The organism is Bacteroides sp. L10-4 (genome assembly GCF_013373675.1).
Classification (GTDB): domain Bacteria; phylum Bacteroidota; class Bacteroidia; order Bacteroidales; family Bacteroidaceae; genus Bacteroides; species Bacteroides muris.
Genome location: NZ_JABXJH010000041.1, coordinates 1 through 49,596, shown reverse-complemented (window position 1 = coordinate 49,596; position 49,596 = coordinate 1). Strand labels below are relative to the sequence as shown.

Here is a 49,596-nt window from a genome sequence, read left to right as displayed (position 1 = left end):
GGATTATGTCTCGACTGACAATCTGTTCTACGCTGTCAATCGAGGCCTGGCGGGGCTGGGCAAATCCCACTTTATCAACTTCTCCAAAAGAGCCTGATATGTTCATTTATTTTTCTGAATTACTTATAGATTATGGATACAGCAATTGTTAAAGCCAAGAGAATCGAATGTTTTATCGGATTATTCTTATTACTTCCGCCCATTCTTGGTGTTATCGCTTTCGTTCTGCAAATTTTTGAAGCCGATACAGATTTTTCTATGATGAGAGAACTTTCTTCTGCCTGGACTGCTAAATATGACCAAGGAGGAGGCATGTCTGCAGCTCCAATTTATTTAGGAGTAATGGCCTTGGCTGGAGTATATTTAATAAAGGATTCTATACATTATTTGTTTGTAAAAATTGAGGATAAAAAATAACAAAAAAAAGCCGACATTCAAACTCATATGAAATTGAATGTCGGCTTTGTAAAGTTTTAACAACTGATTAGCTTTTCAATCCACTCATCAAAGTGTTTACATTTTGAGCGAAGTTCATCAATGCCAATGTGTTTCGTTACGAATTTACCAGTTTTAGGTTTATTATAATTATAATGTGTCTTCTTATCTCCTTCTATTGCTTTTATAATACGTTTACTTGGTGCAGTTTCTGGGCTATTGTTGATTAACTCTGGATTACCTACTTTTTGTAACGCTTGAGTTAATTGTCCACATCTTTTTTCACAACCAGGGTAGAGTTTTTCAATGTATTCAATACCACAAAATAGAAGAGCTTCGAATTCATGAAGTTGAATATAAGGAATAAAGCGTTTATCATTTATTGCATCTGCAAAATCTTTTTCCAAATTAGATACCTTTAAATATGGGTCACTAATTGTTTTTCTTTTTTCAAAACCAGGGAAATCATCAGGAAGAGCATATAAATCAAACATTGTCGTAAATATGTGTCTTTCATAATCTCCATCTATTTTCGTTTGTTGCAATAGGTTAAGGTCTGTTAAAGCGTGATTATATGTCAACATTCCACCTCGAGCATTCTTCTTTTTATTCGTTGTAATCAAAATGCCCTTTACACCTGTTATACCATTACCTTGAAGGTATGGACGCAAAACCTCCTCTACAAAACCTTGCTCTGTCTGCCCTTCACATAAAATATGGATTATTTTAGCTTTCATACAGGACGTCCTCCTATAATATTTTTATCCCATAATTCACTTACGGTGTATTTTTGAAGCCATAAATGGTATTCCTCATCGCTTAAATGAGTAACTGTGGTAGACTGAGTTTCTTTATCCATTTCAATGACAGAAATATTATCTATGTCAAAATGGTCTACCAAATCTTTACTTTGAGTAGCAATAATAATTTGTGCATGTATTGAAGCATCTTTTATCATCTCTGCAAGTTGAGTTATAGCATATGGATGTAAACCTAACTCTGGTTCATCAAGTATTATCACATTTGGCATAGTTTGCGGTGGCTGTAAAAGTAAAGTAGCCAATGCTATAAATCGAATTGACCCATCAGAAAACTGATACGCGTTGAAACGATAATCTGTGGCAGAATTATCCATCCAACGTAAAGAAATAAACCTATTATTAGGTTCAAGATAGAAATCTTGAAACTGTGGAACTACATCTCTGACATAATCAACTATTCTATTGTAGGAATTTATATAATTGTCACGTAGGAACAAAAGAAAAGAAGGTAAATTATTACCATGTGATTGTAGATAATTTGTTGTTTCTACGGGACAAACCTGACGCAAAGGACCTTCTACTGATGAATCATGAAATTGGTATACTTTACAATATGATAGCATCTGAAAAATCGTTTTTGCTACAGGATTATCGCTTTCTGCAAGGGCAGATTCTTTAAATACAGGCTCTAAAGTAACTTCGTAAGGTTTTACTTTTCCTTTACGGTGCCATACAATGCGTTCTTCTGTAATAATTAACCTGTCTGGAGTCGCATTTGACAATGAAAAGCTGTATGTATCAATTGATTTTGAATCGGAAAATTTTATTTCACCAGACATTACTGGCGTTTTTTTTGTGCCATAATGTAATAAAGCATTGGAAGTGCCAGACATTTCAACATATTTCCCAAATGATTTGCTCATCATATAACTTAACATTCGAAAAAAGCTAATAATATTACTTTTTCCAGCACCATTTGCACCTAACAATATACTAACATCATTAAGTTTCAATGTTACAGGTCTATTAAAGGCGATAGATTTATAACCTTTAATTGTCACTTCTTGCAATTTGGTCTTTGGGTAAGTCTTAGCCATTATACTAAATTTAAATTTGTTGCAAAAGTAATGATAAAAACATAAACACACGAAAAAACGAAGAGAAAAACAATTTCTATATGATTAATTCGTATCTTTGTGCCATCAGAGTTATCACGTTGAAGCATAACAATGAAGAACTCAGAAATACGAACGGTTGCTATCTCGTTACCCTATTTTCAAGCAGTTCGACCAACCGACTTATTCTAAGCGAGTTATCTTTTCTTGCAAAAGTTACATAAAAAACTGAAACTCTTAATACTTCTCCTGAAATTTCTTGTAGAAGACAAGGAATAAAATAAATCCCACTAGTGCAAACGGTACGCCTGCCAATGCGGGATAACGGTATCCTCCACTCAAGGCAAGACCTCCGATATAGGCTCCGACAGCATTCCCCAAATTGAAAGCCATCTGCACACAAGCGCCTCCCAACATCTCTCCTCCAGGGGCCACACGAATCATCAACACCTGCTCCGGGCTGGAGACGGCAAACAAACCTGCCGTACAGAGTGTCATCAGTATTGCCGAACACCACGGATGGGGCGAAAGTAAAAATATCAATAATAAAACCACACATATCATCCCTTGCACCACCGTACCTACCTTTCCCGGAGTGTACCGGTCGGACATGCGCCCACTGACCAGATTGCCGACAACCATTCCGAATCCTGCCAGTACCATCAGCGCTGTAATGCTTTCCGCACTAAAACCGGAAACCTCGGTCAGCAACGGGGTGATGTAGCTATACCAGCAGAATACGCCACCGTTGCCCAAAGCCGTAGCTCCCAATATGAGCCACGGCGCCGGCTTCTTCAAAAAACGGAACTGCCCTTTAAATCCCGTGTCTTTCAGACCTTCGACCTGCGGCACCCAACGCCAAATGTAATACAGTGTTATCAATCCCCAGGCACCTACCAGCAGAAACGTGGCACGCCAAGACAGTGTATGGCTCAACGAAGTACCCAACGGCACCCCAAACAGATTGGCCACAGTCATTCCCGCTATCATAATTGAAACCGCCTCCGAGCTTTTCCCCTTATCAGCCAATTTTCCCGCAACAATGGAAGCCACTCCAAAATAAGCGCCATGAGGAAGCCCGGAAACAAAACGTCCCAACAGCAAGACCCAATAATTGGGCGCCATAGACGCACAAATATTACCCACAATCATCAATGTCATCAAAACCAGCAGAATCTGCTTCAACGGACGCTTGCGGGCCAGAAGCAGCATGGGCGCACCAAAACAGACACCCAACGCATACGCAGAGATGAAATGACCGGCCACGGGAATGCTGACTTCCAAATCAGTAGCCACATAGGGCAAAATACCCATCATCGTAAATTCGGCAATCCCTAGCCCCAATGTACCGAATGCCAATGCAATAAGACTCTTCTTCATACCTTAAAAAACAACCTATATTTTTTACCGGGCGCAAAGATAATGACATTGCATTCTCCAAATAAAAAGGATACCGAATTATTTTCAGTATCCTTCTTCATTTTTTATCTTATATCAATTGTATACCCACCATTAAAGACTTCTCCCGGCGCCAAATGCTGCATCCAGTCCTTATCCTTATATTCGCCCTTATAACGGGCACGGTCACAACGCCCGTACCACGGCTCGATGCAGACAAACGGGGCATTCTTGGCCGGAGGCGACCACAACCCCACCACCGGAGTGTCGAAATACAGACTCAGATAAGGTTTCTTCTCCTTATCATATAATGTAACTTCTTTCACTTGACTGTTTTCCAGAATCAGGGCATCTTCATCAAAGGAGTGTATGTCCAAAGGCAGCAGGCCGTCTGTCAACCCAAGCAAATATTCCTTATCCGGGGCGGCACAGCCTTTTTCGGAGATAAGGATATAGTGCAAACCTTCCGTCTTATCAAAGCCGAAATATCCACAGTCCGTTGTCTCCGCATCATAGTCCGGGTAATAGAAAGCCGGATGGGCTCCTATCTGGAAGTGCATTTCACACGTTCCGGTATTGATGACTTTCCAAAGCACTTCAATCTTCTTTCCCTCTATCCGATAGCCTATCTCAAGACAAAACGGGAAAGGATATTTCTTGTGTGTCTCTTCGTTGTCAACCAACCGATAGCGCACCTCATCTTCCTGTTCAAGCACCAATTCAAACTCCATATCGCGGGCAAAACCGTGTTGCGTCAACGCGTAGGAAACGCCTTCGTGGCGGTATTCATTCTCCCAAACACTGCCTACAATGGGAAAAAGCACTGGAGAATGTCGTTTCCAGAAAGCAGGGTCTGCCTGCCAAAGATATTCTTTTCCATCATGCAAGATGCTGCATAACTCGGCCCCATGTGGGGAGACTTTAATTGTCAGTTCTGAATTAAAAAGTGTTCTCATATCATATATATCATTTTTTGAATGGATTTCTCCACTCTCATCAATTTGTTCCAAAGATACAAAATAGGACTCTTCTCACCTCAACTCCTAACAAAAAACTTCCCGACTAGCAATAAAAAACTTCCTAACTACTGATAGTAAAGTTTGCAAGTATAGAGATAAAGAATTACCTTCGCCCTTGGTTTGTCTATCCCAAGCCTTGGGATAGAAATCCCCAACCTTGGGACACGCATCCGCAACCTTGGGATAAACTTTGCAAACCCCGAAGACGAACGAACCTCATAACAACATCACCATCATGGCAGAATACAACATGCAGGAACTGAACCTGCCGGGAGAAGACGGCAAACGCATCCTCTACCCACGAATGAAACTATACGGGCAGGTGGACCTGGAAACCATCACCGAAAAGATAGCATACGCCTCATCCTTCACACGAGGCGACATCATCGGACTGATGCAAGCCGTCACCGACGAAATAGCCTACCAGATGGGACAAGGCTACTCCGTGAAGATTGACAACTTAGGAGTATTCACCCCCGCCCTCGGCCTGCGCCAAGACCGCGAACGGGAGACGGGCGAAGAAGGAGACACCAAGCGAAACGCAGCCAGCATCTGCCTGAAGGACATTCACTTCAAGGCGGACAAAGAACTACTGTACCGTACAGCCCGCCAGTGCCATCTGAAACGTTCCGCCGACAAATTCCAACGCTCCTCACAGATGTTCTCTCCGCAGGAACGGCTGGAACGGGCAAAAAAGTACCTGGAGAAGAACAGCTTCATGACCCAAGCCGACTATTGCCGATTGACCGGCTTATTGAAGTCCGCCGCTTCCCGCGAGTTGCGCGAATGGATAGCCAATCCCGAATCGGGCATCGACTATAAAGGAAGAGGGACACACAAGATTTATATTTTAAAGAAACAGTAACCCGCATCCATTGAAGCCATAAGAACCATGAAGATACTACATACCAGCGACTGGCACCTGGGACACACCCTCTACAACTACGACCGCACTGCCGAGCAGCAAGCCTTCTTACGGCAACTCGCCTGCATAGTGGCCGAAGAGCAGCCCGACGCCATGGTGGTGAGCGGAGACATCTACCACTACTCCGCTCCTGCCGCCGCCACGCAGAAGATGTACACCGACGCCATGTTGGACATTCACCAAGCCTGCCCCGGAATGACCATCGTAGTCACTGCCGGAAACCATGACAGCAGCTCGAAATTGGAGATAGACAGCAGCCTGTGGCAACACTTCGGCTTGAACGTTGTGGGAAACATCGAACGTACGGCCGAGGAAGTGAACCTGGACAAGCACATCATCGAGGTGGACAATGAAAAAGGGACAACGGGCTACGTTATTGCCGTGCCCCACGTCTATCCGCAAAACTTCCCCTTGCTGGACTCTGAGACACCGCGCGACCAACGGCAGGCACGCTTCTTCCAAGCGTTGCTGGACGAAGTGAAAAAACGGAATACGGCACAGCTGCCCGTCGTCCTCATGGCTCATCTCTCCATCGAAGGCAGCGACCGCAGCGGACACGATGAGAGTATCGGCGGAATAGAGTATGTTCCCCTCAGCGCTATGGGAGAAGGGTACGACTACCTGGCACTCGGGCACATCCATTGCCCTCAGGACATCAAAGGCAGTCATCACCACGCACGCTATTGCGGTACCCCCCTCCCCGTCAGCTTCGACGAAACCTATCCGCACTCCGTCTCCATCGTCAAGTTGGAGAAAGGTGCAGAACCACAAATCAGTACAAGGGAAATTGAAAATACAATTCCCCTCGTCACGCTTCCCCATGACCCGACGCCTTTCGAAGACGCCCTGAAATTACTGGAAGAATACCCGAAAGAGAGACCTGCATACCTCCGTCTGAATGTGCTGACAAAAGGCTACCTGCCACCCGACTGCAACGAAAAAGCCTCGAACGCCGCCAAAGGCAAGGCATGCAAATACTGCTACATCAAGACCACCCGAGAGCGGCAGGCTGACACTGACGAGAGCAAGCATATCTCCATCCAGGAAATGCAGGAAATGTCTCCTCTGGAAATTGCCAGACTCTACTACCGCGAAACCGAAGGAGAAGAGATGGATGCGGAGCTTTGCCTGTTGATGGAAACTGCCGTGCAAAAAGTAAAAAGCAAGAACAACCCATAATCATCCGTCCGGAACATGAAACTCCAGAAACTCACCATAAAGAACCTTGCCTCCATAGAAGATGCCGTCATCGACTTCGAGAACGGACCGCTAAGTGAAGAATCCCTCTTCCTTATCTGCGGAGAGACGGGGGCAGGCAAGACAACCATTCTCGACGCCATCTGCCTGGCACTCTACAATGACACGCCCCGCATGGACCATGCCGAGAACGAAAAATACAAAGACCTGAACCAGACTTTCTCTGCCAAAAAGGAAGACATTGCCATCAACGACAGCCGGCAACTGATGCGCCGTAACACCAGTGAAGCATGGACGGAGCTGGAGTTTACCGGCTCGAACGAAACGCCCTACACCGCCCGATGGTACGTGGCACGGGCGCACCGCAAGATTTCAGGAACCGTGCAGGATGTGCGCTGGACATTGGAAAACAGAAAGACCGGCATACAACTCAACAAAAAAAATGAGATAAAAGCGGAAATACAAGCTGCAGTGGGGTTGACCTTCGAACAATTCTGCCGCACCACCATGCTGGCGCAAGGCGACTTCACCAAGTTCCTGCAAAGCAAGGAAGGCGAAAAATCGGATATTCTGGAAAAGCTGACCGGCACAAGTATCTACTCCGAAATAGGTGCCGAAATATATGCCTCCACCAAGCAAAGACGGACGGAATACGAAAACCAGAACCGGAAGCTGGAAAGCATCCACATCCTGGCAGAAGAAGAAGTCGCCGCAATCAAGGAAGCCATAGCCACGCAAAATGCCGGAGTCAAGGAAGCCAATGAGCAGAAGACCATCGCCCTCGCTAGACGGGACTGGCTGAAGAAATACGCCGAACTCCTCCTCGCCTGTGAACAGCAAAAGAAGATGTGGGAAGGGAAGCAAGCGCAACTGCAATCGAACGAATTCAAACAGAAAGAACTGCTGATTAAGGAATGGAATGCCACCGCCGATGCCCGCAACTGGCTCTCTACCTTGAAACAGCAGCAACAGCAACAACAACAGAACCATGCACAAGCCGGGATGCTGAAAGCATCCTTTGCCCGGCTGGACGGAGGAAGCAAGTGGCTATGCAGTTTCCTAAAAAAGCAAGAAGACAAGCTGCATCGTGCCGAGAAGTACTTGCAAGAGCACTCGCCCTTACTACCCATGTTCGAGCAAAGCCAGTCCATCATTACCGGCCTAAAATCCGCACTCGATGCCCAAACGCGCATCGGCACCTACAACGCGCAGCTTGAAAGACTTGCCGCACAACAACCCGTGAAGGTTAAAGAGCGCACCGATAAGGAAGCCGCCCTCGCCCGGAAAGAACAAGAGAACCATGCACTGCAAAACGAAATAAACCTACGGAACAAGCAGCTTGAAACCATAGACCACCCTGCCCTGCAGGACAAGAAAAACAAACTCGACACCGGACGGGAGAACCTGCTACAAGCCTTGAATGCCTTGTCTCTGCTGGCTGAAACGGAAAGGACACTGAACGAGGCAAAGGAAAACGAAAAGACGTTGAACGCCAAAGTGGAGGCGTGCCAAAAGCAATACGTCCTCCTGCAAACGGCATTCGACAGCAGGAAAACAAGTTATGATGACATCCGCATCCTGTACGACAAGCAAAAGGAAGCCATAGAAGAGTGGGCAAAGGAAGCACGCTCCCGGCTTGTCGTCGGGGATACTTGCCCCGTGTGCGGACAAGAAATAAAATCGCTCCGCAAAGATGAAGATTTCCAGTCTGTCCTTGCTCCCATACGCACATCCCTGGAAACAAGAGAGAAAGAATACAAGGAAGCCGAGCAGGCATTGAACAACAACCGGACAGAATCCAAGACCTACGGAACACTGGCAGAGAATGCCCGTCAGTCTACAGCAAGAGCACTCCGGAGCTACAACCTTGCCCATACCGACGCACAAGCCCAATGCGCCCGATGCAACGGCATCGGCCTCTCCGACACCATCGGCGAAACTCTGAAGAAGCTATTGGAAAAGAACAAGCTGGAATCGGAAAAACTGAACGAAAAGCTCACGGAAGTTCAAAGGCTCAGCACACAAATCACAACTCTGCAACGACAAAAGGACGAATGCCAGAAAAGCGTGGACGCTGCACGCCAAGCCTTCAACTCTGCCGACAGAAGGCTGAATGAGCTGAAAAACAGCATCGTCAATTACGAGTCGCTCACCGCCAACGAAAAGGAGAACATACGTGCCACCATGGACCGCATCACTCCCCACATCCTCTGGGAGGGATGGAACACGGAATGGGAAAACTCTCCCCTCTCCTTTATTGACCGCCTGACGCAAGCTACGCGCAACTACCGGCTGGCACAGGAAAAACAAAGAGAACTGAAGTCCGCCATTGCCCTTATCCATAAAGAGCTGGAAGGGATAAACATAAACAGGAAAAGCATTGATACCGCATTCCCCGACTGGCGAAACGCACCTGCAGCAACACAGGAAACGGAAATCAAAGAGCTGGGGATAGCCTGGAATAATCTGAATGCACAAGCAAGCGGACTGAAACAAAGCATATCCTCCACCGCAGACCAGATGGCAAGGCTGCAAAAGGATTTAACCGGATTCTATGCCGTCAACCCCACCCTCGACGAGGAGCGTATCACAGTCCTATCCGCTTGGTCCGGCCCACGGATAGAAGCATTGCGTGCCTCATTGCAGACCCTTAAAGAGGAAGAAGTAGCTGCATCGACCGCCTTTCATCTGACCACCGGACAAGTGGAAGAGCACATCAGCCGGAAGCCCGAAATAGAAGAAAATGAAAACCTCGAAACCCTGGATGCACTCATCGCGAATCTCGAAGAAAAGATAACCGTCGGCAACCAGTCCATCGGCCAGCAGAAGTTACGTCTGGAAGAAAACATGCGCAACATCGACCGGATAAAGGAAGAGAAGGAACATGCTGACCGGCTACGCGAAGAGTATCTGAAGTGGGACCGCCTCTGCCGCCATTTCGGTGACGAACGGGGAAAAAACTTCCGCAACATAGCCCAGAGCTTCGTCCTGAAAGAGCTGCTGGCAGGTGCCAATTTCTATCTGCAACACTTGACCGACCGCTACGAACTGGAATGCCAGGCCGGCTCGCTCACTATCCTGCTGCGCGACTTCCATCAAGGAGAAGCGGCGCGTCCGGCATGCACCTTGTCGGGCGGTGAAAGCTTCCTGGTATCTCTGTCGCTTGCCCTCGGACTTTCTTCCCTCAGCCGCCAGAGCCTCTCGGTAGACACTCTGTTCATAGACGAAGGCTTCGGCACACTGAGCAGCGACTACCTGAACACCGTCATGGATACATTGGAAAAACTACACCAGATGGGTGGCAAGAAGGTAGGCATCATCAGCCACGTGGAAGGACTGAAAGAACGCATAAAGACCCAAATACAGGTACGGAGAATAGACAGTTCAAGAAGCGAAATAGAAGTGATGAATACCCTCTAAGCCGGTATCGGGATAAAGAAAACAAATGTTTTTCGGCTCTCGATAGTACAAGCACCTGCATTATTGTGTATTTTTGCACATTCATAAAAAAGAAAAGACAATGAAAAAGTTCATGAAAGGAGTCCGGTTTACTCCTAAAAACTATTCCGACGAAGTAGAAGCCAAAATTCAACATTATAAGAAAGAAGGGTATAAACTGCCGATGCGAAGCGCACTCCGTACCGAGGAGCAGTTGGCCGGTATCCGTGCAAGTGCCAAAATCAACACAGCCCTGCTGGATTATCTCTCCGAGAACATTCGAGAAGGTATGTCCACAGCCGAAATTGACCACATGGTGTATTGCTTCACCACAGACCACGACGCTATCCCCGCTCCCTTCATGTACGAAGGTTTCCCCAAAAGTGTATGCACCAGCATCAACGATGTAGTGTGCCACGGCATTCCCAGCACCAGGGAATTCCTGAAAAGCGGTGACATTGTAAATGTCGATGTATCCACCATCTACAAAGGTTACTTTGCCGACGCCTCACGCATGTTCATGATTGGCGAAGTCAGCCCCGACATGCAGAAGCTGGTACAGGTCACCAAAGAATGCCGTGACATAGGCATACAAACCGCACAGCCTTGGGCACGCCTCGGTGATGTAGGTGCCGCCATCCAGGAACATGCGGAAAAGAACGGATATAGCGTGGTACGCGACCTTTGCGGACACGGCTGTGGCGTCAAGTTCCACGAAGAACCGGATGTGGAACACTTCGGCAAACGTGGAACGGGCATGCTGATAGTACCCGGCATGACGTTCACCATCGAACCGATGATTAACATGGGAAGCTACGAAGTCTTTATCGACGAAGCCGACGGATGGACCGTCTGCACAGACGACGGACTGCCTTCTGCCCAATGGGAAAGCCAAATCCTGATTACTGAAGACGGAAACGAAATATTGACACAATAAGGCGGACACTTCAAAACATCTATGGAGATATTATTACTGATTATAGGGACAATCATCGGAACCGTAGTCGGCTATCTGGCGGCAGACCGCAAGTCTGCCGCACTGAGGGCGGAAATCAGCGGGACAAAGAAGGAAATAGAATTATTGAAGCTGCAGAAGGAAGAAGCCGAAGCATTGCACAAACGCATGAACATCGAGTTCGAAAATCTCTCCAACCGTATCTTCCAGAGCAAAGCCGAAGACTTTACCAGGCTGAATGCCGAACACCTGGGCAATCTGCTCCGTCCGCTGGGTGATAATCTGAAGGACTTCCGTCAGAAGGTGGAACAAGTATACAGTGCCGAAGCCAAAGAACGTTTCTCGCTGGGAGAACGCATCAAGGAACTGGTGGAACTGAACAATCGTCTCAGCGAAGATGCCAACAACCTGACCCGTGCCTTGAAAGGAGATTCGAAAATGCAAGGCAACTGGGGTGAAATGATTTTGGAACGTCTGTTGCAAGCCTCCGGACTGATTGAAGGAGAACACTACTTCCGTCAGGAGTTTCTAAAAGACGAACGAGGCGAAGCCATCATCAATGAAGAAAGCGGGCAAAAGATGCAGCCCGACATCATTGTAAAGTACCCCGATGAACGGGAAATGATTATCGACTCCAAAGTGTCGCTGACAGCATATGCCGCCTATACCTCCGCCGAAAGCAAGGAGGAACAGGCACACTTTCTGAAAGCACACCTGCAATCCGTCCGCGCCCACATCGACGAACTCAGCCACAAGGACTACTCGCACTATGACGCTCAATCGCCGGATTTCGTTATGATGTTCATCCCTACCGAAGGTGCTTACTTCCTCGCCATCCAAAGCGATGCCCACCTCTGGGAATATGCCTACAACAAAAAGGTGGTACTGATGAACCCCACCAACCTGATTAGTGCCCTGCGCCTCTCGCTCGACCTTTGGAAGAAAGAGAACCAGGTAAAGAATGTGCAGGCTATCATCAAGCGCGGCACCATCTTATATGAAAAAATTGCAGGCTTTACCGACACCTTCCTCGGTATCGGCGACCGGCTGACCAGCCTGCAAAGGGATTACGACAAAGCCTTCAACCAGCTTTCGGACGGTAATGGCAGCGTAGTGCGCCAAGCCGAAATGCTGAAAGGCATGAGCCTCACTCCTAAGAAACGCATTTCTCCAAGATTGCTGCCCAAAGACACCCTTCAAGAAGAAACAGAAGAGGACAACAACAACACTCAATAAAAAAACATCCAACATGGAAACTCTGAAGGACTGCATTCTCCTTCATCAATATCAAGGAATAAAGAAAAAGCGACGAAAAATCCACTCCACTTTCTTTCATTAGAGAGGAAATGACCCGAATAAAAAAACTCCGGCAAAACCATGAAGGCCATGCCGGAGTCTTTTTATTATCTCAAAACGGACAAGGAAGATTATCCGCCAAAGTTATCGAACATCAGGTTCTGAGCCGGAACACCGAGGTCGTCAAGCATCTTCTCAACAGCTTTCGACATAGGGCCGGGACCACACATGTAGTATTCGATGTCTTCGGGAGCTTCGTGGTCTTTCAAGTAAGTCTCGTAAATTACGTTGTGTACGAAGCCCGGAGTATACTTCACGCCCGCTGCATCGGCGGCAGGGTCGGGACGGTCTAATGCAAGATGGAACTTGAAGTTTGGGAAATCCTTTTCTATCTGCAGGAAGTCTTCCAGATAGAACACTTCGTTCAACGCACGCGCACCGTAGAAGTAGTTCATCACGCGGTCTGTAGTGCGCAGTGTCTTCGTCATGTGCATAATCTGTGCACGCAACGGAGCCATACCGGCACCACCGCCGACCCACATCATCTCCCTCTTGGAATCGAATATCGGATGGAAGTCTCCGTAAGGACCACTCATGATTACCTTATCACCCGGTTTCAAGGTAAAGATATAAGAAGAAGCAATACCCGGCATTACATCCATGAAGCCCGGACCCTGATCTTTCGGCTTGAACGGAGGCGTAGCGATACGTACCGTCAACATGATGCGGTCGCCCTCGGCAGGATAATTGGCCATAGAATAGGCACGGATGGTTTCTTCGTCATTGCGGCACTTCAAGCCCAACAGACCGAATTTCTCCCATGCAGGCAAGTATTCCTTACCGATAAGTTCCTTGTCGATATCCTTATCATAATCCATCGAATATTTAGGAATCTTAATCTGCGCGTATGAACCCGGAACAAAATCCATGTGCTCGCCTTTGGGCAATGCAACGATAAACTCTTTGATGAACGTAGCCACATTCTTGTTGGAGATAACCTCGCACTCCCATTCTTTCACGCCCAGCACGCTTTCGGGAACCTTGATGGCCATATCACCCTTCACCTTCACCTGGCAACCCAGACGCCAGTGGTCTTGTATTTGCTTACGGCTGAAGTGCGGAGTCTCAGAAGGCAGGATTTCACCTCCGCCTTCCACCACCTGGCATTTGCACTGTCCGCAGGAACCTTTACCACCACAAGCGGAGGAAAGGAACACACCATTTACAGACAGCGTATTCAGCAATGTAGAACCGGAAGCTACGTCCAGTTCCTTCTCGCCATTGATAGTCAGTTTCACATTACCTGAAGGCACCAGGAAATTCTTGGCAACCAGCAGGATAACAACAAGCAGGAGGACAACCACGAGGAATACTCCAATGCTTGCTAATATCATATTCATATCCATTGTTTTATTCCTTTCTTTTAGATGTTCAAACCAGAGAAACACATAAATGCCATTGCCATCAGACCTACTGTGATAAACGTTATACCCAGTCCTTTCAGTGGAGCCGGAACGTCAGAATAGGCCATTTTCTCACGGATGGCAGCCAAGCCTACGATAGCCAGCAACCAACCGATACCTGAACCAAACGCATAAGAAACAGCATCAGCAATACCACCGATGAATTTCGGATCGCTCTCGCCCAGCGTGATGCGCTGCTGCATGAAAAGAGAAGCACCCATGATGGCACAGTTTACAGCAATCAGCGGCAAGAAGATACCCAGTGAAGCATACAGCGAAGGGCTGAAACGCTCTACAATCATTTCCACCAACTGAACGATAGCTGCAATTACGGCAATGAAAAGAATAAAACTCAAGAAACTGAGGTCAACGCCTTCAATGATTGCGTTGGCAGCCAGCACCTTTGTCTGCAATAAATAGTTGACCGGAAGTGTAACTACCAACACGAAAGTTACGGCGATGCCCAGTCCCACAGCAGTCTTCACATTCTTTGATACGGCAAGGTAAGAACACATACCGAGAAAGAATGCGAATATCATGTTGTCCACAAAGATAGAGCGGACGAATAAACTTAATAAATGTTCCATAATCTTTATAAGTAGTTAAGTAGTAAGTAAAAAGTAGTAAGTAGAAAAATGATTCAGAGTATCTGATTCCAACTACTGGTACTGAATGCTGACTACTTCAAATTATTACTTTTCCTGCAATTCTTTGTGACGTGCACGCTGATACCAGATGATGCAGGCACAGATAATCAGTGCCATCGGCGGCATCAGCATCAAGCCGTTGTTCACATACCCCAACTTCTGCAAAGGCTCATAGTTCAAGATGTTGAAACCGAGCAGTGTTCCCGAACCCAGGAGTTCGCGGAAGAAAGCTACGATTACCAGAATCTTGGCATATCCCAAACCGTTGCCCACACCGTCAAGGAAAGACTCCCAAGGACCGTTCTGCATGGCAAATGCTTCCAAGCGTCCCATCAGGATACAGTTGGTGATAATCAAACCTACATATACAGAAAGCTGTACACTTACGTCGTAAGCAAAAGCTTTCAGAATCTCACTTACGATAGTCACCAATGCGGCAACCACCACCAACTGAACAATGATACGGATACGGTTGGGTATCGTCTTGCGCAACAGTGAAATCACTACGTTGGCAAATGCCGTAATCACCGTCACCGAAAGACCCATCACGATGGCGGGCTCCAGCTTGGCAGTAACAGCCAAAGCAGAACAGATACCCAATACCTGCACGGTGACGGGGTTATTCAGTCCCAGCGGAGTAGAGAATACTTCTTTATTCTTCTTTGAAAACAATTGTCCCATATTCTTATTCCTCCTCATTATTATTAGTTAAAAAGTTCTTGTAGCTGTTCAGACAAGCCTTCAACATGGCATCCACACCAACAGAAGTGATGGTACCACCGGAAATGCCGTCTACCTGATAGTCAGCTTTTTCTACCTTGCCGTTCTTCACAACACCGAGAGCTATCTCACCATTCTCAAGCGTCTTCTTACCGGGGAATTCTCCCTGGAAGTGTGCGCTTGCGATTTCGGCACCCAGACCCGGAGTTTCGCTGGCATGGGAAAAATAAACACCGTAAACGGTATCCTTGTCGCTGTTCAGCGCAACATATCCCCAGATAGCACCCCAAAGGCCAGCACCGTAAACGGGAAATACATATTTTTTTTCACCATCAACCTCTGCTACGAACACGTGCAGACGGTTATTTTCTTTGGCTTCCTTCTCGTAAGCGGTGGCAAACGCACCGGTATTCTCTGTCAGAGTACCGTCAACGTTCATCAGCATATCGCCCTTTACATATTTATTATATTCGGCTTCAGCATCCTTCACGTCCTTGACGTTGAGCGCAGCAAGAATCTGCTTCTTCGTGTCAAGTTCCACATTCTTGTTCTGCGTCTCGCGCAAGGAAGAACTTACGAATGCCAGCAGGAATGCAACGATAACAACCATTACCGAAGCATAAATGATAGTATAACTATTACTATTGGTATTCATTTCTTTTCCGGTATTTAATTGTTAGACTTGATTGCACGTTTCTCGCGACGGCTGATGTTACCCTGTACCACACAATAGTCAATCAGCGGAGCGAAGATATTCATCAGCAGGATGGCAAGCATCATACCTTCGGGATAACCGGGGTTCAGCACACGGATAATGATTGCCATTGCACCAATCAGGAATCCGAAGATATACTTACCGGTCTCCGTGCGTGCCGATGTAACGGGGTCGGTAGCCATGAACACGGCACCGAAACAGAAACCACCCAGCACGAGGTGCTCGTACCACGGCATCTGCGCCATCGGAGTATCGGGCCCGATTGCATTGAACACCCATGCCATGAAGGCACCGCCTACGAATACGGAGAACATCGTCTTCCAGCTTGCAATGCCCGTCCACAACAGCAGGATGGCACCCAAGGCAATGGCGATAACGCTTGTCTCGCCGATGGAACCCGGAATAAGACCGGTCACCATATCCCAAGAGAACTCAGGAACAGTGCCCGAAGTAGCGGCAGCACCCAGCGGAGTAGCTACCGTCAGACCGTCTACCGACTGTCCCAGACCGAGGATACTGTCGTCCGATACCCAAACGGCATCACCGGACATCTTCGTAGGATAGGCGAAGAATAGGAATGCACGGGTAATCAAGGCCACGTTGAACACGTTCATGCCCGTACCACCGAATACTTCCTTGGCAAAGATTACGGAGAATGCAGTGGCAACTGCCAGAATCCACAACGGGCAGTCCACCGGAACAATCATCGGAATCAAGATACCGGAAACCAAGAAGCCTTCCTGAATCTCCTCCTTCTTCCACTGAGCCACTACGAACTCAATGCCGAGACCTACCACATATGATACAATGATTTTTGGCAATACAGCCAGGAAACCGTAGATGAACATTTCCCAGAAGCCTCCGGCAACACCAGTAGCGTGGAAATGCTGGTAACCTACATTATACATACCGAACAACAGCGCCGGTACCAACGCAATGACCACCATCGACATGATGCGTTTGCTGTCAATGGAGTCGTGAATATGCGTTCCCGATTTCGAAGTGGCATTGGGCACGAACAAGAATGTTTCGAAGCCATCGAACACCGACTGAAATGCGTGGAATTTGCCGCCCTCTTCAAAGTTCGGCTTTATCTTGTCGAGATAATTTCTTAACGCTTTCATTTATCAAATTGATAATTGAGAATTGAAAATTGAGAAATAGCTGCGCTACATTATGCCAGGCAACTCATATCACAACGTTCAACTATCATTTTTATTTTTTAATTCTTAATTCTTAATTGCATTACGCCATTTCGGCACGGAGCATATCGAGTCCGGCACGTACGATACGCTGCACTTCCACCTTGGAAGAACATACGAATTCGCAGAGAGCGAAGTCCTCGGGAGCTACTTCGTAGATGCCCAGAGCCTCCATACGGTCAATATCACCTGCAATAATTGCTTTCACCAAATATTCGGGGAAGATGTCCATCGGGAATACTCGGTCGTATTCATTGGACATAATCATGTGACGTTCACCACCCTTGATACGGGCATCTATCACATATTCCTTCTTACCTATCAACCAGCTGAAGTAAGAGCGGCTGACACTGAATTGATTGAAGCGCGGCATAATCCAACCCAGCATTTCATGGATTTCGTCTCCTTCGGGAATCACTGTCAGTTGATTGTGGAAAGAGCCGAGGAAACCGTTCGGAGCAACCTTCTTACCGGTCAGCACGTTACCGCTGATGTAGCGAAGATCTTTGCCGGTAGTCACGTTTCCTTTGAAAACGTTCGTCAGCAAAGCACCGACTTTCAGCTTGCAATAAGCGGGTTTCAACACTTCAGAACCTGTTACGGCTACCGTACGGGTCAAATCTACACGACCGGTATTCATCAAACGTCCGATGAAGAGTACAGCTTCGGCACTGATAGTCCAAACCGTTTCGCCCTTCACTACGGGAGAGATGTGGTTAATCTGTACGCCCACGTTACCTGCCGGATGCGGTCCGTCGAAAGCAGTCACGGTAACGTTCTTGGCCTGCACAAGAGCAGCAGCCTTCTGTTTTACACTAATACCCAGATACGTCTTTGCCATCTTTGACAAAGCGTCGAGCCCCGTCTGGAAGTTTGCTTCTTCTCCTTTCAGAGCGAATTCGAAATCGGGAGCCAGCGGATTACTGTCGAAAGCCGAAATGAAAATAGCTTTCGGAGTCACCGTCGGGTCAGCGATAACGTCGTACGGACGTTGGCGGATGAAAGCGAACATACCTGCCTGCAAAAGAGCTTCCTTCACTTGCCGGCCGTTCATCTTGGACGGGTCCATCTTGCCGAATTCCTCATAGTCTTGCTCAGTGGCAGCCTCTACGACGATGTTCAGCACCTTGCGGCGCGCACCACGCTCCACGCTTGTCACTACGCCACTGACGGGCGAAACAAATTTCAATTCAGGATGATTCTTGTCGATAAACAAGGGTCCCCCGGCCATCACATATTCCTGCTCTTTGACCACCACTTTCGGAGTGATGCCTGTATAGTCATCGGGAACCAGCGAATAGAATCCCGGTTCCTTAACAGACACAAGTTCCTGTGCAGCAGTGCCTTTCAGGTTAATGTCAAGGCCTTTACGTAATTTAATTACATTTGCCATGCGTTTATTTAAAATAATGGTTTCATTAATTTGCCGCAAAAGTAGCAAAAAAGAACGTGAATAAAGAGTAAAAAAGAAAGGAATTACGGAGAAATTTCCGTAATCCCTTTCGTTAACGAACACGAGAATTAAGAATTAGGGGGTTAGGGAATTAAATATTAGCCCCCTGCGGAGTTTTAACGCAGCCCATTAGTCCCTAATCCTTATCATCACTTTTCTTCTGCAAACATCGGGTCCCATGCCGGCAGGCGGATAGGTTTTTGTTTGAACAATTCCATCACTTTGGCAGGAACATACTTTGTCTCCACCACCAAGCGGAACATGTATTCGTTGAACCACTCATCGGTCATGATGAGATGTCCCTGATAACCGGAGGCGGCTCCCCAACTGTTCTCTACCATCCATTTCAAGGGTTTCCCGTCCTTGTCCAGGTCAACGGCCATCAGGGTCATGGCGTGGGAAGAGCCGCTGGAGAAGGTCTGGATACGTTGCTTCTTGTCCATCCCGAAGGTGGTGCCCATCAGTGACTCGTAGTCATAGTTTTTCACATCAAGCAGGCCGCGCTCGGAATTCAGGAACTTGCCCACATCGCAAGAGAAGTACATCATGGTGCTGTCCTTCAAGGAAGCGATGGCCATCTCTTTGATGTCCTCTACGGGCAGGTTGACATAAGTCCAGTTCTTACCATCGTAACGATGACGGTCGTAGTCTATTTCATAACACTTGTAATATTCGCGGCTGGGGTCGTTCATCAACATTACGTAGTTGGTCAGCAGTTGCTTGTCTCCATATTTCTCAAGGAAGGACATAGGAGTGTGATGCTCTGTCTCCACGGGATTCCCCTTGGCATCGTGACGGACATAGTCGAACTCCGTGGGAGGTACACCGAGATTCAGCACCAGCATGCGGTAGATGGTTCCGAGCATCGTGGTTTTCTCCTTCTCCAAAGTTGCTGGCTTGGCACCGGCAGCAGCCATATCACGCAGTTGCAGGCCATACTCTTTCAATTTCAGAGAGATTAGATTAGCCATGCGGGAGGTGTTTTCACTGCTGTTTGTTTCGGGCATGGCATCTTTAGGCACAAGGCCGTATTTAGAGACGATATCAGCCACACCGGTGAAGGTGCCTCCGTCGCTTAACGGATGCTGGAAGAGCCATTCTACAGTCTTGTCGGCCAAGGGACTCTTGGCTGTGTCGATAACGCCCTGCAGGAAAAGATTGGACTTCTCCAGCTGGTCCCAAAAGAAGGGATAGATTTCGGAAAACTCGAAAGACTGGAAACCGTATTTGGCAAGGGTCTTGGCACGCATCACGTTGAGCCCGGTGAACAGCCAGCAACGGCCGGACGACTTCTGGTCGGTGATGCCTCTGGACTCTACCTTGACGGAGAAGTGGGTATTCATACCCTGCATGTTCTCCTGGTTGAGTGCCAGTCTGCGGATGTCGTTACTGCCTATGGCATTGCGGAGAGCCTTGTCGGCAGCCGTGCCTTGATAACTTTGCTTGATTTGTCCAAGCATTTCGGGGCTGATGCCGCCTTTTCCTTCCTGTGCCTGCACAGAGAGCAGTGCGGCACCCAGAACAATTACAGATAAAAATCGTTTCTTCATTCAGATTATGTGTTTTTAGTTATTGATGTCTTGCTTCGTGGAGCAGCAGACAAAAGTAATGCCTTTTTTGATAAATTTAGCGACATCTTTAGATTTATTATCTATTACCGTGAAAACTATTCGAGATAAAATAGTTTCCTTTGCACCCACATTTCGTAAGACATGAAAAAATATATACCAAGCATTATCGCACTGGTGCTGTTTGCCACCACCTTTTATACCCTGGAACTGACTGCGGCCACCACGAACGACAGCGTTCCTGCACTAAGCCCCAAAGAGCTACGCAAGCAAAAGGTAGCACGCCGGAACCTGCATTACAATATTCTGGGCGGGCCCAGCTACACTCCCGACTTCGGTGCCGTGCTGGGAGGAAGTGCCTTGATGACCTTCCGCATGAATCCCAGCGACACCACGCAGCTACGCTCCGTAGTGCCCATGGCCATCGCCTTCATGTTCAACGGCGGTATCAACCTTTTCTCCAAACCTCAACTCTTCTTCAAGGGCGACCGTTTCCGCATCTTCGGAAAATTCAGCTACAAGAATACGGAAGAAAACTTTTACGGCATCGGCTATAATACCAATAAAGATTACGTACGAAGCGACAGTACCAGCAAATACCGGTACAGCGGTGTGCAAATAAATCCTTGGTTCCTCTTCCGACTGGGCAACAGCAACATCTTTGCCGGACCTCAAATAGACATCAATTACGACCACTTGACAGAGCCCGGCAAATTTCTGGCAGACGAACCTTCGTACAAAGAGGCAGGCGGTACGGCCAACGGCTACAACAACTTCAACTCCGGTCTCGGCTTCCTGCTGACATACGACAGCCGCGACGTCCCCGCCAACGCCTACCACGGCATGTATCTGGATTTCCGAGGCATGATGTACGCCAAATTCATCGGCAGCGACCAGACCTTCTACCGCCTGGAGATAGACTACCGCCAATACAAGTCACTGGGCAAGCGCAGAGTGCTTGCGTGGACGGCACAGACAAAGAACGTGTTCGGCAACGTCCCACTGACGCAATATGCCCTCACCGGAACGCCTTTTGACCTGCGCGGCTACTACATGGGGCAATATCGCGACAAGTCCTCGCACGTGGTCATGGCAGAGTACCGGCAGATGCTCAATACTGACCGAAGCACCCGGCTAAAGCGGATGCTCAATCATATCGGGTTTGTAGCTTGGACTGGCTGCGGCTTCATGGGCCCCACTCCCGGCAAGATAGAGGGCGTACTGCCCAACTATGGTGTAGGACTTCGCATTGAAGTACAGCCACGCATGAACGTACGCCTGGATTTGGGCAAAAACACAGTAAACAACCAAATGCTGTTTTACTTCAATATGACAGAAGCGTTTTGAGTAACGCCTTGCCCCGCCGTATCCACCCGTCTCCCTCCTATGGGAAATGATGATTAAAAGGCTTTTAATTACATCTCACTCACAAGATTATTCAACCTCACCTCTATTGGAATCCTGCTTCCTTATTACATCGGCATGCCTTGAAGCACAAACATTACATCCTGAGACACTAATATTCTGTTTTTCCTTTCTTTTTCTTGCGCATCGGCAAAAGATTATCCATGCTTTTGGCAATCACGTTCCTTTTTCCTCAAAAAAACAGCAAACAAGAAAAAGGCATGAGCAAAATCTTGCCTGAGGCTGGACTATCCTGCCGACAAGCTACGGCATCCTCCGGGTGACCGACGACAGCAACAGACGCAGCCATCGTAAGCTGGAACTCGAAGAAAATATGCCAGACACACCGATATACTATGTACAGAGAATTCCACTTTGTCAGGTTCTCATTTATGCAAAAATATCACTCCGCTGGATATAAGCTATCACATCGCCCTTATTGACCACATCCCCTTGCTTGGCACAGACGTCTACCACACGTCCAGTAAATCCGGTCCATATCTTCTCGTATTCGCCCCACGGCGTAGAGATGTAGCAGAACACCTCATCATGCTGGTACTTGCGTCCGATGAAAGGAGCAGAAGAAGGACCTTCGACGGAAACCTCCCAAAGCACTTGCCCTTTGGAAGGTGCGATTATCGGGTCTGCCTTGGCACGCTTCAACTTTTTGATTTCCTCCTCCGAATATCCGCTCTTGACCATAGCTGCATCCTTAGCACGCTGCAAATCATCTTCAAAACGCTTTTTGGCTACACCGGACTTATAATCTCGATACTGACGGTCGTGCATGGCGAGTTCAAAGAGTTCCTCGTCATCGTCACCATATTCCCAACCGCTTTCGTCCATCTCCTTCCGGTATGCATCCAAGGCATCCGGATAGTTCAGCTGCGGGTCTGTATCCACGAACTCAAAGCCCTTGGACTTGGCCAGTTCCACTATCTCGGGCGCCAGAGTACCGGGCAGACGTCCGCTCTTGCCCAGAATCATGTCCCACGTATGGTTGTCTATCATCGTCCAGCGTTCCTCTCCCTTCACCTGCTGCATGAGGTTCATCAGAGCCACATTCTTCACATACTGGCTGAAAGGAGTCACCAAAGGAGGATACCCCAGCTTGGGCCATACATATTCCACTTCATCGAACAGCATGACGAGCAGGTCGTCCAGACTGAGCTCCGGCTCGTTCTTGCCACGCAGTATCATGTTGATGCCGGAATGCACTCCCTTCAAGTCGGCCATCATGGAGCCCATCATGCCGCCCGGCAGACCGCACTTCAGCAATAGCGAGGACATATGCTTGTTGGTGGGGTCCATGAAGTAACCCAAGAAATCGTCGATGAACTCCTGCGTCATGGCACGGGCTTTCATGTAGGCCTTCATGTTTATGTCGGGCACCTGGAAGCCCAAGTCTTTCAGCATGGCCTGCACGGAGATGATGTCCGGATGAACCTTACCCCACGACATGGGCTCCATCGCCACATCAATGATATCGGCACCGTTCTCGCAGACTTCGAGAATGGAAGCCATGGAAAGTCCGGGACCGCTATGCCCGTGATATTGTATCAACACATCGGGGTACTTCTCCTTTATGGTTCTGACAAGCTGCCCCAGCATACCCGGACGTCCGATGCCTGCCATGTCCTTCAAGCAAATCTCGGGTGCTCCGGCTTCAATCAGCTGGTCGGCAATGCCGACATAATATTCCACCGTATGGACGGGAGAATACGTGATACAGAGCGTGGCCTGCGGTATCATGCCCGCTTCCAGGGCATACTTGATGGAAGGAATTATGTTCCGTGTCTCGTTCAGTCCGCAGAAAATGCGAGTAATGTCCACTCCCTGGGCATGCTTCACCTTGTACATCAGCCGGCGCACATCTGCCGGAACAGGATACATACGCAATGCATTCAGCCCGCGGTCAAGCATATGCGTCTGTATGCCTGCTTCCCTGAAAGGTGCGGTAAAAGCGCGTACAGCCTTATTGGGATTTTCGCCGTACAGAAGGTTTACCTGCTCAAAAGCTCCTCCGTTTGTTTCAACACGTGCAAAACAGCCCATTTCAACAATCAACGGAGCAATGCGTACCAACTGGTCTACCCGAGGTTGATACTTACCGGATGACTGCCACATGTCCCGGTAAACAAGACTGAATTTAATTTCCTTTTTCATCATAGTCAATAATAAGAGATTTTTTTTCTTTGGTTAACTTAACATATACAAATATAAAGGATTATTCTGACATATAGTCGTAGAAAACCCTTAAAAAATCAGCGACAATAATATGTTATATATCATATTGCTACTACCCAATTATTATCAGATGAAATCTTTCAGTTCATGCTGCAACTTCTGGCGCGTAAAGAAGATGCGGCTTTTCACCGTTCCAAGCGGAAGGCCGAGACGTTCGGCAATCTCGCGGTACTTGAAACCGGACACGTGCATGGAGAAAGGAACTTTATAGTCGCGTGGAAGGGCGTTGACGATACGGTACATTTCTTTCAGGTCGCAAGCACCTTCGGTACTGGCAAAACCGGAATCCTGGGGCATGCTGAGGTGATACTGGTTGTCCGTTTGATCTACAAAAATCTGTTCCCGAACTATTTTACGATAATTATTGATAAAGATGTTACGCATGATGGTATACATCCAACCTCTGAAATTGGTACCGGTTTCAAATTTGCCTTCGTTATCCAAAGCCTTGAGAGACGTCTCTTGCAACAAATCATTGGCTTCTTCCCGGTCAGCTGTCAACTTGTATGCAAAGCGAAGCAGTTCTTCTTGCAATGCAAGCAAATCTTTTCTAAAACTGTAAGTATTCATACTTTGCTCAATTTTTAAATAGTTAATAATAGTTTAGTTAATACGTTTGCAAGTATAAGGAAGATTTGAAGCTCCAGAGGACGGAATACGGTTTTTCTTGGGGATAAAAACTATCATTTGACAGTTTTCACCCCCTTTCTGATAGTTTACAGGTGATATTATATACTGAAAACCATCATTTTTCCGAAGATTTCGTAAATGTTACGTGATTTTTTTATAGCTTTGCCTACATATAGGAAAACACTTTTATTACATAAAAACACTTTATTTTATGAAATCATTTCAATTCAAGTCACTTCTTCTGCTGGCTGCCCTCGTCATTTCCCTGCCCTCCTTCGGACAAGGACTGAAGGCGTTCAAACTGAAGAACGGTCTTTCCATATATATATGGGAAGACGAATCCAAATCGGACGTATTCGGACTGGTAGGCGTACGTGCCGGTTCCATCAATGACCCTGAAGAGTACACGGGACTTGCACACTACCTGGAACACGTCATGTTTAAAGGAACGGACAAGATAGGCGCGCTGAACTGGACGGAAGAAGAACCGATTTACAAGGAAATCATCGCCAAGTACGACCAGATGGCCGAAGAATCCGATCCGGCAAAAAAGGAAACCATCAGCAAGGAAATCAACGAGCTGACCGTCAAAGCCGGAAAATTGGGGCTTCCCAACGAATACTCCAACCTGATGGAAAGCATGGGTGCCAAAGAAGTGAATGCAGGAACCTACTATGACTGGACTTTCTATCACAGCTCCTTCCCTGCCTATCAGATAAACAAATGGCTGGAAATCTCCTCACAACGTTTCCTGCATCCCGTATTCCGTTCCTTCCAGTCAGAGCTGGAAAATGTGTACGAAGAATACAACCGTTCACAAGACGACCAAGGACGTGCGCAGAACCAGTTCGTGATGGAGAAAGCCTTTGAAGGACATCCCTACTCCCGTTCCATCATCGGCCTGCCCGAACATCTGAAAAATCCCCGCCTGAGCAGGCTGATTGACTTCTACGAACAATGGTATGTACCCGAAAACATGGTACTGGTGCTCGTAGGAAATATCAAAGCCCAACAAATCAGCGGACGCATCAATGCCACCTTCGGACGTCTGGCCGCTAAACCCGCACCCGAACGCAAGACCTACCAGAACCTCGAAATAAAGGGCCGCAAACAGTACTCGGCCAAGATAGGATTCTATCCGCAAGTGACAATGGTATTCAACGGGGTGCCTGCCGGACATCCCGACGAAGATGCTCTGAACATCGCCCTGGCACTACTGAACAACAACAGCCAGACCGGAACTATGGACAAGCTGGTACTGGACGGTGAGCTGACCAGCGCCGGAGCCTACGCCCGCACTTTCCGTGAACAAGGACGCGCCATCGTAGCAGCCATTCCGCTCTACGACGAAAATCAGCGCCGTTTCGAGTCTACCAAGAGCGCCGAAAAGAAAGCCTTGAAAGCCATCCAGCAAATCGCTACCGGAGAATTCGAGGACTGGAAAATTGATGCCATCAAAGCCGAGAAGTGCCGCCAGTTCGACCTGGAGATGGAATCGAACGAGGACAAGGCTATGATACTGATGAATGCTTTCTACAACGAGCAGGATTTAGGCGACATACTCAATTACAAGGACAAGATTATGGCCATCACCACTGACGACATCAAGCGGGTAGCCAAGAAATATCTGTCGGACAATTACTTGGCCCTGTATATCGAAAAAGGAAAACCTGACAAGAACGCCAAGATTGAGAAGCCGGGATACAAACCCGTAGAACCTCCGGTAGGAAAAGAATCGCTCTATGCAACACAATTCAAGAACCTGCCCATCGGACAGATGGAGGAGAAATTCGCAAACTATGGTGAAGTGCAAATCAAGCAGCTGAATGAGCGTTCCAAGATGTACTACACACCCAACAAGGAGAACAACGTATTCCAGCTGATTGTACAATACGGAGTCGGTGAACGCGAATTCCCGAAACTCGGCTATGCCGCCCAGCTGATGAACAACGCAGGCATCATGGGAGCCTACGAACCGCAAGAGCTGAAAGAAGAACTCAGCAAACTGAACGCAACCTGCCACGTGACAGCCGATGACGACAATCTCTACATCATCATGGAGGGTTACGAGGCCACCTTGCCGCAAGTCTGCCAACTACTTTCACGCCAGATTCTGATGCCAAAACTGGACGAAAAGCAACTGGCACGTCTGAAAGGTTCGGCAATGGGTATGCGCCAGCAGCGCAAAGACAACGTCAGCATCCTGAATGAAGCGCTACGCCAATACATGCTCTACGGAGAGAAATCAGACTACATCAAGGAACTGACCGACAAGGAGATTTACGAATTACAGATTTCAGAACTGACGGGAGACATCAACCGTGCCTCCAACTACGAGGCAAAGGTATTCTTCACCGGAACACTCCCCTTCGAGCAAGTATACGACATCCTGAGCAAGAACCTCCCGTTGGTGGCCAACGAACGCCCCTCCAACTCCCCGCAGGCAAAGGAGATGATGCCGGTGACCGAAAACACCGTCTACTTCCTGCCTAACAACGATGCAGAACAAGCCCAAATCCACCTCTACATCCCGATGCAGAAGACTGACAAGAAGGACGACGTGCTGCGTAGCGCATTCAACCAGTACTTCGGCCTTGATTTCACCGGTATCGTTCTGAACGAAATCCGCGAAAAACGCTCCATGGCCTATACAGCCTACGCATTCGTCGGCACGCAAGGCATAGCCGGAAAGGCAAGCTATCTGCGCGGCTACATCGGTACCCAGAACGACAAGGCAAATGATGCACTGGACGTACTGATGGGGCTCGTCAACGACATGCCGAAAAATCCGGAACGTATCGACAACATCAAAAGCTATCTCCGCCAAGCCATGCTGACCAGTCACCCCAGCTTCCGCAACAAAGCCATGGAACTGGTAGGCTTGGGCCACAGAGGCTACACGGACGACCCGGCCAAGGAAAATCTGCCGAAAATAGATGTACTGACCTTTGAAGACATCGTGAAGTTCTACGAAGAGAACATCAAAGGCAAACCATACTGCATTTCCATCATGGGCAATCCAAAGAACATTGACCTGAAGCGGCTGGAAAAATTCGGCAAGGTAGTGAAACTGAATGAACGAAAACTCTTCAACACGAAGGATGCATTGTTCTAACCCTGTCTTATCCCTTTAACAATCCTATCCACGTTCCCCCTCATCAGGGGAACGTGGAGTATAAAAGATTCCCCGACATTTCGGTTGCAAATGCCGGGGAATCTTATTTTCAATATCTGAAGTTCCTTTGCACAATGCCCGGAGTTTCACCGGAAAATCCCTAAGGTTCTCGGACGGCAGACAACAGACTACATTTCCTGATCCTCTTCATTGCCCGAAAGGATAGGCAGACAAATCCTATACTTCACCGCCAGTATGCGGGTGACGAACACCGTCACACCACCCACAATCTGGCACACGAAAGCCTCCATCCCCAAAAGGTAGCATATCCAGTAGAAAGTCCCTCCCACCACACATGCCATCGCATAAATCTCCTTTCGGAATATCAGTGGAATTTCATTAATGAATACATCACGTATCACACCACCCGCAGCCCCGGTAATGCTGCCCATGATAATGGCTACCCAGAAAGGATAGCCCAGAGCGATGCTCTTGCCCACACCGACCACCGTGAACAGTGCCAGGCCGATACTGTCGAATATGAAGAATGTATTGTTCAGATGGATGAGGTGCTTGCCAAAGAGAATGACCCACAACAAGGCCAGTCCGGTACAAATCAAGTAAATGGGATCCGTCATCCAGCCCGGGGTGACGTCCAGTAGCAGGTCGCGTATCGTACCTCCTCCGATGGCCGTCACAAAACCCACTACATACGCACCGAACCAGTCGAACCGTTTGGCCGAAGCCAGACGTATGCCACTGATGGCAAAAGCAAACGTACCGATAAAATCGAGTATCTGAACAAATGTTGGCATTATCATTTTGAAAATTAAAAATTATAAATTAAACAAGTACTTCGCATATCCGAAATTAAATCCAAGTATCCAAAATTGAAAAAGAAAGCAGGCATTTTCAACAGACATCCTGAAAATAATAGGCAAAGTAACAAATAATTTCCCTAAGAAAACGTATTTTTGTCGTATCATTTTTCACCAACTACGACAATGAAAATAACAATCGTATCGGGCGCACGCCCCAACTTCATGAAAATAGCCCCCATCTGCCGTGCCATCGACACTGCCAGAGAGGCCGGAAAGAACATCTCCTACCGCATCGTCTACACCGGTCCGCAGGATGACACCAGCCTGGATGCCTCGCTCTTCTCCGACCTCTCCATGAGGAAACCGGATGCCTGCCTCGGCGTCACCGGACACGACCACTCACAGGTGGCAGCTTCCATCATGCTTGCTTTCGAGAAAGAGTTGGACCAACATCCCGCCCAAATAGTACTGGTAGTAGACGACATGACCGCCACCATGAGCTGTTCCATCGTTGCCAAGAAACGTGGGCTGAAGGTGGCACACGTCATAGCCGGCACACGCTCCTTCGACATGAACATGCCCCGCGAGGTGAACCGCACCATCGTGGATGCCATCTCCGACTATCTCTTCACCGCCGGAATGATTGCCAACCGCAACCTCAACCAGGAAGGCATGATACCCGACTATATCCACTACGTGGGCAACATACTGATTGATACCATCCGCTTCAACCGACACCGCCTGGTGCAGCCCTTATGGTTCTCCAGCCTCGGCCTGCGGAAAGGAAACTACCTGCTGCTCACCCTCAACCGCCGCGACCTGCTGGAAAAGAAGACCGTATTGCACTCCCTGCTCCAGACCGTCATTGAAAAGGCCGACGGCATGCCTATCGTTGCCCCGCTGCACCCCTACGTGCAAAAGGCGGTGAAGTCGCTGGAGCTGGATGCCCCCAACCTACACATCCTGCCTCCACAGCGCTACCTGCACTTCGGGTTCCTCATCAACCAAGCGCGAGGCATAATCACCGACTCAGGCAACATCGCTGAAGAAGCCACCTTTCTCGATGTCCCTTGCATCACCCTCAATACCTATGCCGAGCATCCCGAAACCTGGCGTATCGGTACCAATGAGCTGGTCGGCGAGAATTCCTTTGCCCTCTCCGCCTCACTTGACAAGTTACTGCAGGGCGAATGGAAGCACGCCACCCTCCCCGACCGCTGGGACGGACGGACAGCGGAACGCATCGTACAGACACTACTGAACGGAAACAATTCATAATCCTTCGTGAACTCCATCCCAAGCTTGAGAACATCTGTCCCAAGCCTACGGATGCTTATCCCAAGCTTTGGTTTTTCTATCCCAAAGCTTGGGATAGAACTTTCTCTATGCGTTGTACAACTTTATCCTTTATGCCCAGTAGTTTTTCTGCAAGAATCCTGTACTTTTTTTACCTGTATCCAACAAACAAGCACAAGGCTTTCACGTTCATTTAACCTTATCTCTTGTATCTTTAGTCTATATTTGCTTCTCGGTTAACCTTAATTTGTTAACTTTGCGCCCGAATTATCTGTAACTTATGAAGCAAAGATATACAATTTACGTCCTTTTCCTGCTGTCACTGTTCGTCTCCATCAGCACATCTGCCCAGATTAAGGGGGTTATCACAGACTCTCTCACGAACGAGCCGTTGATGTACATCACCGTACAATATGAAGGGAAAGGTGTAGGCGGCATCTCCAATGCAAACGGTGAATACCAAGTCGAAAACCGCAAAGGCTGGGATGAACTGACATTCTCCGCCATAGGCTACATCACCAAGAAAGTGAAACTGAAGCCTGGCACCCGGACGCTGAACGTCAAGTTGCAACCGGACGACATCTTACTCTCCGAAGTCGTGGTGAAACCCAAGAAGGAAAAATATTCACGCAAGAACAACCCCGCCGTGGAGTTCATGAAGAAGGTCATCGAAAACAAAAAGGCGCTGAAACTGGAAGAGAACGACTACTACCAGTATCAGAAATACGAGAAAATGAAAATGTCGCTCAACGATGTCACCCCCGACAAAATGGAGAAAGGCATCTACAAAAAGTTCTCTTTCTTCAAAGACCAAGTGGAAGTATCGCCCAAGACCAGCAAGATGATTCTGCCCATCTCTATCAAAGAGACGGCCAGCAAGACTATTTTCCGCAAAAACCCCAAGAGCGAAAAGACTATTATCGAAGGTATGAATTCTACCGGCATCGAGGAGTTCTTCAACACCGGAGACATGCTGGGGACCATCCTCACGGACGTATTCTCCGACATCAATATCTACGACGACGACATCCGACTGCTGCAACGCCGCTTCGTCAGCCCCATCGGCCGCGGAGCCATCAGCTTCTACAAATACTATCTGATGGACACGCTCATGGTAGACAAGCAGGAATGCGTGCATCTCACTTTCGTTCCGCAGAACCCGCAGGACTTCGGCTTCACGGGGCACCTCTACGTGGTGAAGGACTCCACCTATGCCGTGAAGAAATGCACCATGAACCTGCCCAAGAAGACGGGTGTCAACTTCGTAGAGAACCTCGACATCGTGCAGCAGTTCGAACAGCTGCCCGACAGCAACTGGGTGCTGACCGACGACGACATGACCGTGGAACTGCACTTCGTGAAGGGTATCCAAGGCCTGGAAGTGCAGCGGACCACCAAGTACAGCGACTATCAATTCGCAGAGATAGAACCCCGCCTCTTCCGTCTGAAAGGGAACGTCATCAAGGAAGCGAACATGCTTGCCAAGAGCGACGAATATTGGGCGAAAGTACGTCAAGTGCCCCTCACCAAGAAGGAGAGCACGATGGATGTATTCATGAACCGTATCGAGCAGATTCCCGGCTTCAAGTACGTCATCTTCGGGGCGAAAGCCTTGATTGAGAACTTTGTGGAGACGGGCAGCAAGAACCATCCCAGCAAGTTCGACTTCGGCCCCATCAATACAATGATAACCAGCAACTACGTCAACGGCACGCGTTTCCGTCTGAGCGGCATGACGACCGGTAACCTCGACCCGCACTGGAGCCTGAGCGGTTACGGCGCCTACGGAACCAAAGACAAGAAATGGTTCTACTCCGGGCAAGTGGCCTACTCCTTCAACAAGCGCGAATACGTATTGTGGGAGTTCCCGAAGCACTACGTCGCCTTCAAGTACACCTACGACGTGATGTCTCCCATGGACAAGTACCTCGCCACGGACAAGGACAACTTGTTTGTCGGCTGGAAATGGACCACTGTAGACCAGATGTCCTACATGCGCGACGCCACGCTGACTTACGAGCTGGAGACCAATACCGGCTTCTCCGTCCAAGCCATGGCGCGCCACCGCAACGACCAGCCAGCGGGACAGCTGCAATACTGGAAGAACAACGGAGAGATATTGGGGCAATGGGATGAAAAGAACACGCTGGTGCACGACATCACCACCACCGAGCTGGGTGTGACCCTGCGTTATGCTCCTGGCGAAACCTTCGTCAACACCAAGCAGCGGCGCGTACCCGTGTCGCTGGATGCGCCGACCTTCACCCTCTCCCACACCGCCGGCTTCAAGGGCGTGCTGGGCGGAGAGTACGACTTCAACCTGACGGAAGCCAGCATCCGCAAGCGCTTCTGGCTCGGCTCGTGGGGCAAGCTGGACGTAACGGCACGTGCCGGTGCGCAATGGAACACCGTTCCCTTTCCCCTGCTGAACCTGCCGATGGCGAACCTTTCATACATCACGCAGAACAACGAGTCCTTCAACCTCATCAACAACATGGAGTTCCTGAACGACCGCTATGCCTCCCTCAACCTAAGCTACGACATGAACGGAAAGCTCTTCAACCGCCTCCCGCTCATCAAGAAGCTGAAGTGGCGCGAGATGTTCCGCATCCGTGGTTTGTGGGGCACGCTGACGGACAAGAACAACCCGTACAAGAGCAACAACCCCGACTTGTTCCTCTTCCCCATGCGCGACGGTGTACCCACCAGCCATGTCATGAGCAAGACTCCCTATGTGGAAGCCAGTGTAGGTATCTACAATATCTTCAAGCTGCTCCATATAGAATATGTACGCCGACTGACCTATACTGACATACCGGGAGTGAAGAAGGGGGGCATACGGTTTATGATATTAATGATATTCTAAAATCTATAACTCAACATGCAACCATTAGCGGAACGGCTTCGGCCAAGAACATTGGATGAATATATTGGCCAGAAACATCTGGTCGGTCAAGATGCGGTGTTGCGCAAGATGATTGACGCGGGACGTATCTCTTCGTTTATCCTGTGGGGACCTCCGGGCGTGGGAAAGACCACTTTGGCACAGATTATCGCCAACAAGCTGGAAACCCCTTTCTATACGCTCAGTGCCGTGACCAGTGGCGTGAAGGACGTACGCGACGTGATAGTGCGTGCCAAGAGTAACCGTTTCTTCTCACAAGCCAGCCCCATCCTTTTCATTGACGAGATACACCGCTTCAGCAAGTCGCAGCAAGACTCGCTGCTGGGAGCCGTGGAGCAAGGCACCGTGACGCTGATAGGCGCCACTACGGAGAACCCGTCGTTCGAAGTCATCCGTCCGTTGCTGTCGCGCTGCCAGCTCTATACCCTGAAATCGCTGGAAAGGGACGACCTGCTGGAACTGTTGCAACGCGCCATCATCACGGACATCGTGCTAAAGGAACGGAAAATAGAACTGAAAGAAACTACCGCCATGCTCCGCTTCAGCGGAGGGGATGCACGCAAGCTGCTCAACATCCTCGAGCTGGTGGTAGACTCCGAAGCCGCAGACCCCGTCGTCATTACCGACGATATGGTGACCGAACGCCTGCAACAGAATCCTCTTGCCTACGACAAGGACGGGGAGATGCACTACGACATCATCTCCGCTTTCATCAAATCCATCCGTGGCAGCGACCCGGACGGCGCCATCTACTGGCTGGCACGCATGGTCGAAGGCGGTGAAGACCCTGCCTTCATAGCTCGCCGCCTCGTCATCTCCGCCTCTGAAGACATCGGACTGGCCAACCCCAACGCGCTGCTGCTTGCCAACGCCTGCTTCGACACCCTGATGAAAGTGGGATGGCCCGAAGGACGCATCCCGCTGGCAGAAGCTACCATATACCTCGCCACCAGCCCCAAGAGCAATTCGGCCTACATGGCCATCAACAATGCACTGGAAGTAGTACGCGAAACGGGTAACCTCCCCGTCCCACTGCATCTGCGCAACGCGCCCACCAAGCTGATGAAGCAGTTGGGCTACGGCGAGAAGTACAAGTACGCCCACGACTACCCCGGCAACTTCGTCAAACAGCAATTCCTGCCCGACGAACTGAAAGACCGCCGTATCTGGGAACCGCAACTCAATCCTGCCGAGCAAAAGCACAAGGAACGGATGCAGCAACTTTGGGGAAAAGAGAGGTTTTAGAACAGACGGAAACCCAGCCCCAAACTGAAATGAAACGCATCGACGTATTTATCCTCTACGCGTTGCCGCTCCCTCAATTCGAGTGTATAGAGATTATGCAGGGTATACTCCCCGTATGAAGAACCGGCAGTCACTATATAAGAAACCCCGGCATAAAGACAGACCCGCTTGGGCAAATGGTAGAGCAACTGTATTCCGGGAGTGATGGAGAAAGCATTACGTTTGTCTTTCTCCATCTCCAGCACAAAGAAATCGACGTCGTTCGTTCCTTCATGCTTGAGGTAAGATGAATAACCGGTCTCAGAAAAACCGGTTATTCCGATGCCGAAGGAAGGCTGTATATCCCAGTTGCCAATGCTGCAACGATAGACGATTCCGGCACTGAAATTACCGTCAATACTTCCGAGCGACACTTCCACCTGATTGAAACCAAGCACCTTACCGTCGTACAGATACTCTTGTCCACTTCCCGGATTCAGTAACAACTGTGCTTGCACTCCCCATGATTTATGCCAGAAATATCTGCCTCCCAATGTCAAAGCGTAATTCAGCTGATGATAATCGTTCAGACACAACCACGAGGATATCCTGCGGACAGAAGTCATATAGGCCATTCCACCATAATCCACGCCTACTTATTCACTACAAAGATGCTTCCAGCTGTATACGACCGTGATTCAAGATATATTGTGCACAGACGTTTGCAGTAGCCATGCAACCCAGCAGAAAGAGAGAGATACGTTTGACAATACCCATAATCCTATTTTTACAATATAAATAGAGTGAATCAGTAGAAATCAAGAGAAGGAGTTTCGGCAGTAAATACTTGCCAGCCATCCAGCACTCCGTTCTCCTCATTCCCATCTTTTCCTAGCTCAAGCTCAACGCGAAAACGGTAAGTACCGGCCTTGGGATAAGTCAGCAGAACAAACTAGAAATCATGTAGATAGTCAACGGGAGAATCAATCGGAGCGGGAGAATAAGAACGGTAGAATAAAGGATATATATCGCTTCCGGCAGGATATTCTTCATTGAAATCCGTCAAGGTCACTATACGGATAGCTGTAATCGGACGGTTCAACTGACAATGCCAGATATCGTCGGCAGTTTCTTCCGAAATGGCCTTCACCTCCGGTACCACCTTCATCATGTAGGCCTCCTTGGGGCAGCGGTTATCGGTTCAGGAGCATGCCCGCTATTATCCAGCAACACCAATCGCACGCCAACCACATCCGCCAAAACAGGAGGAAGCACCTCTTCATCTTCTTCACACTTCATGGCAGTCAGTAAGAGCAAAAGGCAAAAAGAAAGTATTCCGAAAAAAGAAAAGATTGTGCTTCTCATACATTTTCAATATTACATTTACACAAATGTAATGGATTTATGTATACTATACTAATTCTTTTCCCTAAATTTGCGCGAACAATTAATATTCAAGAAGAATGGAAAACAAAAAAATAGTCGTATTAGACGGGTATGCCGCCAACCCCGGCGACCTTTGCTGGGACGAATTGCAAGCTTTGGGTGAATGTAGCATCTACGACCGTACCGCTCCCGGAGAAGTATTGGAACGCGCTGCCAGTGCAGAAATCCTGCTGACCAATAAAACCGTGCTCACTTCCGAACACATGGCTGCACTGCCCGAATTGAAGTACATCGGTGTGCTTGCCACCGGATATAACATTGTAGACACCGCCGCTGCCAAAGAACATGGCATCATCGTCACCAACATCCCTGCCTATAGCACCGACTCGGTTGCCCAAATGGTCTTTGCCCACATTCTGAACATCGCCCAGCAAGTGCAGCACCACTCCGAAGAAGTGCATCAAGGACGCTGGACGGCAAGCAAAGACTTCTGCTTCTGGGACACTCCACTCATCGAACTGCGTGAAAAAAAACTCGGCATTGTAGGCTTGGGACACACCGGTTTCTCCACTGCCCGCATCGCCATTGGCTTCGGCATGAAGGTGTGCGCCTACACTTCCAAGACCAATTTCCAGCTTCCTCCCGAAATCCGCAAGATGGAACTGAACGAACTGTTCCATGAATGCGACATCGTTAGCCTGCATTGTCCCCTCACCGATGCCACCCGCGAAATGGTGAATGCAGAACGCCTCCGCCTGATGAAGCCTACGGCTATCCTAATCAACACCGGACGCGGTCTGCTCATCAACGAACAAGACCTTGCCGATGCCTTGAACAACGGAACCATCTACGCCGCCGGAGTGGACGTACTCTCACAAGAGCCTCCTTGTGCCAACAATCCTTTACTCTCTGCCCGTAACTGCTACATCACCCCGCACATAGCTTGGGCAAGCACCGCCGCACGCGAACGCCTCATGCAAGTTATGCTCGAAAATATAAAGGCCTATCAAGACGGTAAGCCTGTGAATGTAGTGAATAAGTAGGCGTGGATTATAATGGAAGCATCCCTATACTTTCATACCTTTTTCCCCTAACAAAACAAACAGCCAACGCTATGGGAACATCTGCCATCAAAGGTCTGTTCTATATCCGTCTGATAGCAGTGATATTCATCCTGATTGCCATCACCATAGCGGTGGCTTTTCAATTCCGCCTACAACATACACAAGTGCACTTACCGCTATGCCAAGCGCATGCTGTATATTGACTGCATCTTTTCTACTCTCCCAGTCTGAAAAGCATCAAATATTATTCTCCAAACCTAGATTCATGCAGTGACCACAATCCGGTGGTTATGGAGGTGGAACTTTTTAAAAGGCTATAAACGGTCTATTTCTTCTAGAGTTAGACCGGACGCCTTGCTAATAGCCTCTGCAGAAAGACCTGCCGCTTTCAGATTGCGAGCCATTATCTTTATACCTTCTGCACGACCTTCTGCACGACCCTCTGCACGACCTTCTGCACGACCTTCTGCAAGACCTTCTATTCTTCCTTCCAGTTTGGCAGAATCGAGCACATCGTTTTGAATCATGACTGCATTCAAATGTTCATCATACGCCCTTCGTTCTTGAACGTTCATAGAGTAATATTTCAGCTTCTCGCGAGCCTCTCCAAGTCCGGGAGCAGTAGTATCAGGACGAATAGTTCCGTCTTTCAGGTACTTCATCCATTCATTCAACGGAGTAGTAGCCACTTGATCAAACTCGTTTACGCGGATAAGAATATATTCTGGGAAAATTTCGGCGGGCATACGGGGAACAATGGCATTACGCTCCTTAACATTTACCTGCAACTGGTCACCGGTATGTACACCTACAAAGTTATTCTGCCCATGATACAAGAAATCGCTTCCTTGTCCTATGTCAAAGTAGAGGATACTGATGGAGTAGATTTTCTTCACCTTATAGTAAGTATCACCCAACGAGATATGTTCGGTGATAGCCTTTGCCACTCCATAAAGGATACGTTCCAAATAATAGAGTTCACGGGTATTCTGTATTTCGATGATGATAATCTCGTCCTTACTGTTGCGTGCCTTGATGTCAACACGGTTGAACTTGTCATCGGCAGTCTGCTGATTTCCTTCACTTTCCAGTATTTCGATAATCGTGATTTTTTCACCCAGAAATACAGTAAGGAAACCTTCAAGCACACCAAAATTGGCCTTCTGCCGCAATAAACGTTTAATGGCCCAGTCGAAGCGGATATACCTATCTTGCAATTCTTCCATCAGTTAATTATTTTTTAGAAGACAAAGATACGAATGTTTTTCAAGAATAATAGACTATTTCTTCTGTTTCTGTAACAGAGAATACGGTTTCTTGAATCATTTACATATGCCAGCTATTCTTCAAGGGATTTACTGAATATCCCTAGAGAACCGATTCCTCGTTCAGTACCCGAAAGAGAACTTTATTTGTCCTTAACTTTCGGCAATATCGCATTCAATACCATATATCCCGATATACCGGCAACAGTCGTTCCCAGCAATACACCAAACTTCGCTTGGTTGAGCAAATCCGGATATTCTCCTGCAAAAGAAAGATTGGCAATAAATAAGGATACTGTAAAACCAATACCACCCAACAAGGACACTCCGGCCACACTTCTCCAATTCATTCCCGGAGGCATCGAGGACAAACCGCTCTTGACCGCCAGCCAAGTAAACAGAAAAATACCGACAAACTTGCCAAGAAGCAATCCTGCAGCCACGGCTATACTAACAGCTCCAACAACACCACTGCCCCCGTTGAGCACCACACCGGCATTGGCAAAAGCAAAGAGCGGTAGTATCACAAAGTTCACCGTACCATGCAAATTGTCTTCCAAAGATTGTAAGGGACTAATCACATAATCAGAAGCGCGTTCCACTTGTTTTAGAATGGCAATCTGCTCATTAGTCAATATAATATTATCTGATTTTGAAACTGGAAAATCACCGATTATATCGCGGATGCGTTTAATATATTTCCCGGCATCCAAACGGGGACGGGCCGGTATTACAAAGGCCAGTATCACTCCGGAAATAGTGCTGTGAATGCCCGACTGAAGGAACAAATACCAAATAATCACCCCGATAAGCAGGAATAATATTTTCTGTGTCATACCGAATCTCCCCATACAGTAAAGGAAGAAATAAAGGACTGCAGCTACAATAAGGTATCCATAAGCCACCTCGGAACTATAAAAAATAGCAATAACCAGAATGCCTCCAATATCATCGACTACTGCAAATGCCGTCAAAAAGATTTTCAGACTCAAAGGCACTCGCTTACCCAGCAGACTGAGTACCCCCAATGAAAAAGCAATATCCGTAGCCATCGGTATAGCCATACCGCGCGTTCCCGGAGTGCCCTGAACGACCAGAAGTGAATAGACAATGACCGGCAGCAACATACCGCCACACGCCGCTACAAAGGGCAAAGAGGCCTTACGAAAGGAAGAAAGTTCACCAACCAGCAGTTCCCGCTTTATCTCTAATCCCACGGCCAGAAAGAAAACAGTCATCAAGCAGTCATTTATAAACTCAACCATTCTCAACGGATGACCGCCATGGGAGAACAAATTAAAGTCTCCGATACGCAAATGCAGTTCCTGTAAAAGAAAGCCCTGATATAATGGAGCCATCGGTGAATTAGCAATAACGGCCGCCAAAATAGCCATCAAAAACAGCAAGATGCTCGCCACTATATTCAGTGACGAGAAGTCTTTCACAGTACGTAAAATAATCATAAAGAAGTTTATATTTGATTTAAGATTTCATCCTTCCGACATCAATCCAGCTTCAGCACTGCCAAGAACGCTTTCTGAGGTACCTCTACATTACCAATCTGTTTCATTCGTTTCTTACCTCTTTTCTGTTTTTCAAGCAATTTTCGTTTACGGCTCACATCACCGCCATAACATTTGGCTGTTACATCCTTACGAACAGCTTTAATCGTTTCCCGGGAAATAATCTTGGCACCAATAGCAGCCTGAATGGCGATATCGAACTGCTGTCTCGGAATCAAATCCTTTAACTTCTCGCACATCCGGCGTCCCAATTCGTAGGCATTGTCAAAGTGCGTCAAGGTAGAAAGAGCATCCACCGGCTCACCGTTCAGCAAAATATCCAGCTTCACCAGTTTGGAAGGGCGGAAGCCGTGGGGATGATAGTCAAAAGAGGCATATCCCTTGGAGATACTCTTCAATTTATCATAGAAATCGATGACTATTTCGCCAAGAGGCATATCATAATATATTTCCACACGGTTACCGGAAATATATTCCTGCTTCACCAGCTCGCCACGCTTGCCCAAACAAAGAGTCATGATAGGACCGATATAATCAGTAGTGGTAATCACCGAGGCGCGGATATAGGGCTCCTCAATACGGTCTATCATAGTAGGATCCGGCATGCTGCCGGGATTATGCACCTCAGTCATATTTCCCTGCTTGTCATAGACATTGTAGGAAACGTTGGGCACGGTGGTGATAACATTCATGTCAAATTCACGGTCAAGGCGTTCCTGCACAATCTCCATGTGGAGCAATCCGAGAAAACCACACCGGAAACCAAAGCCCAAAGCTAATGAAGACTCAGGCTGGAAAGTCAGCGAAGCATCATTCAGCTGCAACTTCTCCAAAGAAGAGCGCAAATCCTCGAAATCTTCAGCCTCGATAGGGTACACACCGGCAAAAACCATCGGCTTCACTTCCTCAAAACCAGCAATGGCCTCTTCGCAAGGACGGGCAATATGCGTAATCGTATCACCTACTTTCACTTCCTTAGAGGTTTTGATACCCGAGATGATGTAGCCCACATCTCCCGTACGCAACTCCGGACGTGGCATCATTTCCATCTTGAGTACTCCAATCTCATCTGCATCATATTCCTTACCCGTATTGAAGAATTTCACTTTATCCCCTTTACGGATTACGCCATTCACTATCTTGAAATATGCAATGATACCACGGAAAGAATTAAAGACAGAATCGAAAATCAACGCCTGCAACGGAGCTTCCTCGTCACCCTCCGGATGAGGGATACGCTCAATGACTGCAGCCAGGATTTCTTCCACTCCCATGCCCGTTTTGCCGGAAGCACGGATAATCTCATCACGCTTGCAGCCCAGCAGTTCAACGATTTCGTCCTCCACTTCCTCAGGCATAGCGCTTGCCATGTCACATTTGTTGATGACCGGAATAATCTCCAAATCATGCTCAATGGCCATATATAGATTCGAAATAGTCTGTGCCTGCACTCCCTGCGAAGCATCTACAATAAGCAGTGCCCCTTCACAAGCGGCGATAGAACGTGATACCTCGTACGAGAAGTCCACATGTCCCGGAGTGTCTATCAAGTTCAGAATATACTTTTCGCCTTTATATGTATACTCCATTTGTATGGCATGACTCTTGATGGTGATACCCCTTTCCTTCTCAAGGTCCATGTCATCCAGCATCTGTCCGTTAGTTACTTGTATAGTATTGGTAAATTCCAGCAGACGGTCTGCCAAGGTTGATTTACCGTGGTCAATATGAGCAATAATGCAAAAATTCCGTATATTCTTCATTGTCAATAACTATCTATTAATCGGGTGCACAAAGATAGTGAAAACAGAGCAAAAAAAAAACGCGTTGATAACATATTCATGTACCAACGCATCTTTTTATAAAATTCCAGTTAATTCCCCGCTTAGTTCAACTTTACGAACAATTCGCCTTCCACTTCAGAAGTAGAGACCTTGTCTTCTCTTAACAACCAGCCCAATCCCAAGAATAAATCTTTGTCAATCAGCTTGGTTGCTTTCTTGATTTGCTTGTGAGTCAAACCATCTGTGCCATTCAGTACAGTCCAAATCTGTCCTGCAACAATACCAGCTTTTTCTTTCAACATTTCTATTTGCTTTTAGTTAAACGTCACCTTCATCTCCAAGCATAGAGATGTCGGTGTTTTTATATGGCGGCAAAGATAGCCATAATTATGTTATACAACACATTATTAGGCACTTTTTTAGTTCAAGAAATTGAAAAAGTTCCATTTTCTTACTTTGAGGACGTTTTTTCCAAGTATTCAGTCCAAATTTGGGCAGCCACCTCAACCATCCTAGCACACGGGCGTTTAGCATAATACTGCTCGGTACGGGCTTCCGGAACGGACGAACCTTCCGGTTTTCTCAATCCTAACAGTTCAGCACATATCAAAGAGCCGTTCCGCTTCTTGAACTCAGCAGCCAGCTCCTGCACCAATGCATAGTTTGCCGCCTTACCTTCACGATCCTTGCCTTCCACAGCTCCTTTTTCCAATCCGGCCAATAGGAACATGCCGCACGCAGCACCGCATGTCTGCCTCATACGACCTATGCCACCACCAAAAGAGGCAGACATCCGGAAAGCCTGCTCTTCGGTAAAACCGTACATATCTGCAAAAGCTCCCACCACCGACTGCGAACAGTTATAGCCGCTCTTGAAAAGCTCCACAGCTTTTTCTATTCTGTCTTTTGTTTCCATAATCATTCTGTAATTTCCAGTAACATCGGGCAATGGTCTGAATGAACAACGTCACCCAATATTCTCGCCTCCTTCAACATCGGACGCACCGGTTCGCTCACCATGCAATAATCAATACGCCACCCTTTGTTCTTGGCACGTGAATTAAAACGATAGCTCCACCACGTATATTCCTGCTTGTCGGGATGAAGCCAACGGAAGGAATCAATGAATCCTGCATTGAGAAAGCGCGTCATCCACTCTCGCTCTTCAGGCAAAAAGCCACTGCTGGTGGCATTCCTGATAGGGTCATGAATGTCTATTGCCTCATGGCAGATATTATAATCACCACAAAGAATGAGTTTAGGACGCGTACGCTTCAGCTCCAATACATATTCCTGGAATTTCTCCAACCAGACCATCTTAAAAGCCTGACGTTCATCACCGCTGGTACCGGAAGGATGATAAACACTCACGACGGACACATCACCGAAGTCGGCACGAATAAAACGCCCTTCGCTATCGTATTCTTCGATACCCATACCATATTCCACATAGTCCGGTTCCTGCTTGCTCAGAATAGCGACTCCACTATACCCCTTCTTCTGTGCAGAATACAGATAATGTTTATACCCCAAAGCATCCAGCGCTTCTGCCGGATACTGTTCCGGTTGCAGTTTCGTTTCCTGCAAACAAAGTACATCGGGCCGCTCTTGTGCCAGCCACTCGGAAAAACCTTTTGTCACGGCAGCCCGTAACCCATTTACATTATATGTAATAATCTTCATACTTATTTGATTTCTTAAAAATGAATTATTCAAGATGTCAACTAGGATACCAGCAGCATGATATTCAACACAGTAACCACCGCAGCAATGGCGTAAAGTACAAACGTGCTCCATTTACTGTTTACATACTGCCCCATCACTTTACGTGAAGAAGTCAGCCCTACTTGCAGAAAGACCGTGAACGGTAACTGGATACTCAATATCATCTGCGAAATCAACAACCCCTTGAACGGGTTTCCGATAAAGAAAATCAGCAGCAGTGCAATACCCAGTGACAAAATCACACCCACCTGCGAGTGACTGTCTTTAATATGATAGGATTCTCCAAAAATACCGGCAAAGATAGAACCTGCCGCCATACCGCTGGTTATCGTGGAAGATACACCTGCCATCAGTAATGCCAATGCAAAAACCACGGCAGCACCGCTCCCCAACAACGGTTCCAGCAAAGATTTTGCCTGCTGCAACTCTTCCACCTGAATACCGCTTTTAAAGAAAGTTGCCGCAGCCAGCAGTATCATGGCACTATTAATGGCCCACCCCACAATCATGGAAAACAAAGTGTCGAACAATTCATATTTCAGCACTTTGCGGATGGACGCATCATCTTTCTTGTTATATTCGTGGCTCTGTATCACCTCCGAATGCAAAAACAGATTATGCGGCATCACCACCGCACCGAGCACACTCATGATAATCAACATGCTTCCATGCGGGAACGAGGGTGTCACCCACCCTTGTATAGCCAACGGCCAATCTATCTTCACCAGAAACAGCTCATAGATAAAGGAAAGCCCGATGACCGAAACAAAAGCAATGATAGAACGTTCTATCTTCTTGTAGGAATTAGTGAAAAGCATGACGACTACAAATACGGTAGTCAAAATAGAGCCCCATACAATTGGAATGCCAAACAACATCTGCAAAGCGATGGCACCTCCCAATATCTCTGCCAGCGAAGTCGAGATCGAAGCCAGCACCGCCGTACCCAATATGGGACGCGACACCCAAGAAGGAGTATATTTGGTAGCGGCTTCAGACAAGCACAAGCCGGTTACAATTCCCAAATGCGCCACATTATGTTGCAATACAATCAGCATAATGGTAGATAAAGTCACGACCCACAGCAATGAATAACCAAATTCAGACCCTGCCGCAAAATTAGACGCCCAGTTTCCCGGGTCAATAAAACCTACAGTCACCAGCAGTCCGGGACCTATATATTTAAAAACGTCCAGACCACCCAGATAGCGTTTATGGTCTCTCCGTTTCAAGTCTTTAAAAATATTCCTCATCATGTCTGCCTAATTAAGAACGTAAAAATACTCAAATAATAACAAATACACCCATGTTAGGTTCAAAAAAAGCCCCTGGCATTTTTCAATGTCAGAGGCTCTCGTCCATTCTTTCAAGCAGGAGGCTCAATACCCCATCTCGTGCAATGCCTTGCACAATTGGTCGGGGCAGGAAGTGGAACGTTTCCCGCAGCGAATTCCTTCCAAACGGGCAATCACCGCATCTACCGGCATATCTTTCACCAAACGTGAAAGTCCTTGCAGGTTTCCATTACATCCACCCCAAAAAGTAACCTCTTTCACAATACCATCTTCCACATCCAGCTCGATGTCACTGCTACATGTACCTTGAGTCTTGTATGTATATGTCATTACTCTTCGTTTTCTTCCGGTTTCATATTGGTATAAACCGTCTGCACATCATCAAACTCTTCAAGACGTTCCACCATTTTGTCGATAGTTTCGCGTTGCTCGGAAGTTACATCCTTCATATCATTGGGAATGTAAGTGAACTCACCACCGACATCTTCGAAGCCGCATTCTTCCAAATGCTTCTGAATAGCCGCATAGCTCTTCGGGTCACCATAGATAGTGATAGTGCCTTCTTCTTCATCTTCCTCGAAGTCTTCCTCTACATCATAGTCAATCAAGTCAAGGATAAGTTCTTCCATATCGATGCCGTCTTTCTTCTTGAAAGTGAATACACACTTATGGTCAAACAAGAAAGCCAGTGAACCCATTGTTCCCAAGTTACCGCCGAACTTGTTGAATACGGAACGCACATCGGCTACCGTACGGGTAGTGTTATCGGTCAGCGTATCCACAAAAACAGCCACACCGTGAGGACCGTATCCTTCATAGGTCATACCCTTATAGTCGCTCTGGTCCTTACCCATCGCATTCTTGATAGCACGTTCAATATTATCCTTCGGCATGTTTTCACGCTTACAAGTAGCGATTACCGAACGCAGTGTCGGGTTGTTTTCCGGCTCCGGACCACCGGCCTTCACCGCAATAGCAATTTGTTTACCCAGTCTTGTAAAGGTCTTTGCCATGTGACCCCATCTTTTCAATTTGGCAGCTTTTCTATATTCAAATGCTCTTCCCATTGGAACTGTATTTTAAATTATGAATTATAAATTCTGAATAATGAATCAACGCAGCTTGGCATTCAACCTGTCCTCCAGGTTCTTCACCAGTTTGGACATAATCTTGTCAATCTGCTTGTCGTTCAATGTTGCATTCTCATCTTGCAGCAGGAAGCTCACCGCGTAACTCTTCTTACCGGCTTCCAGATTCTTACCCTCATAAACATCGAAGAGAGAAACCTCCTTCAGCAGCTTTTTCTCCGTCTCGTAGGCAATCTTCTCAATTTCCGCAAACTGCACTTTCTTGTCGAGCAGTAACGCCAAGTCACGTTTCACGGCAGGGAACTTGGAGATTTCCGTATAGCTCACCTTCACATTGCGGATGGCCTTCAACAATTCTTTCCAGTTGAAATCGGCGTAGTAAACCTCGTTGTCAATATCGAATGCCTTCAGCAGCTTCTTTGTTACAATACCGAAAGTAGCCAACAGCTTCCCCCCCCTTGTCTGTACGGATAAACCGGCAGCATAGATGTCATCAGTCAGATTCCCGACAACCAAATCATGCATGTGCAGCCCCAATCTGGCAAAGACATTCTCAACGTATGCCTTCAGCTCATATACCGAGCTGTTCTCATCCGGATGAGCCCATGAGTTGGTCACCCTCTTGCCAGTCACCCACAAACCAAGATGATAGTCTTCGGAATAAGCGGCAAGCACCTTTTCCGGATTCTTCTTCTCCTCGTTGAAGTGATAACAATTACCGAATTCAAAGAATTTCAGGTCTGCATTCTTACGGTTGGCGTTGTGCGAGATGCTTTCCAATCCACCGAAAAGCAGTGTCTGACGCATGGCATTCAGATCTGCGCTCAACGGATTCAGCAACATTACCAGATTCTTTGACGGATAAGACTCCAAGTTGTCATAGTAAGCGGCACGGGTCAATGAGTTATTCAGAATCTCATTGAAGCCACAACCCACCAGCTGCTCGGCAACCAGGTTCTGCAATTTGTTGGATTTATCATATTCCCCCTTGGTAGTCAGACAAGACTTCAAGGCAGTCGGAATCTCTACATTATTATATCCGTAGATGCGCAGGATATCCTCTATCACATCGCAATCGCGCTGCACGTCCACACGGTAAGGAGGAACATCCAGTGTAAGTCCTTCGGCTGTCTCGTCTACAATTTTCATTTCCAGACTTGTCACGATGCTCTTGACAGTATCCACCGGAATAACTTTACCAATCAATGAGTTTACTTTCTCATAAGCAAGTTCCACACGGAAATCCTTGGCAGGAGCGGCGCACACATCTTTTATGTCAGAAGAAATAGTACCTCCGGCAAGTTCCTTTACCATCAAAGCAGCCAGCTTCAGGCAGTAAATAGTGGCATTCGGGTCAATACCTCTTTCAAAACGGAAAGAAGCATCTGTGTTCAACGCATGGCGACGGGCTGTCTTGCGCACCCATGTGGGATGGAAGTAGGCGCTTTCAAGGAACACATCCTTGGTGGTTTCCGTAGAACCGGAATCCAGACCGCCGAACACACCGGCAATGCACATCGCCTCTTCCTTGTTGCAAATCATCAAGTCGCGTTCGTTCAATTTGCGTTCCACACCGTCAAGAGTTACAAACGGTGTACCTTCCGGCATTGTCTTTACAATCACCTCGCTGCCTTTAATCTTATCCGCATCGAAGCAGTGCAGCGGCTGGCCGAAAGCATGGACGATATAGTTGGTAATATCCACCACATTATTGATAGGACGCAGGCCGATAATACGCAACTTGTTCTGCAACCATTCGGGGCTTTCTTTTACTGTAACCCCTTTCACCGTAACGCCGGCATATCGGGGACATGCTTCGCTGTTCTCTACAGTTACTTTAATATCCAAGTCGTGATTTTCTACCGCAAAAGCGTCTACCGTAGGTTTCTTCAAAGTAGCCGGCTTACCGTTCTGTATCAAGTAGGCATACAAGTCACGTGCCACCCCATAATGCGAGCAAGCATCGGCGCGGTTGGGAGTAATGTCCACTTCCAGCACGTAATCGCTCTTGATGTTATAATAATCCTTGGCAAGCGTACCCGGAACAGCTGTTTCCGGCAGTACGATGATGCCTGCATGGTCCGTACCGATACCGATTTCATCCTCAGCACAAATCATGCCGACAGATTCCACGCCACGAAGTTTTGATTTCTTGATGGTAAAGCATTCGTCACCGTCATACAGTTTTGTACCCAACGTGGCCACTACCACCTTCTGTCCGGCAGCTACATTCGGAGCGCCGCATACAATCTGCACGGGTTCACCTTGTCCCAGGTTCACCGTAGTGACGTGCATATGGTCTGAGTTAGGATGAGCTTCGCATGTCAGCACTTCGCCGATGACCAGTCCTTCCAGTCCGCCTTTAATGGTTTGCACCTCTTCCACACTTCCCGTTTCCAGTCCGATGGACGTCAAGGCAGCAGCGACTTCATCCGGTGTCAAATCGAAATCGACATACTCTTTCAACCAATTATAAGAGATATTCATATCATTATATTTTTATTGTTTCCAAAAGTGACCCGCAAAGGTAATAAGATTTTTTGGTTGGCAGGGAATTATAAATGAAGAAAATAACAAAAAGGCGATGAAGTGCTTTTTCTTCACCGCCTTTCCCCTACTATTCTATATAAATCTACATTTATATATTCATTGCATTGGCGCCTAAAGCTCCCAATACAGCGGAAGCAACAGCTATCACTACCTTCAAAATCTTGTCCCAAACGTTCTTTTTCATAGTCTCAATCTTTCAAAATCAGTAAATACATCTTATCCTAACGGGTTCTCTCCCTGGTCACCGTCGGAACCGCCACCGGAATTGCACCGTCACCGGCATCAGGTTACGGATTACATTATGTACATCACCCGGAGTCAATGAAGACTTCTCGGCAATCACCTCAGCCAGCTGTTGCGCATCCACAGCCCTTCCCACTTTCTTCAAACTCAGATGCCAAAGTTTGGCACCCTCTTTCGTCGCCAGAGACGACTGTCTTGCATAATAAAATAAAGGCATACTTTCTTTCTCCTTTTTACATTTTTAATTCAACATGGTTTTTAATCTCGTTTTGTTGATCAACAATGCAAAGGTGGGGATATATATGCCTGCAAACAAAGAAAACAGCCTCGCTGGAGCTGTTTTCTGAGATAAGTTTTAAAGCATTGATTTACAAGTCATCAGTTCAAGCAAGCCAACTTAATCAAGAAAAGGAAAGCTTATTTCAAATGGATTGATGTAATCCAAAATACCTTCTCATGAAACAGACATAAATGAGACTTAACAAAAGGATGGTACATAGCAGATACCGGTAGCCTGAATCCAGACACATTATATATCCTACGATGACGATTGCCTGCACTGCCATGTAAATAGAAGAAACCACCACATGAGGAATCTTCAGCTCATTCGCCATAATCTGATACATATGCTTGCGATGCGGCAGGCCGATATTCTCGTGAAGCATCAGACGGTGGATGATAGTCAGCACACTATCCACACCGTAAACGGATAAAAGGACTATCCAGCTGAAATCTTCCGTCCGGATGATGAGCCTGCCTATCAGGAAGAGAAGGATGAAGGCAATGCTCACCGACCCCACATCACCCGCAAAGCACTTGGCACGCTTGCGGAAATTGAAGAAGCAGAAGACAAGAACGGAGCAGATAACGGTATAGATGAAATCCGCTTCCACAAAAGCCACCACCTCTTTATTGACATAGGCCAACGCAGCAAGAACAACCAGAGAATAACCGCCGGTTATGCCGTTAATGCCATCCATAAAGTTGTAGGCATTGATGATGCCCGTACAGACTATCAAGGCTATGACTATCCACCACCACGACAAGGAGAAAAGTCCCCACTGATAAAACATCAACGCCATGGCGGAGAAATGAAAAAGCAGCCGTGTCATCTGTCCCGTGGATCTTATATCGTCCACGAAGCTGATGAACGTCACCAGCGTCAAGGCAAGCAGGAACCAGGGATATTCAAAACCACTTGTCAGGAAACAGGCCAACGCCCCGAAATAGAAGATAATCCCACCGCCGCGCAAAGTCACTTTCGTATGGGAACTCCGTTCATTGGGCTTGTCGATGATATTGCACCTGTCAGCCACCTTAAAATAAAAAAGTTCTGCCAGAAACAGCAGAACCAATATCAGCAGATAATACATAACAGTACTTTCCTATTTAATTCTTAATTACTACCGGTGCGATAAAATCGCATTAGTTTTTGAATCATCAAATAAAGAGAGAACCTTGACATCTTGGTTTGAATTGATTGCCGGGGACTGCTTGGTGATAAGTAAATCAAATTCAAATCAAAAAATCAATATACCCTTGTATTTAACTAAATACTAACTGTTTAATAATAAGTAGATGTTCATAATTGGTTTATATCATAAGGTTTTGATACCTTTGCCTCATAAAATTCAAATATGCACTTATGGGCAAAATCAAATCAATCATATTAAAGGATTCCGAACGCTTGGCGTTGGAAACGGGTTTCCGACAGGGAGACAGCC

The 49,596-nt window shown here is 47.5% G+C and carries 42 protein-coding genes and 2 pseudogenes; 14 read left to right on the top strand and 30 right to left on the bottom strand.

The window, feature by feature from the left end; genetic code table 11:
• The first annotated feature begins 132 nt into the window (after nucleotides 1–132).
• Nucleotides 133–417: a hypothetical protein gene (locus HU824_RS13470; protein ID WP_016272682.1), complete on the top strand. Its 285-nt coding sequence runs from the start codon at nucleotides 133–135 to the stop codon at nucleotides 415–417.
• Nucleotides 418–473: 56 nt separating this feature from the next.
• On the opposite strand, the gene HU824_RS13465 is transcribed toward HU824_RS13470, so the two are convergent.
• From HU824_RS13465 to HU824_RS13450, 4 genes are all read right to left on the bottom strand, one after another.
• Nucleotides 474–1,172, bottom strand: a complete 699-nt coding sequence (locus HU824_RS13465; RefSeq protein ID WP_016272683.1) for a DUF4276 family protein — start codon at nucleotides 1,170–1,172, stop codon at nucleotides 474–476.
• Nucleotides 1,169–2,293: an AAA family ATPase gene (locus tag HU824_RS13460; protein ID WP_016272684.1), complete on the bottom strand. Its 1,125-nt coding sequence runs from the start codon at nucleotides 2,291–2,293 to the stop codon at nucleotides 1,169–1,171. Before HU824_RS13460 ends, HU824_RS13465 begins: the two co-directional genes overlap by 4 nt.
• Nucleotides 2,294–2,548: 255 nt before the next feature.
• On the bottom strand, nucleotides 2,549–3,691 hold the full coding sequence (gene araJ, locus HU824_RS13455) for an MFS transporter AraJ (RefSeq protein WP_136010504.1): 1,143 nt from the start codon (nucleotides 3,689–3,691) through the stop codon (nucleotides 2,549–2,551).
• A 104-nt stretch (nucleotides 3,692–3,795) separates the two neighbouring features.
• Nucleotides 3,796–4,665 (bottom strand): aldose 1-epimerase family protein, encoded by an 870-nt coding sequence (locus HU824_RS13450; protein ID WP_176469116.1) that lies wholly within the window; start codon nucleotides 4,663–4,665, stop codon nucleotides 3,796–3,798.
• A gap of 298 nt (nucleotides 4,666–4,963) precedes the next feature.
• On the opposite strand from HU824_RS13450, the gene HU824_RS13445 reads away from it, so the two are divergent.
• From HU824_RS13445 to HU824_RS13425, 5 genes are all read left to right on the top strand, one after another.
• On the top strand, nucleotides 4,964–5,593 hold the full coding sequence (locus HU824_RS13445) for an HU family DNA-binding protein (protein WP_176469115.1): 630 nt from the start codon (nucleotides 4,964–4,966) through the stop codon (nucleotides 5,591–5,593).
• 27 nt (nucleotides 5,594–5,620) lie between these two features.
• Nucleotides 5,621–6,832: an exonuclease SbcCD subunit D C-terminal domain-containing protein gene (locus HU824_RS13440; RefSeq protein WP_176469114.1), complete on the top strand. Its 1,212-nt coding sequence runs from the start codon at nucleotides 5,621–5,623 to the stop codon at nucleotides 6,830–6,832.
• A gap of 15 nt (nucleotides 6,833–6,847) precedes the next feature.
• Nucleotides 6,848–10,270: an AAA family ATPase gene (locus HU824_RS13435; protein WP_176469113.1), complete on the top strand. Its 3,423-nt coding sequence runs from the start codon at nucleotides 6,848–6,850 to the stop codon at nucleotides 10,268–10,270.
• A 100-nt stretch (nucleotides 10,271–10,370) separates the two neighbouring features.
• Entirely contained in the window at nucleotides 10,371–11,225 is an 855-nt protein-coding gene (gene map / locus HU824_RS13430) for a type I methionyl aminopeptidase (RefSeq protein WP_136010509.1), read from the top strand.
• A gap of 21 nt (nucleotides 11,226–11,246) precedes the next feature.
• On the top strand, nucleotides 11,247–12,479 hold the full coding sequence (locus HU824_RS13425) for a DNA recombination protein RmuC (RefSeq protein WP_176469112.1): 1,233 nt from the start codon (nucleotides 11,247–11,249) through the stop codon (nucleotides 12,477–12,479).
• A 191-nt stretch (nucleotides 12,480–12,670) separates the two neighbouring features.
• On the opposite strand, the gene nqrF is transcribed toward HU824_RS13425, so the two are convergent.
• From nqrF to HU824_RS13390, 7 genes are all read right to left on the bottom strand, one after another.
• Entirely contained in the window at nucleotides 12,671–13,945 is a 1,275-nt protein-coding gene (gene nqrF / locus HU824_RS13420; RefSeq protein WP_136010511.1) for an NADH:ubiquinone reductase (Na(+)-transporting) subunit F, read from the bottom strand.
• Nucleotides 13,946–13,962: 17 nt separating this feature from the next.
• On the bottom strand, nucleotides 13,963–14,589 hold the full coding sequence (gene nqrE / locus HU824_RS13415; protein WP_136010512.1) for an NADH:ubiquinone reductase (Na(+)-transporting) subunit E: 627 nt from the start codon (nucleotides 14,587–14,589) through the stop codon (nucleotides 13,963–13,965).
• 105 nt (nucleotides 14,590–14,694) lie between these two features.
• Nucleotides 14,695–15,330 (bottom strand): NADH:ubiquinone reductase (Na(+)-transporting) subunit D, encoded by a 636-nt coding sequence (locus HU824_RS13410; RefSeq protein WP_136010513.1) that lies wholly within the window; start codon nucleotides 15,328–15,330, stop codon nucleotides 14,695–14,697.
• A 4-nt stretch (nucleotides 15,331–15,334) separates the two neighbouring features.
• The gene (locus HU824_RS13405; protein WP_176469111.1) at nucleotides 15,335–16,024 is read right to left on the bottom strand and encodes a Na(+)-translocating NADH-quinone reductase subunit C; all 690 of its coding nucleotides are present in this window, start codon (nucleotides 16,022–16,024) and stop codon (nucleotides 15,335–15,337) included.
• Nucleotides 16,025–16,038: 14 nt separating this feature from the next.
• Complete coding sequence (locus tag HU824_RS13400; protein ID WP_136010515.1) at nucleotides 16,039–17,208, bottom strand: NADH:ubiquinone reductase (Na(+)-transporting) subunit B; 1,170 nt, start codon at nucleotides 17,206–17,208, stop codon at nucleotides 16,039–16,041.
• A gap of 121 nt (nucleotides 17,209–17,329) precedes the next feature.
• The gene (locus tag HU824_RS13395) at nucleotides 17,330–18,679 is read right to left on the bottom strand and encodes a Na(+)-translocating NADH-quinone reductase subunit A (protein ID WP_176469110.1); all 1,350 of its coding nucleotides are present in this window, start codon (nucleotides 18,677–18,679) and stop codon (nucleotides 17,330–17,332) included.
• Nucleotides 18,680–18,888: 209 nt separating this feature from the next.
• Nucleotides 18,889–20,289, bottom strand: a complete 1,401-nt coding sequence (locus tag HU824_RS13390; protein ID WP_136010517.1) for a C1 family peptidase — start codon at nucleotides 20,287–20,289, stop codon at nucleotides 18,889–18,891.
• Nucleotides 20,290–20,451: 162 nt separating this feature from the next.
• Between HU824_RS13390 and HU824_RS13385 the strand changes: the two genes are divergently transcribed.
• Entirely contained in the window at nucleotides 20,452–21,654 is a 1,203-nt protein-coding gene (locus HU824_RS13385) for a BamA/TamA family outer membrane protein (protein WP_136010518.1), read from the top strand.
• Nucleotides 21,655–22,101: 447 nt separating this feature from the next.
• Here the strand turns inward: HU824_RS13385 and HU824_RS13380 are convergent, their stop codons facing one another.
• Both HU824_RS13380 and HU824_RS13375 read right to left on the bottom strand, forming a co-directional pair.
• A complete protein-coding gene (locus HU824_RS13380; RefSeq protein ID WP_136010538.1) occupies nucleotides 22,102–23,877 on the bottom strand; it encodes a biotin/lipoyl-binding protein in 1,776 nt (591 codons plus the stop codon).
• 147 nt (nucleotides 23,878–24,024) lie between these two features.
• A complete protein-coding gene (locus tag HU824_RS13375) occupies nucleotides 24,025–24,528 on the bottom strand; it encodes an RNA polymerase sigma factor (protein ID WP_136010519.1) in 504 nt (167 codons plus the stop codon).
• Between the two features lie 271 nt (nucleotides 24,529–24,799).
• Between HU824_RS13375 and HU824_RS13370 the strand changes: the two genes are divergently transcribed.
• Nucleotides 24,800–27,703 carry a pitrilysin family protein gene (locus HU824_RS13370; protein WP_176469109.1) on the top strand — a complete coding sequence of 968 codons (2,904 nt, stop codon included), beginning with the start codon at nucleotides 24,800–24,802 and terminating at the stop codon, nucleotides 27,701–27,703.
• A gap of 188 nt (nucleotides 27,704–27,891) precedes the next feature.
• Here the strand turns inward: HU824_RS13370 and HU824_RS13365 are convergent, their stop codons facing one another.
• Nucleotides 27,892–28,518, bottom strand: coding sequence for a trimeric intracellular cation channel family protein (locus tag HU824_RS13365; protein ID WP_176469108.1), 627 nt, complete (start codon nucleotides 28,516–28,518; stop codon nucleotides 27,892–27,894).
• 189 nt (nucleotides 28,519–28,707) lie between these two features.
• Here HU824_RS13365 and wecB point away from each other — a divergent pair, with 189 nt between their 5' ends.
• From wecB to HU824_RS13350, 3 genes are all read left to right on the top strand, one after another.
• The gene (gene wecB / locus HU824_RS13360; RefSeq protein WP_136010522.1) at nucleotides 28,708–29,802 is read left to right on the top strand and encodes a non-hydrolyzing UDP-N-acetylglucosamine 2-epimerase; all 1,095 of its coding nucleotides are present in this window, start codon (nucleotides 28,708–28,710) and stop codon (nucleotides 29,800–29,802) included.
• A 298-nt stretch (nucleotides 29,803–30,100) separates the two neighbouring features.
• A complete protein-coding gene (locus HU824_RS13355; protein WP_136010523.1) occupies nucleotides 30,101–32,686 on the top strand; it encodes a DUF5686 and carboxypeptidase-like regulatory domain-containing protein in 2,586 nt (861 codons plus the stop codon).
• Between the two features lie 15 nt (nucleotides 32,687–32,701).
• Nucleotides 32,702–33,970 (top strand): replication-associated recombination protein A, encoded by a 1,269-nt coding sequence (locus HU824_RS13350; protein ID WP_176469107.1) that lies wholly within the window; start codon nucleotides 32,702–32,704, stop codon nucleotides 33,968–33,970.
• Here HU824_RS13350 and HU824_RS13345 read toward each other — a convergent pair.
• From HU824_RS13345 to HU824_RS13335, 3 genes are all read right to left on the bottom strand, one after another.
• The gene (locus tag HU824_RS13345; protein ID WP_176469106.1) at nucleotides 33,967–34,599 is read right to left on the bottom strand and encodes a hypothetical protein; all 633 of its coding nucleotides are present in this window, start codon (nucleotides 34,597–34,599) and stop codon (nucleotides 33,967–33,969) included. The genes HU824_RS13350 and HU824_RS13345 overlap by 4 nt on opposite strands.
• 302 nt (nucleotides 34,600–34,901) lie before the next feature.
• Entirely contained in the window at nucleotides 34,902–35,120 is a 219-nt protein-coding gene (locus tag HU824_RS13340; protein ID WP_176469105.1) for a DUF5034 domain-containing protein, read from the bottom strand.
• Nucleotides 35,117–35,314 (bottom strand): hypothetical protein, encoded by a 198-nt coding sequence (locus HU824_RS13335; RefSeq protein WP_136010527.1) that lies wholly within the window; start codon nucleotides 35,312–35,314, stop codon nucleotides 35,117–35,119. The genes HU824_RS13340 and HU824_RS13335 overlap by 4 nt, the downstream gene beginning before the upstream one ends.
• Nucleotides 35,315–35,412: 98 nt before the next feature.
• Here HU824_RS13335 and HU824_RS13330 point away from each other — a divergent pair, with 98 nt between their 5' ends.
• The 3 genes and pseudogenes from HU824_RS13330 to HU824_RS20055 all read left to right on the top strand — a co-directional run.
• Complete coding sequence (locus HU824_RS13330) at nucleotides 35,413–36,378, top strand: D-2-hydroxyacid dehydrogenase (protein WP_136010528.1); 966 nt, start codon at nucleotides 35,413–35,415, stop codon at nucleotides 36,376–36,378.
• A gap of 71 nt (nucleotides 36,379–36,449) precedes the next feature.
• Nucleotides 36,450–36,602: a hypothetical protein gene (locus tag HU824_RS13325; RefSeq protein WP_176469104.1), complete on the top strand. Its 153-nt coding sequence runs from the start codon at nucleotides 36,450–36,452 to the stop codon at nucleotides 36,600–36,602.
• Nucleotides 36,568–36,719, top strand: a pseudogene (locus HU824_RS20055) (endonuclease); the annotation flags it as partial. The gene HU824_RS13325 and the pseudogene HU824_RS20055, both read left to right, overlap by 35 nt.
• Here the strand turns inward: HU824_RS20055 and HU824_RS13320 are convergent.
• The 13 genes and pseudogenes from HU824_RS13320 to HU824_RS13260 form a co-directional block, all read right to left on the bottom strand.
• The gene (locus tag HU824_RS13320; protein WP_176469103.1) at nucleotides 36,714–37,625 is read right to left on the bottom strand and encodes a PD-(D/E)XK nuclease family transposase; all 912 of its coding nucleotides are present in this window, start codon (nucleotides 37,623–37,625) and stop codon (nucleotides 36,714–36,716) included. The pseudogene HU824_RS20055 and the gene HU824_RS13320 sit on opposite strands and share 6 nt — an antisense overlap.
• Nucleotides 37,626–37,807: 182 nt before the next feature.
• Complete coding sequence (gene nhaA, locus HU824_RS13315; protein ID WP_176469102.1) at nucleotides 37,808–39,127, bottom strand: Na+/H+ antiporter NhaA; 1,320 nt, start codon at nucleotides 39,125–39,127, stop codon at nucleotides 37,808–37,810.
• Between the two features lie 41 nt (nucleotides 39,128–39,168).
• Nucleotides 39,169–40,950: a translation elongation factor 4 gene (gene lepA / locus HU824_RS13310; RefSeq protein ID WP_136010531.1), complete on the bottom strand. Its 1,782-nt coding sequence runs from the start codon at nucleotides 40,948–40,950 to the stop codon at nucleotides 39,169–39,171.
• A 122-nt stretch (nucleotides 40,951–41,072) separates the two neighbouring features.
• A complete protein-coding gene (locus tag HU824_RS13305; RefSeq protein WP_136010532.1) occupies nucleotides 41,073–41,273 on the bottom strand; it encodes a winged helix-turn-helix domain-containing protein in 201 nt (66 codons plus the stop codon).
• 149 nt (nucleotides 41,274–41,422) lie between these two features.
• Entirely contained in the window at nucleotides 41,423–41,893 is a 471-nt protein-coding gene (locus HU824_RS13300) for a C-GCAxxG-C-C family protein (protein ID WP_022401337.1), read from the bottom strand.
• Nucleotides 41,890–42,654, bottom strand: coding sequence for an exodeoxyribonuclease III (locus HU824_RS13295; protein WP_176469101.1), 765 nt, complete (start codon nucleotides 42,652–42,654; stop codon nucleotides 41,890–41,892). The genes HU824_RS13300 and HU824_RS13295 overlap by 4 nt, the downstream gene beginning before the upstream one ends.
• 41 nt (nucleotides 42,655–42,695) lie before the next feature.
• Nucleotides 42,696–43,949 (bottom strand): Nramp family divalent metal transporter, encoded by a 1,254-nt coding sequence (locus HU824_RS13290; RefSeq protein ID WP_176469117.1) that lies wholly within the window; start codon nucleotides 43,947–43,949, stop codon nucleotides 42,696–42,698.
• A 126-nt stretch (nucleotides 43,950–44,075) separates the two neighbouring features.
• A complete protein-coding gene (locus tag HU824_RS13285; RefSeq protein WP_176469100.1) occupies nucleotides 44,076–44,321 on the bottom strand; it encodes a TIGR03905 family TSCPD domain-containing protein in 246 nt (81 codons plus the stop codon).
• Nucleotides 44,321–45,058 carry a YebC/PmpR family DNA-binding transcriptional regulator gene (locus HU824_RS13280; RefSeq protein ID WP_136010536.1) on the bottom strand — a complete coding sequence of 246 codons (738 nt, stop codon included), beginning with the start codon at nucleotides 45,056–45,058 and terminating at the stop codon, nucleotides 44,321–44,323. Before HU824_RS13280 ends, HU824_RS13285 begins: the two co-directional genes overlap by 1 nt.
• 45 nt (nucleotides 45,059–45,103) lie before the next feature.
• A complete protein-coding gene (pheT, locus tag HU824_RS13275; RefSeq protein WP_176469099.1) occupies nucleotides 45,104–47,566 on the bottom strand; it encodes a phenylalanine--tRNA ligase subunit beta in 2,463 nt (820 codons plus the stop codon).
• Between the two features lie 151 nt (nucleotides 47,567–47,717).
• Nucleotides 47,718–47,813, bottom strand: a complete 96-nt coding sequence (locus tag HU824_RS13270; RefSeq protein ID WP_176469098.1) for a smalltalk protein — start codon at nucleotides 47,811–47,813, stop codon at nucleotides 47,718–47,720.
• A gap of 96 nt (nucleotides 47,814–47,909) precedes the next feature.
• Nucleotides 47,910–48,089 (bottom strand): annotated as a pseudogene (locus HU824_RS13265) (DNA-binding protein); the annotation flags it as partial.
• Between the two features lie 205 nt (nucleotides 48,090–48,294).
• Entirely contained in the window at nucleotides 48,295–49,245 is a 951-nt protein-coding gene (locus HU824_RS13260; RefSeq protein ID WP_176469097.1) for a glycosyltransferase family 4 protein, read from the bottom strand.
• Nucleotides 49,246–49,596: the final 351 nt, after the last annotated feature.

Bases quoted from the DNA above. Each gene is read 5' to 3' on its own strand.
- HU824_RS13270 (WP_176469098.1), bottom strand. From the start codon at position 47,813: ATGAAAAAGAACGTTTGGGACAAGATTTTGAAGGTAGTGATAGCTGTT.
- map (WP_136010509.1), top strand. From the start codon at position 10,371: ATGAAAAAGTTCATGAAAGGAGTCCGGTTTACTCCTAAAAACTATTCC.
- HU824_RS13375 (WP_136010519.1), bottom strand. From the start codon at position 24,528: ATGAATACTTACAGTTTTAGAAAAGATTTGCTTGCATTGCAAGAAGAA.
- HU824_RS13450 (WP_176469116.1), bottom strand. From the start codon at position 4,665: ATGAGAACACTTTTTAATTCAGAACTGACAATTAAAGTCTCCCCACAT.
- HU824_RS13260 (WP_176469097.1), bottom strand. From the start codon at position 49,245: ATGTATTATCTGCTGATATTGGTTCTGCTGTTTCTGGCAGAACTTTTT.
- wecB (WP_136010522.1), top strand. From the start codon at position 28,708: ATGAAAATAACAATCGTATCGGGCGCACGCCCCAACTTCATGAAAATA.
- nqrE (WP_136010512.1), bottom strand. From the start codon at position 14,589: ATGGAACATTTATTAAGTTTATTCGTCCGCTCTATCTTTGTGGACAAC.
- HU824_RS13305 (WP_136010532.1), bottom strand. From the start codon at position 41,273: ATGTTGAAAGAAAAAGCTGGTATTGTTGCAGGACAGATTTGGACTGTA.
- HU824_RS13295 (WP_176469101.1), bottom strand. From the start codon at position 42,654: ATGAAGATTATTACATATAATGTAAATGGGTTACGGGCTGCCGTGACA.
- HU824_RS13335 (WP_136010527.1), bottom strand. From the start codon at position 35,314: ATGAGAAGCACAATCTTTTCTTTTTTCGGAATACTTTCTTTTTGCCTT.
- HU824_RS13435 (WP_176469113.1), top strand. From the start codon at position 6,848: ATGAAACTCCAGAAACTCACCATAAAGAACCTTGCCTCCATAGAAGAT.
- HU824_RS13460 (WP_016272684.1), bottom strand. From the start codon at position 2,293: ATGGCTAAGACTTACCCAAAGACCAAATTGCAAGAAGTGACAATTAAA.
- pheT (WP_176469099.1), bottom strand. From the start codon at position 47,566: ATGAATATCTCTTATAATTGGTTGAAAGAGTATGTCGATTTCGATTTG.
- lepA (WP_136010531.1), bottom strand. From the start codon at position 40,950: ATGAAGAATATACGGAATTTTTGCATTATTGCTCATATTGACCACGGT.
- HU824_RS13285 (WP_176469100.1), bottom strand. From the start codon at position 44,321: ATGACATATACATACAAGACTCAAGGTACATGTAGCAGTGACATCGAG.
- HU824_RS13290 (WP_176469117.1), bottom strand. From the start codon at position 43,949: ATGAGGAATATTTTTAAAGACTTGAAACGGAGAGACCATAAACGCTAT.
- HU824_RS13355 (WP_136010523.1), top strand. From the start codon at position 30,101: ATGAAGCAAAGATATACAATTTACGTCCTTTTCCTGCTGTCACTGTTC.
- HU824_RS13385 (WP_136010518.1), top strand. From the start codon at position 20,452: ATGAAAAAATATATACCAAGCATTATCGCACTGGTGCTGTTTGCCACC.
- HU824_RS13470 (WP_016272682.1), top strand. From the start codon at position 133: ATGGATACAGCAATTGTTAAAGCCAAGAGAATCGAATGTTTTATCGGA.
- HU824_RS13390 (WP_136010517.1), bottom strand. From the start codon at position 20,289: ATGAAGAAACGATTTTTATCTGTAATTGTTCTGGGTGCCGCACTGCTC.
- HU824_RS13410 (WP_136010513.1), bottom strand. From the start codon at position 15,330: ATGGGACAATTGTTTTCAAAGAAGAATAAAGAAGTATTCTCTACTCCG.
- HU824_RS13465 (WP_016272683.1), bottom strand. From the start codon at position 1,172: ATGAAAGCTAAAATAATCCATATTTTATGTGAAGGGCAGACAGAGCAA.
- HU824_RS13325 (WP_176469104.1), top strand. From the start codon at position 36,450: ATGGGAACATCTGCCATCAAAGGTCTGTTCTATATCCGTCTGATAGCA.
- HU824_RS13370 (WP_176469109.1), top strand. From the start codon at position 24,800: ATGAAATCATTTCAATTCAAGTCACTTCTTCTGCTGGCTGCCCTCGTC.
- HU824_RS13340 (WP_176469105.1), bottom strand. From the start codon at position 35,120: ATGATGAAGGTGGTACCGGAGGTGAAGGCCATTTCGGAAGAAACTGCC.
- HU824_RS13445 (WP_176469115.1), top strand. From the start codon at position 4,964: ATGGCAGAATACAACATGCAGGAACTGAACCTGCCGGGAGAAGACGGC.
- HU824_RS13350 (WP_176469107.1), top strand. From the start codon at position 32,702: ATGCAACCATTAGCGGAACGGCTTCGGCCAAGAACATTGGATGAATAT.
- HU824_RS13365 (WP_176469108.1), bottom strand. From the start codon at position 28,518: ATGCCAACATTTGTTCAGATACTCGATTTTATCGGTACGTTTGCTTTT.
- HU824_RS13400 (WP_136010515.1), bottom strand. From the start codon at position 17,208: ATGAAAGCGTTAAGAAATTATCTCGACAAGATAAAGCCGAACTTTGAA.
- HU824_RS13380 (WP_136010538.1), bottom strand. From the start codon at position 23,877: ATGAAAAAGGAAATTAAATTCAGTCTTGTTTACCGGGACATGTGGCAG.
- nqrF (WP_136010511.1), bottom strand. From the start codon at position 13,945: ATGGATATGAATATGATATTAGCAAGCATTGGAGTATTCCTCGTGGTT.
- HU824_RS13425 (WP_176469112.1), top strand. From the start codon at position 11,247: ATGGAGATATTATTACTGATTATAGGGACAATCATCGGAACCGTAGTC.
- HU824_RS13330 (WP_136010528.1), top strand. From the start codon at position 35,413: ATGGAAAACAAAAAAATAGTCGTATTAGACGGGTATGCCGCCAACCCC.
- araJ (WP_136010504.1), bottom strand. From the start codon at position 3,691: ATGAAGAAGAGTCTTATTGCATTGGCATTCGGTACATTGGGGCTAGGG.
- HU824_RS13395 (WP_176469110.1), bottom strand. From the start codon at position 18,679: ATGGCAAATGTAATTAAATTACGTAAAGGCCTTGACATTAACCTGAAA.
- HU824_RS13440 (WP_176469114.1), top strand. From the start codon at position 5,621: ATGAAGATACTACATACCAGCGACTGGCACCTGGGACACACCCTCTAC.
- nhaA (WP_176469102.1), bottom strand. From the start codon at position 39,127: ATGATTATTTTACGTACTGTGAAAGACTTCTCGTCACTGAATATAGTG.
- HU824_RS13405 (WP_176469111.1), bottom strand. From the start codon at position 16,024: ATGAATACCAATAGTAATAGTTATACTATCATTTATGCTTCGGTAATG.
- HU824_RS13320 (WP_176469103.1), bottom strand. From the start codon at position 37,625: ATGGAAGAATTGCAAGATAGGTATATCCGCTTCGACTGGGCCATTAAA.
- HU824_RS13280 (WP_136010536.1), bottom strand. From the start codon at position 45,058: ATGGGAAGAGCATTTGAATATAGAAAAGCTGCCAAATTGAAAAGATGG.
- HU824_RS13300 (WP_022401337.1), bottom strand. From the start codon at position 41,893: ATGATTATGGAAACAAAAGACAGAATAGAAAAAGCTGTGGAGCTTTTC.